The following is a 55,542-nucleotide window of genomic DNA, read 5'->3' on the forward strand; positions in this document are numbered from 1 at the left end:
GCCCCCGCCGACCTGACGAACGCCTGAGGGACGCCATGGACAAGTTCACCACCCACACGGGCACGGTCATGCCGCTGCGCCGCTCCGATGTGGACACCGACCAGATCATCCCGGCCGTCTACCTCAAGCGGGTGACGCGCACCGGTTTCGAGGACGGGCTGTTCTCGGCCTGGCGCGACGACCCGGAGTTCGTGGCGAACCGGCCGGAGCACGCCGGCGCCACGGTCCTGGTGGCCGGGCCCAACTTCGGCACCGGCTCGTCGCGCCAGCACGCCGTCTGGGCGCTGCGCGACTTCGGCTTCAAGGTCGTCATCTCGCCCCGCTTCGGCGACATCTTCCGCGGCAACGCCCTCAAGGAGGGCCTGCTGCCGGTCGAGCTCGAACTGAAGGCCGTGGAGGCCCTCTGGGAGCTCGCCGAGACCGAGCCGGCGAAGCCGATCACGGTCGACCTGGTGGCCCGGCAGGTGCGCGTGGACGACGCCGAATGGTCGTTCTCCCTCGACGACTTCAGCCGCTGGCGGCTGCTCGAGGGCCTGGACGACATCGGACTGACGCTGCGCAACGCGGACGCCATCACGGCCTACGAGAGCACCCGGCCGGCCTTCAAGCCGGTGGTCGCCTAGCAATTTCTGCTTGCCTGAACAGGGTTTTCGCCCCCCTCGGAGTGACCGAGGGGGGCGTTTTCCTTACGACACAACGCTTTTTGTTCTACAAATGTTTGTGTCCGCTGGTCAGAGGGCATACGGTGCGCGCAGAATGGCTCGCATTGAGTCAGTTCTCATCGGGAGGGGAAGTCGTGAACAAGGCCGAGCTCATCGAGGCGCTCGCCGCCCGACTCGGGGACCGGAAGACGGCGACGGCGGCGCTCGACGCGGTCATCACCGAGGTGCAGACCGCTGTCACCAAGGGCGACAAGGTCACCATCGTCGGCTTCGGTTCGTTCGAGAAGCGGGTTCGCGCGGCGAGGACCGCCCGCAATCCCCGCACCGGCGAGTCGGTGAAGGTGAAGAAGACGTCGGTGCCCGCGTTCAAGCCGGGCGTCGGCTTCAAGGACATGGTCGCCAGCGGCAAGGCCCCCAAGGCCGCGCCCGCCAAGAAGACCACCGCCGCCGCGTCCACGCGCACCGCCGCCAAGGCCACCACGGCCAAGGCGACGACCGCGAAGGCGGCTCCGGCGCGCAAGACGACGTCGGCCGCGAGCAACGGTTCCGCCGGTGGCGCCGCCACCAAGTCGGCGCCGGCCCGCAAGACCGCCACCAAGACGGCCGCCACCAAGGCGACCGCGACGAAGGCGACCGCCACCAAGGCAACCGCCACCAAGGCGACCGCCACCAAGGCGGCGTCCAGCAGGACGGCGACGAAGGCCACGGCCGCCAAGAGCACGCCGGCCAAGTCGACCGCCACCAAGTCGGCCGCGGCCAAGAAGACCGCGCCGGCCAGGACGACCGCGGCGAAGTCCACCGCGGCCAAGAGCACGCCGGCCAAGTCGGCCGCCACCAAGACGGCCGCGGCGAAGAAGACCACGGCCACGAAGGCCACCGCGGCGAAGAAGACCACCGCGGCCAAGGCCACCAAGGCCGCGGCGGCGCCGCGCGCCACCACCACCGCGCGGGTGCGCAAGACCCGCTGATCGCCGCACCACCCCACGAGGCGTCCACCGTACGGTGGACGCCTCGCGTGTGTTCCGGCCGCGTACGCCCGGCGGCACCTACCGTCCGGTCATGCCCGAGAGCGTCCCGCGCGGACTGACGGCCCGCTGCATCGCCGCCGCCGGCGTGTTCATCGCCGCGGTGCTGCCCGGGTGGCTGCTCGCCGAGCAGGTCGAGTCGTGGACGGCGCAGCCGGTGCTGGGCTGGCTGTGCAGCAGCGGGTGGACGGCCGCGGCGGTGGCCGTGCTGGCGCCGCGGGTGTCGTACCGGCGCCGCGACGCCGTGCTGGGGGCGGTGCCGGTGCTCGGCTGGTACCTGGTGTGCGTGCTGGCGTGGCGGGCGGCCCTGCTGCCGCTGCGCGACTGGGAGCCGCGTCCCGACGAGCTGTGGCGGGCGCGCTGGCTGCCGGGCGAGGAGCACCTGGGGCTGTGGCGGGCGGACAGCCGGCGCACCCCGCCGCGCCGCGCGGCTCCGCGCCGCACCGAGCGCCGCACCGAGCGCCGGCCGCTGCAGCGCCGCTAGAGCTCGGCGGCGAGCCGGTCCAGGCCGGTGAGCCGGTCGCCGTCGAACGACAGCAGCCAGCCCGTGCCCTTCGGCGTGGTGAACGAGTCCCGGTCGGCGGACCCGGCCAGGTCCGCCAGGGCGCCCGGGATCACCTTGCCCTGGCTGCACACGACCACCTGCCCGCCCGCGGCGGCCAGCTCGGCGAGGCGCCGGGCGGCCACGGCGGCCCGCTCGGCGCGCCGCTGCCCGGGCGCCGGCTCGGCGAACGCGGAGTCCGCCTCGATGGGCAGGTCGACGGCCGCGGCGAGCGGCATCAGCGTCTGCACGCACCGGCGCGGCGTCGCCGCCAGCAGCCGGCCCGGCCGGAGCAGCGCCAGCAGCGGCGCCAGCGCGTCCGCCTGCGCCGACCCGGTGGCGTCCAGCGGGCGGGCGTCGTCCGGCCCCGCCCAGGTGTCCCGCTTGCCGGCCCGGGCGTGCCGCACGAGCGCGATCGACACCGTCGCCGGGGTGGCCGCGAAGGCGTCCAGGACGCGCCGGTCGTGGTCGTAGCTGAGCCGGTCGACGGCCGCGCCGACGCTCAGCCACACCACCTCGTCGGCCTCGTCGTCGCGCGGGCCGGGCGGCTCGTCGCACGCCCGCATCGCCCAGTAGTCGACGAGCTTGTCGGCGCCGTCGGGCAGCCGGTACGCCGTGGACGGCAGCCGCAGCCGCGGCACCCCGGCGTGCCCCGTCTCCTCGCGCACCTCGCGCACGGCGGCGGCCAGCGGGTGCTCCCCGGCGTCCAGCTTGCCCTTCGGCAGCGACCAGTCGTCGTAGCGCGGCCGGTGCACCAGGCAGACGTGCACGCCGTCGTCACCCGGCCGCCACAGCACGCCGCCCGCGGCCCGTACCGGCTTCAGTGCGCCGACCTGATGATGCGGCGCAGCAGCGCCTCCTGCAGGTGCACCAGCGGCGTCGAGGGCGTCGACGCGCGGCGGGTCCAGGTGCCGTCGCCGGCCAGGTCCCAGGCCTCGGTGCCGTCGCTCATCGCGGTGTCCAGCACGTACCGCAGCTCGTCCACGGCCGTCGGGTGGGTGACCCGCACCAGCGCCTCGACGCGGCGGTCGAGGTTGCGGTGCATCAGGTCGGCGGAGCCGATCCACAGCTCGGCGTCGTCGCCCGCCCCGAACCGGAACACCCGCGAGTGCTCCAGGAACCGGCCGACGACCGAGCGCACCCGGATGTTGTCCGACAGCCCGGGCACGCCGGGCCGCAGCGCGCACATGCCCCGGATGACCAGGTCGATCCGCACCCCGGCCTGCGACGCCCGGTACAGCGCGTCGGTGGTCTCCTCGTCGACGAGCGAGTTCACCTTGAACTGCACCAGCGCCGGCTGCCCGGCCCGGGCCAGCTCGGCCTGCTGCTCGATGCGCTCGATGAGACCCGCCCGCACCCCGTGCGGGGCGACCAGCAGGCGGCGGAACTCGCGCTGGCGGCTGTAGCCGGTGAGCACGTTGAACAGGTCGGTCACGTCGGCGCCGACCTCCGGGTCGGCGGTGAGCATGCCGAAGTCCTCGTACAGGCGGGCGGTCTTGGGGTGGTAGTTGCCCGTGCCGATGTGGCAGTAGCGGCGGATCTGGTTGCCCTCCTGCCGCACCACCAGCGAGGTCTTGCAGTGCGTCTTGAGGCCGACCAGGCCGTAGACGACGTGGCAGCCGGCGCGCTCCAGGGTGCGCGCCCAGCCGATGTTGGCCTGCTCGTCGAAGCGCGCCTTCACCTCGACCAGCACGACGACCTGCTTGCCGGCGGCGGCCGCGTCGACGAGCGCGTCGACGATGGGGGAGTCGCCGGACGTGCGGTACAGCGTCTGCTTGATGGCGAGCACCTGCGGGTCGGCCGCGGCCTGCTCGATGAAGCGCTGCACGCTGGTGGAGAACGCGTGGTACGGGTGGTGGACGAGGATGTCCTGCTCGCGCAGCCGGTTGAAGACGCTGCGCGGCACCTCGCCGTCAGCCAGCTGCGGGTGGGTGGCCGGCACGAACGGCCGGTCCTTCAGGTCGGGCCGGTCGCAGTCGTTGAACACCTGCCACAGCGCCGACAGGTCGAGCAGGCCGGGCACCCGCAGCACGTCGTGGTCGTCCATGTCGAGCTCGCGCACGAGCAGGTCGAGCACGTGGTCGCTGACCGACGCGGCCACCTCCAGGCGCACGGGCGGGCCGAACCGGCGCTGCGCCAGCTCCCGCTCCAGGGCCTGCAGCAGGTCCTCGTCGCGGTCCTCGTCGACCTCCAGCTCGGCGTTGCGGGTGACCCGGAACAGGTGCCACTCCAGCACCTGCATGCCGGAGAACAGCTGGTCGAGGTGGTTGGCGATGAGGTCCTCGACGGGCAGGAAGCGCACCCCGCGCGAGTCGTTCTGCACGGTAACGAACCGCGGCACGTTGTTCGGCACCTTGATGCGGGCGAACAGCTCGGGCCCGCCGTCGGGGTCGCGCAGCGCCACGGCCAGGTTCAGCGACCGGCTGGAGATGTACGGGAACGGGTGCGCCGGGTCCACCGCGAGCGGCGTCAGCACCGGGAACACCTTCTCGCGGAAGTAGGTGCGCAGCCGCTCGCGCTCGGGGGCGTCCAGGTCGGCCCAGCGCACCAGCTGGATGTCCTCGGTGGCGAGCTTCGGCAGCACCTCGTCGGCGAAGCAGGCCGAGTGCCGGCTGATCAGGTCGGCGGTGCGCTCGGTGATGCGTTCGAGCTGGGCCCGCAGCGGCACCTGGTCGCCGCCGCGCATCGGCAGGCCGGCCTGCAGGCGGCGCTTCAGCCCCGCGACCCGGACCATGTAGAACTCGTCCAGGTTGCTGGCGAAGATCGCGAGGAACTTGGCCCGCTCCAGCAGCGGCGTGCTCGGGTCCTCGGCGAGGCAGAGCACGCGGGCGTTGAAGTCGAGCCAGGACAGCTCGCGGTTGAGGAAGCGCTCCTCGGGCAGGGCGTCGGCGCTGTCGTGCAGGTCGGTCATCGGTCCGTCCGTCCGTGTCGCGGCGGGTGCGGGCTGATCCGTTCCGCGCAGGAATCTCCCGTCCGGGCCGCGGCGCGGCGGCGTCCGGGCAGGGGGCGGAGCGGGAGGAACGTTCACCTTCCCATCATTCCCCAGTGCGGGTTAACAGAGAATGAACAGCAGGAAGATCAACTCAGTCGATCCCGGGCAGCGAGACCCGGATCACCCCGCGCTCCGCGTCGGTCTCGACGGTCAGCCGCTGGCCCTGGCGCAGGTGCCGCAGCCCGGAGGCCGCGAACGCCGCCTCGGGGAACGCCAGCTCGGAGCCGTCGTCGAGGACCAGCGTGCCGGTCCGGGTGTCCGGGTCGAAGGTCGCGACGGTGCCCTGCATGCCCGCACGCTACCGCGCCGCGCAGGCCGCCGCGTCGGAGGACGGGAGATCGCCGAGCAGCGCCCGGGTGTGCGCGGCCGGGCCGTGGCGCAGCGCGGCCCGCAGGTCCGCCGCGGTGTCCGCGTCGTGGCGCAGGCCGGGCCAGTCGCCGGTCAGGGCCCGCGCGCCACCGGCGGCGTGCGCGGCGGCCGAGCCCACCCCGAAGGCCGGATCGAGGGGTACGCCGGCGGGCGCCGCCAACAGCACGGTCCCGGTCCCGGCGGCATCGGCGACGAACGCCCGCCCCCCGGCGGCCTCGGCGGCGCGCAGCGCGGCGGCCAGCTCCTCGGCCCGCAGCCCCGGCAGGTCCCCGGTGAGTGCGGCCCGCGGCCGCCCGAGCGCCCCACCCGGCGCCCGCCCGGCGGCGAGGCCGTGGGCGGCCCGCGCCCCGGCGGCGAGGTCGTGGCCTGCGGCCTGCGGCCCGGCGGCCGGGGGGTCGGTGGCCAGGCGGATCGCGGCGTTGAGGCCCGCGCCCGGGTCCGGCAGGACCGCGGCGCCGGCCGCGCGGGCCACCGCCGCCACCGCCGCGTCGCCCGCGACGACCAGCACGTCGGCGCACGCGGTGGCCGCGGCGAGGGTGTCGCGCAGCATCGCCAGCGCCAGGTCGCCGTGGGCGGCGGCGGGCACGGCGCCGCGCAGCCGCGACTTGGCCGCCCCGAGGCCCTTCGCGGGCACCACCACCAGCCAGCCCGCGTCGCCCACCCGGCCATCCTGCCACTCGTGGCCGGGCACCCGTTCTGGCCCGGCGTGCCTCGACCAGGCATGATTCTCAGTCAGGCGGGTGCGGGCCCGCGGCAGGTGAGGAGGAGCCGGTGGGGCGTCGCGGTTTGGGTTTCTGGCCGCGTGCGGTGGCCGGGCTGGTGAAGCCGACGCTCACCGTGTGGACGAGGCGCACGTGGACCGGCATGGAGAACCTGCCGGCGGACGGCCGCGGGGTGATCGTGGCGTCGAACCACGTCTCCCACTTCGACCCGCTGACCTGCTCGCACTTCATCTACGACGCGGGCCGCTGGCCGCAGTTCCTGGCCAAGGCGAGCGTCTTCAAGGTGCCGGTGATCGGCTGGATCATCACGCAGTGCCGGCAGATCCCGGTCGAGCGGGGCAGCGTCGAGGCGGCGCGGTCGCTCGACAAGCTGGTCGCCGCGCTGAAGGCCGGCGGCACGGTGGTCATCTACCCGGAGGGCACCACCACCAAGGAGCCCGGCCTGTGGCCGATGCGGGGCAAGACCGGGGTGGCGCGGCTGGCGCTGGCCACCGGCGCGCCCGTCGTCCCGATGGCGATGTGGGGTCCGCAGGACATCTTCGACCCGCGCAGCGGCAAGCTGTCGTTCCGGTGGCGCCGGCCGGTCAGCGTGACCGTCGGCAAGCCGGTCGACCTCAGCAAGTGGGAGGGCGCCGCGCCGACGCGGGCCACGCTCGACGAGATGACCGAGGCGATCATGCTGGAGATCCGCGGCCTGGTCGCCGGGCTGCGCCAGGAGGAGCCGCCGCCGCTGTACCGGCCGGGCTCGGGCGCGGCGCAGACCGGCGGTGAGTCGTGACCCGGGCCGCCGTGCTGGGGGCCGGCTCGTGGGGCACGGCGTTCGCGAAGGTGCTCGGCGACGCCGGCACGGACGTGACGATCTGGGCCCGTCGCGAGCGGGTGGCCGCGCACATCCGCGAGTACGGGGTCAACAACGAGTACCTGCCGTCGACCCGGCTGCCGGAGCGGGTCACGGCCACCAGCGACCCGGCCGAGGCGCTGAAGGGCGCCGACTTCGTGATCCTGTCGGTGCCGTCGCAGAGCCTGCGCGGCAACCTGGCCGACTGGGCTCCGCACATCGGCCCGGACGCCACGCTGGTGTCGCTGATGAAGGGCATCGAGCTGGGCACCACCAAGCGGATGAGTCAGGTGATCGTGGAGACGGCCGGGGTGCCCGCCGACCGGGTCGCCGTGGTGTCCGGCCCGAACCTGGCGCCCGAGATCGCCGCCGAGCAGCCGGCCGCCACGGTGGTCGCGTGCACCGACCTCGACCGGGCGACGGCGGTGCAGAACGCGATCACGACGCGGTACTTCCGGCCGTACACGAACACCGACGTGATCGGCTGCGAGCTGGGCGGCGCGGTGAAGAACGTGATCGCGCTGGCGTACGGCATCGCCACCGCCATGCGCCTCGGCGACAACATCAAGGCCGCCCTGATCACCCGGGGCCTGGCGGAGACGACCCGCCTGGGGGTGGCGCTGGGCGCCGACCCGATGACGTTCGCCGGGCTGGCCGGGATGGGCGACCTGGTGGGCACGTGCACGTCGCCGCTGTCGCGCAACCGCACGTTCGGCGAGCACCTGGGCCGCGGCGAGACGCTGGAGCAGGCGCAGGCGTCCACCCGGCAGACCGCGGAGGGCGTGAAGAGCTGCCTGGCGATCCGCGACCTGGCCCGCGCGCACGGCGTCGAGATGCCGATCACCGAGCAGGTCGAGCGGGTGTGCCACGAGGGCGTCGACCCGCGGGTGGCGCTGACGGACCTGATGAGCCGGGACACGAAGAGCGAATGAGCGGCTGGTCGGACGGCACCCGGGCGGTGCACGCGGGCCTGCCGGAGCCGGTGCCGGGGGCGCCGTTCCTGCCGGGGCCGGTGTTCGCGGCGCCGTACCACCTGGACCCGGTCGCCGGGCCGGGGGAGAACGGCTACGGCCGCCCGGACAACCCGACCCGGCGCGCCCTGGAGGCGGCGATCGGCGAGCTGGAGGGCGGCGCGGTGCGCGCGTTCGCCAGCGGCCAGGCGGCCATCAGCGCGTTGCTGCTGACGGTGCTGCGGCCGGGCGACACGGTGGTGCTGCCGTCGGACGGCTACTTCACGGTGCGCGCGTTCGCCGAGGCCGCGCTGGTGCCGCTCGGCGTCACGGTGGCCTACGCGCCGACGGCCGGGCCGTACCCGTCGTTCGCGGGCGCCCGGCTGGTGCTGTTCGAGACGCCGGCTAACCCCGGCCTGGACGTGTGCGACCTGCCGGCGGTGGCGGCCGCCGCCCGGGCCGCGGGCGCGCTGGTGGCCGTCGACAACACCACCGCCACCCCGCTCGGCCAGCGCCCGCTCGACCTGGGCGCGGACGTGGTGGTGGCGTCCGGCACCAAGGCGCTGACCGGCCACTCCGACGTGCTGCTGGGGTACGTGGCGACCCGCGACACCGCGCTGCTCGACCGGGTCACGACGTGGCGGGCGCAGACGGGCGGCGTCCCGGGCGCGTTCGACTGCTGGCTGGCGCACCGCTCGCTGGCCACCGTGGACCTGCGGCTGGCCCGGCAGACCGCGAACGCCGCCGCCGTGGCGGCCCTGCTGCGCGACCGCCCGGACGTCACGGGCGTGCGCTGGCCGGGCCTGGAGTCGGACCCGGCGTACCCGGTGGCGTCGGCGCAGATGCGGCGCATCCCCGGCATCGTCTCGTTCGACCTGGGCACGGCGGAGCGCACGGAGCGGTTCTTCGCGGCGTCGCGGCTGATCGCGGCGGCGACGTCGTTCGGCGGGCTGCACACCAGCGCCGACCGGCGCGCGCAGTGGGGCGACGACACCCCGCCGGGCTTCCTGCGGCTGTCCTGCGGGGTGGAGGACACCGCGGACCTGGTCGCCGACCTGACGGCGGCCCTGGACGCCTGACGGCCGGCCCATTCGGTACGGTTCGGACATGGTGGACAGTTCGTGGTCGAGCTTCTCCGGTGCGCACGTCGAGGCCCTCGCGCAGGGGGCGAGCTTCATGGCCGCGCCGGGTGAGCGCGACTGCCCCGCCTGCGGCGAGCGCTCCGTCCGGGCGTACCTGAGCGAGCCGGCCCGCGCCCGGCGTCCCACGCTGGTCAGCTACGTGTGGTGCCGCAGCTGCCACCGCTTCGTGGGCTCGCGCTCGGCGCGCCCGGCGGGCCTGACGTTCACCGACCCGCTGGCCGCCCTGGCGGCCGAGGAGCGCCGCGAGCTGGAGCGCACCCTGGTCGGCTTCCTCGGCCACCTCGACCGGCTGTGGGACGACGGCGTCCTCCCGCAGCGGTTCAGCGCCGCCTGACCTCCCGCGCGCTTGCGCCCGTTGCCGCCGCGGCGCTATGGTTCATTACATGAGTAATGAACCACTGAAGTAGAGGAGGCGCGATGTTCGACGATCGCAGCCCGATCTACCAGCAGATCGCGGACCGCATCAAGGACGACGTGCTCAGCGGCGCGCTCAAGGAGGACGAGCAGGTCATGTCGACCAACCAGTACGCGGCGTTCTTCCAGATCAACCCCGCCACCGCCGCCAAGGGCTTCGCCCAGCTGGTCGACGAGGGCGTGCTCTACAAGAAGCGCGGCATCGGCATGTTCGTCAGCCCCGACGCCCGCGAGAGGCTGCGCGCCGACCGCCGGTCCCGGTTCTTCGCCGAGGTGGTCGACCCGATGGTCGCCGAGGCCCGGGTGCTCGGCGTGCCGCTCGACGACGTGATCAAGCACATCAACGGGGGCTCCCGATGAGAATCACCGCCGACAACCTCACCCTGCGCTACGGCGACACGGTGGCGCTCGACGCCCTGACCGTCGACCTGCCCGCCGGCTCGATCTACGGCCTGCTCGGGCGCAACGGCTCCGGCAAGACCAGCCTGCTGTCGCTCATCGCCGGGCACCGCCGGCCCACCTCGGGCACCCTCACCGTCGGCGGCGCCGACCCGTTCGAGAACGCCGCCGTGATGGGCGGCACCGCGTTCGTCCGCGACGTCGTCGACGCCACCGACGCCGAGCCGGCCCGCGCCGCGCTGCGGTTCGCCGCCGACCTGCGGCCCACCTTCGACCTCGACTACGCCCACGACCTCGCCGGGCAGTTCGGCCTGCCGCTGGGCAAGGGCGTCGGCGGGCTGTCCCGCGGGCAGAAGTCCGCGCTCGGCGTCGTGCTCGGGCTCGCCGCCCGCACCCCGCTGACCATCTTCGACGAGGCGTACCTCGGCATGGACGCGCCGTCGCGGTACCTGTTCTACCGCCTGCTGCTCGACGACTACGTGGCCGACCCGCGCACCGTCATCCTGTCCACCCACCTCATCGAGGAGGTGGCCAACCTCTTCGAGAAGGTGCTGGTCATCGACCGCGGCCGGCTCGTCGCGTACGACGAGACCGACGAGCTGCGCGGCCGCGGCGTCACCGTCACCGGGCCCGCCGCCGCCGTCGACGCGTTCGTCGCCGGGCGCACCGTGCTCGGCGAGCAGCGCCTCGGCGGCACCCGCGCCGCCACCGTCTACGGCCGGCTCGACGCCGCCGACCGCGCCCGCGCCGCCGACGCCGGGCTCGACCTCGGGCCCGTCGGCCTGCAGGACCTGTTCGTCCACCTCACCGGCTCGGCCGCCGAGCCGCGCGCACAGGAGGCGCACCGATGAGCACCCACCCCGCGCTGCGGGTCCTCCGTAGCCTCGTCCGCGTCTACACCCGGGTCGCCGCCTGGTACTGGGGCATCATCGTGGCGATCGTCGTCGTCCTGGTCGCGGCGTTCGGCGTGCTCGACGAGGTGCGCATCAGCGGCTGGAGCAGCGTCACCACCTCCGCCGTGAAGTACTGGATCCTCTCCATCGGCGTCATGATGCCCACCGTCCACCTGAGGTTCTTCGTCGCCAACGGCATCACCCGGCGGCACTTCACGCTCGGCGCCGGCCTGTTCGGCATCGTGTTCGTCACCTCCTTCTCGCTGATCGGGCTCCTCGGCCACGCCGTCGAGCACCCGGTCTACGCGGCCGCCGGCTGGCTGGCGCAGCTCGACGAGCCGTACCTGGTCGGCTCCGTCGCCGACGGCGCCCTCTACCTCGCCCGCGCGATCCCGCTGCACCTCGTCCACTTCGTCGCCGGGGCGCTCATCGGCACCGGGTTCTACCGGTTCGGGGTGTGGCGCGGCATCGCCCTCATCCCGCCGTTCGCCGCGCTGATCGTGCTCGCCGAGGTGGGCTTCGGCTCCGAGTGGAACCCCTCCCTGACCGACGGGCCCGTGCCGTTCGCCGTCGCCTCCCTCGGCGCGCTGGCCCTGGCCGCCCTCGCCGGGCTGGCCGCCCGGACGCTGCTCGCCACCGTCCCCCTCAACCGCACCACCGCCTGAGAACGGAGCGACCCCTCGTGTCCGACATCGTCGTGAACCACCTCATGAAGCGCTACGGGTCCCGCACCGCCGTCCACGACGTGTCGTTCTCCGTCGAGCCCGGCGAGATCTTCGGCATCCTCGGCCCCAACGGCGCCGGCAAGACCACCACCGTCGAGGTGATCGCCGGGCTGCGCGACGCCGACGGCGGCGACGTCGAGGTGCTCGGCCTGCCGCCCACCGCCCCCGAGCTGCGCCACCAGGTCGGCGTGCAGCTGCAGGAGAGTTCCCTGCCCGACAAGCTGCGCGTCGCCGAGGCCCTCGGCCTGTACGCGTCGTTCCACCGCCACCCCGCCGACCCGGCCGAGCTGATCGACCGGCTCGGCCTCGGCGACAGGCGGGACACCGCGTACGCCGCCCTGTCCGGCGGGCAGAAGCAGCGGCTGTCCATCGCGCTGGCGCTCGTCGGCAACCCGCGCCTCGTGCTGCTCGACGAGCTGACCACCGGGCTCGACCCGGCCGCCCGGCGCGACACCTGGCAGCTCGTGCGCGACGTGCGGGACCGCGGCGTCACCGTCGTGCTCGTCACCCACGCCATGGAGGAGGCGCAGGAGCTGTGCGACCGCGTCGCCGTCATCGCCGCCGGGCGGGTGCGGGCCGTCGACACTCCGGCCGGGCTCGCCGGCGCGGTGGCGGGGGAGCAGCGGCTGCGCTTCGCCCTCACCGCACCGCTGCCCGACGCGCTGTTCACCGCCCTGCCCGAGGTCACCTCCGTGCGGCAGCACGGCCCGCAGACCGAGGTCACCGGCGCCGGCAACCTGCTGTTCGCCGTCGTCGGCCTGCTGTCGCGGCACGGCGCCGTCCCCACCGACCTGCGCCTCGACCAGCCGTCCCTCGACGACGCCTACCTGGCCCTCACCGCCGCCGACGACACCCTGCACGGGAGCCTCCGATGACCACCGCCACCCTGCGCCCGGCCCGGCCCGCCGGCACCACCCGCTCCGCGCTCGCCGCGATGACCCGCACCGGGGCCCGCCTGCTGCTGCGCGACCCGGGCGCCGCCTTCTTCGCCCTCGGCTTCCCCGCCCTGCTCGTCCTCGCCCTCGGCGCCGCCCTGCCCGGCTTCCGCGAGGCGGCCGACGACCTGGGCGGCCTGCGCCCCATCGACATCTACGTGCCGATCATCATCACGATGGCCGTCGCCACCTGCGGCCTCAACACCCTGCCCACCTACATCGCCGGCTACCGCGAGAAGGGCGTGCTGCGCCGCCTCGCCACCAGCCCCGTCCGGCCGGTGACCCTGCTCGGCGCCCAGCTGCTCGTCGCCCTGGTCGCGATGCTGGCCGCCGTGGCGATCGCCGTCGGCCTGGCACTGGCCGTTTGGCGGGTCGTCGCCCCGGCCGCACCGGCCCGGCTGCTGCTCGCGTTCGTCCTCGGCACCGCCGCCACCTTCGCCGTCGGCCTCGTCCTCGCGGCCGTCCTGCCCGACGCCCGCACCGCCGGCGGCGTGTCGATGCTCGTCTACTTCCCGATGCTGTTCTTCGCCGGCGTGTGGACCCCGGGCCCGATCATGCCGGACGCCGTCGCCGCCGTGGCCACGTTCACCCCGCTGGGCGCCCTGTCCCAGGCCATGCAGGACGCCTGGACCGGCGCCCCGGCCGACTGGGTCCCGTTCGCCGTCCTGGCCGCGTACACCGTGGGCCTGACCGCCCTGGCCGCCCGGCTGTTCCGCTGGCGGTGACCGGTCACGGCCGCAGCAGCTCGGCGAACTCCTGCAGCCAGCGGTACTGCGACTCGGTGTCCGGCACCGGCAGGCCGCGCGCCGCCGACATCGCCGCCAGCGCCTCGCCGACCGGCACCCCCAGCACCACCAGCGTCGAGCCGGCGACCAGGGTGGAGCGGCCGATCGCGGCGAAGCACTGGGCCACCACGTACCGCCCGGCCCGGACGTGGGCGGCCAGCCGGATCGCCAGTTGCAGCATCGCGTCCGGGTCGGGGGTGCCGCGGTCCGGGATGGGGAACGCCACGTACTCGATGCCCGCGGCCGCCGCCGCGGCGGGCGCGGCGTCGGCGCCCATGCGGCGGGCCTCCTCCGGGGTGAGCGCCGACACCAGGACGTCCACGCCGGCGGCGGCGAGCGCGGCCATCTCGGCGTCCAGCAGACTCCCGCCGCGCGGATGCCCCATCATGGCCATCCTGCCCGGGCCGGGCCGGGGAATCACGTGCAGTGCTGGGTTCATCGACGTTCCGTCCGTCAGAGCGCGATCCGCGTGTCCCGGAGTAGGGTCTCGTCCGTTGAACCTGGACAGCGGGCCCGCCCCGCGCCCGTCAGTGGGGGCGTGACCAGGCAGCTTAGCGATCACCAGCCCGGGGGCAAGAGCCCCGCCGTCGCCTGGAGGAGACGACCGCCGTGACGACCCCCCGCAGGACCCGAGTCGCCGTCGTGTTCGGTGGCCGCAGCACCGAGCACGCCATCTCGTGCGTCAGTGCCGGCAGCATCCTGTCCGCCCTCGACCCGGGCGAGTACGAGGTGGTTCCCGTCGGCATCACCCGCGCCGGCCGCTGGGTGCTCACCAGCGGCGACCCGGCGCGGCTGGCCATCGCCGACCGCACCCTGCCCGAGATCACCGACGACTCCGGCACCGCCGTCGTGCTGCCCGCCGACCCCACCGGCAACGGCCTCGTCGTGCTCGACCCGGCCGAGGGCGCCCGCGCGCTCGGCGACGTGGACGTCGTGTTCCCCGCCCTGCACGGCGCGTTCGGCGAGGACGGCACCATCCAGGGCCTGCTGGAGATGGCCGGGGTGCCCTACGTCGGGGCGAGCGTCTTCGCGTCCGCCGCCGCGATGGACAAGGAGTTCACCAAGAAGCTCGCCGCCGCCGCCGGCATCCCCGTCGGCGACCACGTCGTGCTGCGCGCCGGGGTGTCGCTCACCGAGGACGAGAAGGAACGCCTCGGCCTGCCCGTGTTCGTGAAGCCGTCGCGGGCCGGCTCGTCCACCGGCATCTCCCGCGTCACCGACTGGGCCGACCTGGACGCCGCCGTCGCCACCGCCCGGCAGATCGACCCGAAGGTGCTCGTCGAGGCCGCCATCGTCGGCCGCGAGATCGAGTGCGGCGTGCTGGAGGGCGAGGCCGGCGGCGCGCCCGAGGCGTCCCTGCTCGCTGAGATCGAGGTCGTCGCCGACCACGACTTCTACGACTTCGAGGCCAAGTACCTCGACAGCGCCTCGCGCTACAGCATCCCCGCCGACCTGCCCGACGACGTCACCCGCCAGGTCCAGGAGTACGCGCGCCGCACGTTCACCGCACTGGACTGCGCCGGCCTGGCCCGCGTCGACTTCTTCGTCACCGCCGACCACCAGGTGCTGCTCAACGAGATCAACACGATGCCCGGCTTCACGAGCCGCTCGATGTTCCCGCTGATGTGGGCCGCCACCGGCCTCGACTACCCGAAGCTCATCGACCGCCTGGTCCGCACCGCCCTGCGCCGCGGCACCGGCCTGCACTGACCGGGCGGGTCAGCCCCGGCAGCCCGACGGCACGTCCGTGATGGACCGGATCGAGCCCGCGACGCGCTTCGAGAACTCGTTGGCCCAGAAGCCGCGCTGCTCGTAGCTCGCCGGCACGGTGACCTGCACCGCGGTCTCCCGGTCGATGGCCGTGAAGACGGTGGCCCCGGGCTGCTCCGCCGGGTACCAGCACACCCCGTCCATCAGCAGCAGGTCGGCCGTCGGCGGCACCGCCGGCCGGGGCAGCCCGCAGGCCACCTGGATGGCCGGGTCGCCGTACGCGGCGTTCTGCTCCGGGCCGGCCGTGACCGGGCGGCGCGGCCGGTCGCGGACCGTGTCGGGCAGCTGCGACAGCAGCGCCCGGCAGGCGAGCGTGTCGCGCTCGCCGAGCTGCGGCGCGGCCATCTCCACCGGCGTCGTCGCCTGGACCCGCGACGGGGTCGGCTGCGGGGTGGCGGCCTCGCGGTTCTCGATCGCCGTCGACACGAGGAACCAGGCGACGAGCAGCGTGACGGGCACGGCCACCGCGGCCGCGACGAGCGCCGCCTTGCGGGTGCCCGGGTCGGGGGTGCGGGGCGGGGTGGGGGGCGTCACGGTGGCGGTCATCTCAGAGCTGGACCACCGAGCACGTCAGCGTGCGGGTGATGCCGCTGACGAGCTGGATCTTGCCCGCGACCAGCTTGCCGACCTCGTCGACACTGTGCCCGTCGACGAGCACGACCACGTCGTAGGGGCCGGTGACGGCGTCGACGCGCACGACGCCGGGAATCTCCCCGATCCGCGCGGCCACGTCACGCGCCTTTCCGACCTCGGTCTGGATGAGGATGTACGCCTGGACCACGAGAGCCGACTCCAATCCGCCGCCGGGGCGACCCGATCGTGAAACTACCGTACGGAGGGGGCCGGGGCGGCGGATGGTACGCAGGAGAAGGTGCGACATGTCGATGACCACACACCCCGAAGGCGGAGCGGACGCGTGACCATCTCGCAGATCGGCGAGTTCGGACTCATCCAGCGCGTCGTGCAGAAGCTCGAGATGGGCCCCACGTGCCTGCTGGGGCCCGGTGACGACGCCGCCGTGGTGGTGGCGCCCGACAGCCGCATCGTCGCCAGCACCGACGTCCTCGTGGAGGGCCGGCACTTCCGCCGCGACTGGTCGTCCGGCGCCGACGTGGGCCACCGGGCCGCCGCCGCCAACCTCGCCGACATCGCCGCCATGGGCGCCGCCCCCACCGCCCTGCTCGTCGGGCTGTGCGCGCCGCCCGACCTGGAGGTCGCCTGGGCCGAGGAACTGGCCGGCGGGCTGTCCGCCGAGGCGGGCCGGGTCGGCGCCAGCGTCGTCGGCGGCGACATGTCCGCCAGCCCCACCCTCGTCATCGCCGTGACCGCCCTCGGCGACCTGCGCGGCAACCGGCCCGTCGTGCGCAGCGGCGCCCGCCCCGGCGACGTCGTCGCCCTGGCGGGCCGCATCGGCTACGCCGCCGCGGGCTACACGGTGCTGTCGCGCGGCTTCCGCACCCCGAAACTGCTCGTGGAGGCGTTCCGGCGTCCCGAGGTGCCGTACTCGGCGGGGCTGGCGGCCGCCCGCATCGGCGCCACCGCGATGGTCGACGTCTCCGACGGCCTGCTGCAGGACCTCGGCCACATCGCGGCCGCCAGCGCCGTCGCCATCGACGTGACGGCGTCGGCGTTCGACGTGCCGTCCCAGATGCGCGACGCGGCGAGCGCCCTGGGCGTCGACCCGTACGCGTGGGTGCTGGCCGGCGGCGACGACCACGCCCTGGCGGCGACGTTCCCGCCGGACGTGGACCTGCCGTCGTACTGGCGCCGCATCGGCACGGTCACCGAGGGCGCCCCGGAGGTCACCGTCGACGGCAAGCCGTTCACGGGCCGCACAGGCTGGGACCACTTCAGATAAGTCGGCCGCCGCTCCGCGGCGGCGGCGGAACCCGACCTGGGCGCGGTGGTCGGGCTTCGTCGCCCCGCTCCTCGCAGGGCCTCCCGGCCGGCGCTCGTCGTAATGTTGCTTGCCGTGAGTGACATCGAGATCAAGGCCGTCGCGTTCGACTCGGCGGTCGCGCAGGCTCTCGTGACGGCGGCGCTGGCGGACCTCGGGCAGCGGTACGGCGGCAGTGGGGACGACACACCCGTGTCGGCGGCGGACTTCGAGCCGCCGCGGGGGACGTTCCTGGTGGCGTACGCCGGCGGCGAGCCCGTCGGGTGCGGGGCGTGGCGGCGGCACGGTGACGCGGCCGAGCTGAAGCGGATGTTCACCGCGCCCGCCGCCCGGGGCCGGGGTGTGGCGCGCCGGGTGCTGCGGGCCGTGGAGGACTCGGCCCGGGAGCACGGGCTCACCCGGATCGTCCTGGAGTGCGGCTGGAAGCAGCCGGAGGCCATCGCGCTGTACAAGTCGTCCGGGTACGACGTGATCGAGAACTTCGGGTTCTACAAGGATCACCCGGGCACGATCTCGTTCGGCCGGGACCTGTAGGCACGAAAAGCCGCCGCGCCCCTGCAGGGACGCGGCGGCTCACACAGCTGAGACCCGGAGGGTCAGGCGCGGACGACCTTGCCGGCCTTGATGCACGAGGTGCAGGCCTGGACCTTCTTGGTCGTCCCGCCACCGGCGGGGGTGCGCACCGACTGGATGTTCGGGTTCCAGCGACGGTTCGTCCGCCGGTGCGAGTGGGACACGTTGTGGCCGAAGCCCGGCCCCTTGCCGCAGACGTCGCACACGCTAGCCACGGGATACTCCTGGGATTGTCGAAAAACTGGAGGTCGCCACTGCGGGCAACCCGACCAGGTTACCCGACCCCGGCGGCCGACGGCGAATCGCCCCTGACCGCGGCCGGGTCCGGGCGGATGTCGGGGGCGATCAGTACGCTTTCTCCCGTGCCGGACACCTCGGAAGCGGCTGGCCCGCGCACCCTCGACGCGCTCACCACAAGCCGCTGGGCGCAGGCGGCGCTGGCCGTGCTGCGCGACCACCAGGCCGAGATCGATGCGCTGAACGTCTACCCGGTGCCTGACGGCGACACCGGCACGAATCTGGCGCTGACGTGGTCCGCGGCGTGCGAGGCGCTGGCGGCGGCCGGGCGGGGGTCGGCGCCGCTGCCGGTGCTGGCCCGCGGGGCGCTGCTGGGCGCCCGCGGCAACTCGGGCGTCATCGTGTCGCAGCTGCTCAAGGGGCTGGCCGACGCGCTGCCGGGCCCGTCGGCCACGGGCGCGGATCTGGCGCTGGCGCTGCGGGCGGCGGCCGACGCGGCCCGGGCGGCGGTGCACGCCCCGGTCGAGGGCACGGTGCTGACGGTGGCCGCCGCGGCCGCCGCGGGCGCCGCCCGGGCGGCCTCCGACGACCTGGTGACCACGGCCCGGGCCGCCGCGGCGGCGGCCGCCGAGGCGCTCGCGCGTACCCCCGAGCAGTTGGCCGTGCTCAAGGCCGCCGGCGTCGTCGATGCCGGCGGGCGCGGGTTGTGCCTGATCCTCGACGCGCTGGTGGCGACCCTGACGGGCGTGCCGGTGCCGGCGGCGCCCGCGCAGCCGCCGGCGGCCGCGGTGGTGCCGCACGTGGCCGGGGCGTACGGCTACGAGGTGCAGTACCTGCTGGAGGCGAAGGCCCCGGCCGTGGACGCGCTGACCGAGCGGCTGGCCGCGATCGGCGACTCGCTGATCGTCGTCGGCGACGAGCCCACCTGGAACGTGCACGTGCACACCGACGACATCGGCGCGGCCGTCGAGGCGGGGGTGGAGGCGGGCCGCCCGTACCGGATCAGCGTCACCCGGCTGCCCGAGCCGGCGCGGCCGCCCGCCGCCGACAAGGCGGCGGTGGTGATGGCCGCGGGCGAGGGGCTGGCGGCGCTGTTCGCCGCCGAGGGTGCCGCGGTGGTGGGCGGCAACCCGTCGACGGCCGAGGTGCTCGACGCGATCCGCGGCACCGGCTCCAGCCGGGTGGTGCTGCTGCCGAACGACCCGAACCGGCACGCCGTCGCCGGCGTCGCCGCGCGCGAGGCCGCCGCGGACGGCGTCCGGGTGAGCGTCGTGCCGACCCGCTCGCCGGTGCAGGCGCTGGCGGCGCTGGCGGTGCGCGACCCGGCGCGGCCGTTCTCCGACGACGTCATCGCGATGGCCGAGGCGGCGGGCGCCTGCCGGTACGGGGAGGTGTGCCGGGCGACGCGCGAGGCGTTCACCGTGGCCGGGCGCTGCCGCCCCGGCGACGTGCTCGGCCTGGTCGACGGCGAGGTGCACGTCATCGGCGGCGACCTGACCGACGTGTCGCGCGACCTGCTCGACCGCATGCTCGGCGGCGGCGGCGAGCTCGTCACGCTCGTCGTCGGCGCGGACGCCCCGCCCGGGTTCGGGGAGGCGCTGCGCGAGCACGTCGAGCGGCGCTGGCCGTTCGCCGAGGTGCACAGCTACGCGGGCGGGCAGCCCATGTTCCCTCTGCTGGTGGGTGTGGAGTGACGGACAGACTGACGGTGGACGTGCCCCTGGGCAAGATCCTCGGCAAGACCGCCGACGCGCTCGGCAAGCACCTCGACCTGCACACGGTCGGCGACCTGGTGTACCACTTCCCGCGCCGCTACGACGAGCGCGGCGAGCACACCGACATGCGCGCGCTGACCGTCGGCGAGGACGTCACGCTGATGGCGCAGGTGATCCGCACGTCGGTGCGGCCGATGCGCCAGCGCAAGGGCCAGATGCTGGAGATCACCATCGGCGACGGCTCGGGCGCCACCCTGACGTGCACGTTCTTCAACCAGGCGTGGCGCGAGCGGGAGCTGCGGCAGGGCCGGTGGGGGCTGTTCGCGGGCAAGGTGACGGAGTTCCGCGGCAAGCGCCAGCTCAACGGCCCCGACTACATGCTGCTGGCGGCCGACGGTTCGGTGGACGCCGAGGCCGAGATCGAGGAGTTCGCGGGCGCGCTGATCCCCGTCTACCCGGCGGCGGCGGCCGTTCCGACGTGGACGATCGCGCGCTGCGTCAAGACGGTGCTGGACGTGTTCGAGGCGCCCGCCGACCCGCTGCCGGGCACGCTGCGCGCCACCCACAACCTCATCGGCCTGGACCGGGCCCTGCGCGAGATCCACCGCCCGACCGCCCAGGATGACCTGGCGAAGGCGAAGCGCCGGCTGAAGTGGGACGAGGCGTTCGCCGTGCAGGTGACGCTCGTGCAGCGGCGGGCCCGCGCGGCCGCGTCCCCGGCGGTGGCCCGGCCGCGGCGCGCCGACGGGCTGCTGGCCGCGTTCGACGCCACCATGCCGTTCGAGCTGACCCGCGGCCAGCAGGACGTCGGCGAGGAGATCGCCGCCGACCTGGGCCGCGGCCACCCCATGCACCGGCTGCTGCAGGGCGAGGTCGGCTCCGGCAAGACGCTGGTCGCCGTCCGCGCGATGCTGCAGGCCGTCGACGCGGGCGGCCAGGCCGCGCTGCTCGCCCCCACCGAGGTCCTCGCCGCGCAGCACCACCGCGGCATCGCCGGGCTGCTCGGCCCGCTCGGCCGCGCCGGCGAACTCGACGGCGACGCCCGCGGCACCCGCATCGCCCTGGTCACCGGCTCGCTCGGCGCGGCGGCGAAACGCCGCGCGCTGGCCGAGATCGCCGACGGCAGCGCCGGCATCGTCGTGGGCACCCACGCCCTGCTGTACGAGGGCGTCGACTTCCACGACCTCGGCCTCGTCGTCGTCGACGAGCAGCACCGCTTCGGCGTCGAGCAGCGCGACGCGCTGCGCGCCAAGGCCGGCCAGCCCCCGCACGTGCTGGTCATGACCGCCACCCCGATCCCGCGCACGGTCGCCATGACCGTGTACGGCGACCTGGAGGTGTCCACGCTGTCCCAGCTGCCGCGCGGCCGCTCGCCGATCGCGTCGCACCTGGTGCCGGCCGCCGAGAAACCCGCCTACCTCGACCGGGCCTGGCGGCGCATCCGCGAGGAGGTCGCCGCCGGCCACCAGGCGTACGTGGTGTGCCCGCGCATCGGCGCCACCACCTCCGACGCCGAGGAGGAACCGCCCGGCGACGACGAGTCCGCCCGCCGCCCCCCGCTCGCCGTCACCGAGGTCGCCCCGCTGCTCGCCGAGGGCCCTCTCGCCGGCCTGCGCATCGGCGTCCTGCACGGCAAGCTGCCCGCCGACGAGAAGGACGCCGTCATGCGCACCTTCGCCGCCGGCGACCTCGACGTGCTCGTCGCCACCACCGTCATCGAGGTCGGCGTCGACGTCCCCAACGCCACCGTCATGGTCATCATGGACGCCGACCGGTTCGGCGTCAGCCAGCTCCACCAGCTGCGCGGCCGCGTCGGCCGCGGCGCGGCCCCCGGCCTGTGCCTGCTCGTCACCGAGGCCCCCGAGGGCTCCGCCGCCCGCGAACGCCTCGACGCCGTCGCCTCCACCACCGACGGCTTCAAACTCGCCGAACTCGACCTGGAACAGCGCCGCGAGGGCGACGTCCTCGGCGCCAGCCAGTCCGGCCGCCGCTCCCACCTGCGCCTGCTGTCCCTGCTGCGCGACGCCAAACTCATCGGCGAGGCCCGCGCCGCCGCCGACGACCTCATCGCCGACGACCCCGCCCTGACCAAGCACCCGGCCCTGGCGGCCTCCGTGTCCGCGCTCGTCGACGCCGAGCGCGCCGAATACCTGGAGAAGGGATGATCCTGCACTTCTGCCCCCGCGCGGCGTGGCAGCCGCCCGCCCCGTACGCGTCCGACACCCTCGACACCGAGGGCTTCATCCACTGCTCCACCACGGCCCAGGTGACCACCCCGGCGAACGCCCTGGCCCGCGGCCGCACCGACCTGATCCTGCTGGAGATCGACGAGTCCAAGCTGGACGTCCCGCTGCGCTGGGAGGACGGCTCCCCGCCGGACCCGACGGGCGCCCTGTTCCCGCACGTGTACGGACCGATCCCGGCTGACGCGGTCGTCGCCGTCCACGACTTCCCACCGGGCCCGGACGGCCGCTTCACCCTCCCACCGGGCCTGACGGAACGCTGAGGCGCACCGCTTCACCGGTCTCCGGCACGTCAGCCGCCGTCGGCCGCCCACGCCGCGAGCAGCTCGCGTTCGTACGCCGGGCTGAGGCCCGCCGGCCGGTCCCGGTCGAGGCCCTCGGCGCGTTCCCACGCCAGCGTGTCGGCGAGCATCTCCTCGCGCGGGCGGTGCGTCAGGCCCGTCGCGGCCGCCTTCGCGCCCGAGCGGGCCGACCAGCCCTCCCAGCCCGGCTCGACGAGCCACATGGCCAGCGAGTCGGGGCCCATGAACTGTTCCACCGAACGTTCGACGAGCCACGACGCCGGCACCCGCACCTCGGCGCCGTCGTGGCCGCCGACGCTGCGGCTCATCTCCACCCACGCCCCGAACGCCACGACCGGGCCGACCGCGTCGTAGACCCCGGTGCGGCCCGCGGTCGCGGAGGCCAGCAGCCACGCGCTGAGGTCCCGCACGTCGACGACCTGCGTCGGCACGTCCGGGGTGTCGGGCACCAGCATCGGCTCGTGCGGGGCGCGGGCGGCGCGGGCCACCCACGCGCCCGACCGTCCGGTGTGGTCGCCGGGGCCGCCGATGAGCCCGGACCGCGCGACCAGCAGCCGGTCACCCACCGCCGCCTCGGACGCCAGCTCGCACGCCACCTTCGCCTCGCCGTACAGCTCCCGGTCCACCGTGTCACGATCGGTGGCGTCGCGGCGCGGGAACGTCTCGTCGGCGCCGGGGGTGTCGAAGGCGGCGTACGCGTTGCCCGACGACACGTACGTCCAGTGCCCGGCACGCTCGCCGAGGGCGGCCAGGGCGTCCCGGACGAACCCCGGCTGCCAGGACACCTCCACCACGGCGTCCCAGTCGCGCCCGCGCACCGCGTCGTACGCGCCCGGCTCGGCCCGGTCGGCCACCACCAGCTCCGCGCCGGGAGCCGTCGCACCACTGTGGCCGCGCGCCAGGCACGTGACGCGGTCGCCGCGCTCGAGGGCCTGCCGCGCGAGCTGCCGGCCGAGCCACTGGGTGCCGCCGAGGATCAGGACGTCCATGCCGCCAGCAGACCACCGGCCCGGGCGCGCCCACAACGCGGTTCACCACGGGCTGAAAAGCGGGAGGCCCGCCGACCGGTCACGGTCGGCGGGCCTCCACGGGCCTCACGTGGATCAGGCGGTGAAGTTCACCCGGCGGCGTCGGGCCAGGAAGAACAGGACCGCACCCACGGCGAGCAGCACACCGGCGCCGATGGCGACACCGGTCACGGCCACACCGGTCACGGGCAGGTCGCCACCGTCACCGCCACCCGAACCGGGGGCGGTCGGGACCGGGCTCGGGGTCACCGTCTCGCTGGGCGAGGGGGTGGGGGTGGCCTCGGTCGGCGGCGTGGTGGTGGGGGTGGTGGTCGGGGTCGTCGTCGGCGTCGTGGTGGGCGTCGTCGTCGGCGAGGTGGTGGTCGGCGTGGGCGTCGGCTCCGGGTCGCACTTGTTGGGCCGCTTCGCCTTCGCGACGCCGGTCCAGTGCGGGTTCTTGCTCTTGTCCGCCTCCGTGGAGCCCTTCTTGCCCTTGGCGAACCACTCGATGCGGATGCTGATGCCGGCTTCCTCGACCGAGTTCGGCAGCGTCTGCGTGGCGGTCAGCGCGCCGTTGATGGCGACGACGTCGAGCTCCTCGATGCCCGTGGCGGCGTGCTCGGCCGGCAGCGACACGAACTCCGTGACGGTGCCCTCACGGGAGGTGTCGATCGTCTGGATCGTCCAGTCGACGGTCCACGTGCCGTCCTTCTTCTGGCACTTGGTGTCCTTGGTGATCTCGCCGTGGTGGGCGCTGGCGGGCGCGGCGAAGGCCACAGCTCCGGCCACGCCGATCAGCGCGCTGGCCGCGAGGGCCGCCGTGCGGCGGAGCGAGGTGTTGAGCAGGTTCACGCGTACTCCTGGGTTGGGGAAAATCAGGGGTACGGCGCAAGGAGACGAGAACCGCAACCCAGGGGTGCGGCCCGCGACGACGCCTCCCCACGTCGTCCTCCGATGGCAGAGCCACCGGCACAGGGGCCGACCATAGTGGCTCCATGGAAACCGGGAAATCTCTCAACGCCTCTTAAGCGTCTTGATATCCATTCGTGACCGTTGTTGGACCGTCCGCACCGCATCGAACGCGGTGAGTGAGAACCGCCCCGGGGAAACGGGCACCACGCACTGCCCGGTCAGGGTCTGGTGGCGTAGCGTCGTGGCGTGATAAACGCAGCTCGGGAAGGGCGACGGTGACCCGGATCATCGCCGGAGCGCAGGGCGGGCGGCGGCTCGCGGCCCCGCCGGGGGCCGGCACGCGGCCGACGTCCGATCGCGTGCGCGAGGCGCTGTTCAGTGCGCTGGAGACGTTGACGGACCTCGACGGGGCGCGGGTGCTGGACCTGTACGCGGGGTCCGGCGCCGTCGGCCTGGAGGCGGTGTCGCGCGGGGCCGCGCACGCGCTGCTGGTCGAGCACGACGCCCGCGCCGCCCGCGTCATCCGGGACAACATCCGGGCGCTCGGCGTCGCCGACCGGGCCCGGCTGGTGACGACGAAGGTGGCGCAGGCGCTGGCCACCCCGCCGGCGGACGGCGGCTACGACGTCGTGTTCGCCGACCCCCCGTACCCGATGACCGACGACGAGGTGGCCGCGGCGCTGACGGCGCTGACGCGGCAGGCGTGGCTCGCGGACGACGCGGTGGTGGTGGTCGAGCGGGGCAGCCGGGGCCCGGCGCTGAGCTGGGTGGACGGCATCACCGCCGAGCGCAGTCGCCGGTACGGCGAGACCACCCTTTGGTACGGTCGGCGATCATGAGACGTGCGGTGTGCCCCGGCTCGTTCGACCCGGTGACGAACGGCCACCTCGACATCGTCGGCCGGGCCAGCCGGCTGTTCGACGAGGTGATCATCGGCGTCCTCATCAACCAGTCGAAGACCGGCCTGTTCACCATCGACGAGCGCATCGAGATGCTGCGCGAGGTGACGGCCGCGTACGGCAACGTGCGGGTCGAGTCGTTCCGGGGGCTGCTCGTCGACTTCTGCCGCGCGCAGCAGGCCGCCGTCGTCGTCAAGGGCCTGCGCGCGGTCAGCGACTTCGACTACGAGTTGCAGATGGCGCAGATGAACATCGGCCTCGCCGGGGTGGAGACACTGTTCATGCCGACGAACCCGTTGTATTCGTTCCTGTCGTCCAGCCTCGTCAAGGAGGTCGCGAAGTGGGGCGGCGACGTCTCGGCGCACATCCCCGACGCGGTGGGCGAGCGGCTCGCGAAGCGGCTGCGGCAGACCTGAGCGCGCCACGCCGGGGCGGCGATGATCGACGCACCCGTGGCAGCCGCGCCGCATGATGTGGGTGGCAGTAAGTTGACCGGGGCACAGCGAGGGGTACCGGTGGACGACGGGAGAAGTGAGGCGACGGTGGATCCGCTCGACCGCATCGACGAGATCATCGCCATGGTGGAGCAGGCACGCTCGGTTCCCATGTCGCGCACCAACTTCATGTTCGACCGCGGCGAGATGATCCAGATTTTGGACGAGCTGCGCGCCGAGCTGCCGGGCGACCTGCGCAAGGCCGCCGCCCTGCTCGAGGAGCGCGACCGGATCATCGACCGGGGCAAGCGCGAGGCCGACCGGATCATCAGCGAGGGCGAGACCGAGCACGCGCGGCTGGTCAGCGTGAACGAGATCACGGTGTCGGCCGAGCACGAGGCCGCCCGGATCATCGCCGAGGCGCGCACCGAGGCGCAGCGGCTGCGCGAGGAGGTCGACGACTACGTCGACACCGCGCTGGCCAACTTCGAGCAGTTCCTGACCAGGGCGCTGGCGTCGATAGAGCGCGGCCGGGACAAGATGCACGCGCTGCGCGAGATCGGCACGTTCGTCGGGGAAGAGAACGAGCGCCCGCTGCCGTTCTAGACGGCGGCCCGGTTCGACGGTGCGGGTCCTGCTCAGGTAACCTTTCCCGTCGGCCCTTCTCGTGGCCGGAGTTCACTATGCCTAAACCTTCGCAGACACACCTTGACCCCAGGTCGCCGCTGGTCCTCGACACGAGGGAACTGCCGCGCCGTCCTGGAGCCATGCGTACGGTCAGCCGGGTGGTCGCGGCGCCGGTGGACCTCGGCGTGGAGATGATCGGCGTTCCCGAGGGTTCCGACCTCAGCCTCGACCTGCGGCTGGAGTCGGTGTCCGAGGGCGTTCTCGTCAGCGGTGCCGTCAGCGGCACCGTCACCGGCGAGTGCGGGCGTTGCCTGCGCGCGATCACCGACTCGTTCGACGTCACGATCCAGGAGCTGTACGCCTACGAGCACAGCACCACGGACGAGACGACGGAGGAGGACGAGGTCGGCCGGATGCAGGGCGACCTGATCGACCTTGAACCGGCGGTCCGGGACGCGGTGGTGCTCACGCTGCCGACGAACCCGCTCTGCCGGCCCGACTGCCCAGGGTTGTGCCCCGACTGCGGGGCGCACTTCGACGAGCTGCCGGCCGACCACAGCCACGAGCTCGCCGACTCCCGCTGGGCCGCTTTGCGCAACCTGTCGAATTCTGAGGAGTGACCGTGGCCGTCCCGAAGCGCAAGATGTCGCGCAGCAACACCCGCTCGCGCAGGGCGAACTGGAAGGTGAGCGCGGTCGCGACCGTCGCCTGCCCGCAGTGCAAGTCGCCGAAGCTGCCGCATGCCGCGTGCTCGACGTGCGGCACGTACAACGGCCGCCAGGTCCTCGAGGTCTGAGCGCCGGTTGACGCACCCGGTCACGGGCCGGGTCGCACCTGCGCAGCGGCGATCGCCCGGTGCCCCCACGCTCGGCGCCGGCCGGGACGACCCGGCCGGCGCGGCGGTGGCGGTGAGCACCGTGCGGATCGCCGTCGACCTCCTCGGCGGGGATCATGGACCCGCCGTCGTGGTTGACGGCGCTCTGCAGGCCTGCAGGGCCGACCCCGGCATGCAGCTGCTCCTCGTCGGCCCCGCCTCGGTGGCCGACGGGTTCCTCCGTGCGCTCGACCCCGACCTGCGGGAACGGGTGGGCGCGCGCACCGGCCCGGCCACGGCCGCGCCCGCCCTCGGCTCCGGCCGCGGGCTCGACACCACCGTCCGCGCCGCCGTGCGCGCGGTCGCCGACGGCTCCGCCGACGCCGTCCTGTCCGCCGGTCCCACCGGCGCCACCGTCTCCGCCGCCGCGCTCGGCCTCGGCCGCTGGCCCGGCGTGCGCCGCCCGGTCCTGGCGGCCACCGTGCCCACCGCGGCCGGGCTCGCCGTGCTGCTCGACGTGGGCGCCTCCGTCGACGCCACCCCCGCCACCCTCGCCGGGCACGCGATCCTCGGCGCCGCGTACGCGTCGGTCGCCCTGGGCGAGCGCCCACGGGTGGGGCTGCTGTCCATCGGCCACGAGACCGGCAAGGGCGACCGGGTGCGCCGCGCCACCGACCCCCTGCTGCACGAGCTGGCCCTGCCCGCCGGCGCCCGGTACGCCGGGCTCGTCGAGGGCGACGACGTGGTGGCGGGCGACCGCGCCGACGTCGTGGTCACCGACGGGTTCACCGGCAACGTGCTGCTCAAGGGCCTGGAGGCCGCGTTCGACCTGACGGGCGCCCGCCCGGCCGGGGCCCCGCCGCGGGCCGCCGCCCTGCTCGGCGTGGCCGGGGTCGCCGTCGTGTGCCACGGCGCGGCCGCCCGCGCCCACATCGCCTCCGGGCTCGCGCTCGCGGCGCACCTGCACCGCACCGCCTCCGTGGCGACGCTGACCGACCTGATCACCGCACCGGGCATCGAGATGCCGGACAACTCACGAGGTGACGCATGACAGACAAGCGCCGTCGGCCGCCGGTCGGGCACCTGGAGTCCGCGTTCGGGGTCTCCCTGGACCCCGAGCTTCTGGAGCGGGCCCTGACGCACCGCTCCTACGCGTACGAGAACGGCGGCCTGCCCACCAACGAGCGGCTGGAGTTCCTCGGCGACTCGGTGCTCGGCGTCGTCATCACCACGGCGCTGTTCCACAACCACCCCGACCTGCCGGAGGGCCAGCTCGCGAAGCTGCGCGCCAGCGTGGTCAACATGCGCGCGCTGGCCGACGTGGCGCGCGGGCTGGGCCCCGAGGGGCTGGGCGCGTACCTGCTGCTCGGCAAGGGCGAGGAGACCACCGGCGGCCGCGACAAGGCCAGCATCCTGGCGGACACGCTGGAGGCCCTGCTCGGCGCGATCTACCTGGAGCACGGGCTGGAGGTCGCCGGCAAGGTGATCCACCGGCTGTTCGACCCGCTGATGGCCGAGTCCGCCGGCCGCGGCGCCGCCCTGGACTGGAAGACCAGCCTGCAGGAGCTGACCGCCGCGCTGGGGCTGGGCGTGCCGGACTACGTGATCGAGGACGCCGGGCCCGACCACGCCAAGACGTTCACCGCCTGGGTCGTCGTCGCGGGCGACCGGTACGGCGGCGCCGAGGGCCGCAGCAAGAAGGAGGCGGAGCAGCTCGCCGCCGCCGCGGCCTGGCGCACCCTGTCCGACCGGGCGGCCGGGCAGCCGTGACGGCGCCCGCCGCCGCCGAGACCCCGCCCGCCACCGCCCGGCCGGCGCCGCTGTGGGCGGCCGCCGGCGGCTGGCGCGGCGCCGGCGTGGCCGTCGGCCTGTACGCGGCGACCCGCCTGGTGCAGCTGCTGTTCGTCGACTGGCTGGGCGCGGACGAGCGCGGCGGCGTGCGCGAGCGCCTGCTGATCTGGGACGCCGGGTGGTTCCTGCGGATCGTCACCGACGGCTACCCGGCCGGCTTCAGCTACGGCGCGAACGGCGCGGTCGAGGGCTCGTCGCTGGCGTTCTTCCCGCTCTACCCGTACACGGTCAAGGCCGTCACGGTCCTCACCGGCCTGGGCCCGGAGAACGCGGCGCTCGTCGTGAGCTGGCTCGCCGGGGCGGCGGCGGCCGTCGCGCTGCACCTGCTCGGCACGACCCTGTACGGGCGCCGGGCCGGCTGGGCGCTGGTCGTGCTGTGCTGCGCGCAGCCGCTGTCGGTGGTGCTGTCGATGGCGTACTCGGAAGCGCTTTTCCTGGCCCTGGTCGCCGGGATGCTGGTGGCCGCGCACCGTCGCGTGTGGTGGGCGGCCGGCCTGCTCGGCCTGGGCGCCGCGCTGACCCGGCCCACCGGCGCCGCCGCGGCGGTCGCGCTGGCCGTGGCGGTGGCGCTGATCTGGCGCGAGGCGGGGCGGGCGGAGCGCTGGCAGGCCGGCGCGGCCGCCGTGGCCGCCCTCGCCGGGGTGCCGCTGTTCCTCGGCTGGGTCGCGCTGCGGGCCGGCAGCCCCGACGCCTGGTTCACCATCCAGACCGCGGGGTGGGGCACGTCGTTCGACGCGGGCGCGAGCACGCTGCGCTTCCTGGGCGGCGCGCTGGGCGGCGGCGACGGGTTCGTGCCGATCACCGTGGCGTTCCTGCTGCTGCTGGCCACCGTGCTGATGGTGGTGGCGCTGCGCACCCGGCCGTGGCTGCCGCTGGCCGTCTACGGGGTGCTCGCGTTCGTGCTGGTGGTCGGCCAGGCCGGTTTCTACCACTCGAAGCCGCGGCTGCTGCTGCCCGTACTGTTGGTGCTCGTCCCGCCGGTGCTGGCCGCCGCCCGCGCCCGCCCGCGGGTCGCCGCGTGGGCGCTGACGGCGTACTCGCTGGTCGGCCTCTGGTACGGCGCGTACATGCTGGACGTCTGGCCCTACACGATCTAGAAGGACGGTGCCGTGCCCGAGCTGCCCGAGGTGGAGACCGTCCGGCAGGGGCTCGCGAAGTGGGTGGCGGGCCGGCGCATCGCCGCCGCGACCGTGCACCACCCGCGGGCCATCCGCCGGCACGTGCCGGGCCCGGACCACTTCTCCGCCGTGCTGGCCGGGCGCACCGTCGTGGACGTGTCCCGGCGCGGCAAGTACCTGTGGCTGCCGCTGGACTCCGGCGACGCCGTGGTCGGCCACCTCGGCATGAGCGGCCAGCTGCTGATGCAGCCGCCCGGCACCCCCGACGAGAAGCACCTGCGGGTGCGGTTCGCGTTCGACGACGACGGCCCGGAGCTGCGGTTCGTCGACCAGCGCACGTTCGGCGGGCTGGCGGTGAGCGAGGGGGGCGCGGAGCTGCCCGCGGAGATCGCGCACATCGCCCGCGACCCGATGGACCCGCTGTTCTCCGACGCCGGGTTCGTGACGGCGCTGCGCCGCCGGCGCACCGAGGTCAAGCGCGCCCTGCTCGACCAGACCCTGATCAGCGGCGTCGGCAACATCTACGCCGACGAGGCGCTGTGGCGCGCGAAGCTGCACGGCGCCCGCCCCACGGACGCGCTCACCGGGCCCGCCGCGCTGCGCCTGCTGGGCCACGTGCGCGACGTGCTGGCCGAGGCGATCGTCGCCGGCGGCACCAGCTTCGACGCGCTCTACGTCAACGTGAACGGCGAGAGCGGCTACTTCGACCGGCGGCTGAACGCGTACGGCCGCGAGGGCGAGCCGTGCCGGCGGTGCGGCGCGCCGATCCGCCGGGAGCACTTCATGAACCGCTCGTCGTTCAGCTGCCCGCGCTGCCAGCCCCGGCCACGCTCGCGCGGGTAGGGCCGGGCGCGTCGGTGGCGACGCCGAACCCGGCGCCGCGGCGGGCCAGCAGGTGCCGCGCCGCGGTCAGCAGGGCGGTCGGCACGCCGTGCACGAGATGCCCGTCGCCGGGGCGCGCGCCGTCGCCGGTCCACCGCTGGTACGCCGCCCAGTCACCCTCGAACGTGCACAGGCGCACCTCGAGGTCCCGGTACAGCGGGTCGGTGGGGGCGCCGGGGTTGAGCACGATCCGGTGCAGCCCGCGGCGGCGCGCCACCCGCACGGCGAGCGCGACCGGGCCGATGGCGTACCGGTTGACCGGGGCGCGGTCGAGGTAGATGCCGGCGACGTCGAGCGCCGCCCAGGCATCGATGTCGGTGAGGACGTCGGCGAGCGAGCGCGACCCGAGGTCGAGGTCGACCCGGCCGAGCGCGGGCGCGGCCGGCACGACGACGGTGTCCGGCTCGTCGATGACCAGCCAGGCGCTGTCGTCGAGGACGGTGCCGGGCGCCGGGTGCGCCCACGGCGGGAAGAGGGTTCTCATGCGGGCCTTCCTCGGCGCAGGGTGAGCAGGAGTCCGGCCGCGGTGGCGGCCGCGAGCGCGAGATGCGGGTACGCGCCCGACGCGGCCAGCGGCGCGGCGGCGGCGACCGTGGTGCCGAGCAGCGGCCGGCCCCGGGCGGCGAGGACGGCGGCGACGGTGAGCACGCCGCCGAGCAGGCAGCCGGCGCTGAGGGCGAGGACGGCGTCGCGGGCGGTGCGGTGCGCGGCGGCGAACAGCGCGCCGCCGACGGCGGGCAGCGGCAGCAGCCCCGCGGCGGTGGTGACGGCGAGCCGGCGCAGCCGCCGCCGGTAGGCGCGCACCGACTCGGCGGCGGCGCGGGCGCGGGCGCGCTGGGCGGCGTGCCACCCGGCGAGCGCGTCGGCGGCCGGGACGGCGGCGAGCAGCGGCACCGCGGCGACCCAGCCGAAGGTGCGCCAGAGCCACACGGCGGCCGCGGCGGCGGCCAGCCCGCCGAGCCCGTGCGCGAGCGCGGTGCGCCAGGCGCCGGCCGGTTCGCGGGGCGCGGCGGCGGCCGGGGCGAGCAGGCGGGCGGCGGCCAGCACGAGCGCGGCGGCGGCGACCCGGGCGGCCGTGCCGTCGTCCAGCCGGGCGGGGGTGAGCTGCACGGCCGCCAGCACGGACAGTGGGACGCCCCAGCGGAGGAGCTCGGCGACGCCGCCCAGCACCGGCGCCGCCGTCAGGGCCGCGACCCCGGCGAGCGCCACCAGCCCGGCCGCCGTCCCGCCGAACCGCAGCGAGGCGAGGCACCACAGCGCCCCGGCCACCGCGAAGCCCCCGGCGAGCAGCCGCGCGGCGGCGGCCCGGCCCGCCCGGGCCCGGACGGCCGCGGCGGCGAAGCCCAGGCCGGTGCCGGCGGGGGCGGCGACGAGCAGCAGGGCCGCGGCGGCGGGCGCGCCGAGCGGGCGCACCACCGGCCACGACGCGACCAGCGCGGCCGCCGGGCCGGCCCAGCGGGCGGCCAGGGCGGCGGGGCCCGGGTGCGGGCGCGGCCGCAGCGGCGCCCAGCGGCCGCGGGCCAGGTGCGCCAGCAGCGCGCGGCTCAGGGCGTGCAGCGACGGCAGGCCGTACCGGGCGCGCGCCGTGTGGTCGGTGACGCCGAGGGCGGTCAGCGCCGCGGCGGCGTCGTGCACGTCCACGATGTCGGCGCCGCCGTCGGGCAGCCGCCGGGTCAGCTCGGCCACGGGGGCGCTCACGACGGCTCCCGGGCCAGCCACCGCACGGTCGCCGGGACCGGCACCAGCGGGGCGGGCAGCACCAGGTCGAACTCGTGCCGCGGCTCGGTGCGCACCGGCGGGGCGGCCGCGTCCTCGTACAGCGCCCGGTACGCGCGGGCCAGGTGCGCCGGGGTGTACCGGCTGCGGGCGCGCTCGCGGGCGGCCGCGGCCAGCGCGGCCCGCCGGTCCGGGTCGGTGAGCAGCGCGACGCAGGCGGCGGCCAGGTCGGCGGGGGAGTCGCGGGGGACGACGACGCCGGTGTCGCCCAGCAGCTCGGCGACCGGGCCAGTGTCCACGCCGACGACCGCGCGCCCGGCGAGCATCGCCTCCACGATGCGCTGTGGGGGCTCGTCGGGGCCGGGCAGGTGCACGATTACCTGCCCGGCCGCGTACACCCGGCGCGGGTCGCCGCCCGCGTCGACGCGCACGGCGGCGGCCAGGCCGGCCTGCTGGACGAGCTCGCGCAGGCGGCCGCGTTCGGCGTCCGGGCACAGCAGCCGCAGCGTGCAGCCGGGCACGGCGCCGAGCACGCCGGCGAACGCCTCCAGGAGCAGGTGCACCTCGGGCCCGGGCCGGGTGCCGGCCCACGCCAGCGACGGGCCGGCCATCAGCTCCGGGGTGGCGGGGTGGCGCGCCGGGTCGGCGGCGGGCGGCACGGTGACGATGGTGGCGGGGTGGGCGCCGTGGCGCAGGATCCAGCCGCGGTGGTGCGCGCTCATCGGGGCGACGAGCGCCGCCTCGGCGTACCCGGTGCGGGAGACGGCCCGGCGGAACAGCCGCAGCGCGGCGCGCACCGGCGGGGCGAGGCGCTGCTCGCCGGGCCGCTGTTCGAGCGGGGTGCGGGCCTCGGTGACCAGCAGCGGGGTGCCGTCGCGCCAGTGCGCGGCGAGCGCGGCGAGCAGCGGGGCGGTGCCGCCGACGCAGTGCGCGACGTCGACGGCGGGCAGCCGCACGGCCAGGGCGCGGCAGGCGTGGCGCAGCAGGGCGGCGGCCGTGGCGGCGTCGCCCACGCCGAGGCGCGGCGGCGGGATGCGGTCGTTGCCGGCGTCGGCGGCGCGGCTGGTGCGCCACGCGTCGAGCAGGATCTCGGCGAGGGCGACGTCGCGCAGCGGGTCGGGGTCGTCGGCGGCGAGCCGGGCGAGGCGGCGCAGCGCGTCGGTGACCATGGCGGCGCCGTGCCGCTCGTCGCCGAGCAGGCCGCGGCAGAGCAGGACGGCCGCGACGCCGGCCTCGGCCGCGCCGGCCGTTCCTGGGCGCCGCGCGCCGGGCCCGACCACGACGGCCTCGGCGGAGGCGGCGTTGGCGGGCAGCGGGTACGGCGGCGGCCCGGTCCGGGTGTCGACGAGGGTGCGCAGGTGGAACTCGTGGTCGTCCAGCGCGCCGACGAGAAGCCGGCACCAGGAGCTGAGCCCGTCGCGGCGGTAGGGGTACCCGCCCGCGGTGAGCAGCGCTACGCGCAGGGCCGGGTGATTCATGCAGAACGCAACGAGACACCCGTGATGCGGAACGGGACCGTGTCAGGTAGCTGACACAGTCCCGTCCGTTTATGTCCGTTTAGTGTGGTTCTTCCGGGGTCATTCCCGGCCGAAGATCTGTCCCCACACCAGCGTGTTGTCGACGCCCTTCACGACGCCCACCCCGATCGCCTTGAACGAGCAGTTCAGGATGTTCGCGCGGTGCCCGTCGCTGTTCATCCAGCTGTTCATGACGTCGGCGGCGTTGCGCTGGCCGCGGGCCACGTTCTCGCCGCCCGGGGCGGTGTAGCCCTCCGCGCGGGCCCGGTCGACGAAGGACCGGCCGTCGTCGCTGTCGTGGCTGATGTACAGGCCACCGTGGGTGCCCAGCTCCTGGACGTGCTTACGCATGGCCTGGCGCAGCTTGGTGTCCATCCGCACGGTGCCGCAGCCGGCCTTGCGCCGCTCGACGTTCGCCAGCCGGATGACCTCGTTCTCCTGCGACAGCATGTCGGAGCCGACCGGCCTCGGCTTCGAGGTCGTCTTCGTCGGCCGCGGCTTCGGCTTGGGCTTCGCCGGCGCGGCCTTGGGCCGGGGCGCGGCGGTCGTCTTCGCGGGCGCCGGGGCGGACGGCGCGGCCCCGCTCGCGGCCGGTGCGGCGGCCGAGGGGTCGGCGCCCGGAGCCGCGCCGGGGTCGGCGCCCGGGTCAGTGCCCGGCTGCTCGCCGCCGGCGCCGCCGGCCGGTCCGCCGGGCACGTCGGCCAGCAGGTCGGCGCGCGGGGCCTGCTCTGCGGCGACGCCCTTGCCGGTGACCCGCTCGGGCAGCAGCGCGGCGCCGACGCCGAAGGCGGTCAGCAGGGCGGCGACCGTGAGGCCCAGCGCCAGGGGCGCGGACAGCAGGTGGCGGTCCCGGTGGCGCCCGGTGACGGGGCGGCCCGTCGTCTCGTCGGTGGGTTCGACGTGCCCGTACACGCGGCAGCCTCCGCAGGTCAGTGGTGGTGGGTTCCGGCCGCGGATGACCGTATGCAGCGCTTTCGATGGGCCACAAACGAGCTAAGGAAGAAATAAGTCGGCCATAACCCCGCCTGCGTGGCGTGTCTCACTGCATGGTGGAGGTAATGCAGTTGTCGCCTGCTTGACGGAAGACGTGAGGGCGCGGACTATGGAGGTGTCGCCAGTCGCGCCCGTTTGTGTCTGCTCACGTCGCAGGCGCAGGTGCGAAACAGCTGGGCGCGCGTTGGCCGGCCGTTAACCGGCAGCGCTTTACAAGGAGACGCAACATGGCGAAGGCCCTCTACGGCCACGTAGGGATGGCGCCCGACCGGCGCCTGCTCGACGAGGTCACCCGACTGCGTGCCAGGGTGCAGGATCTGGAGTTCGAGGTCACCCGCCTCCGGGCGGAGAACGACCGTCTGGCGGCGGCGGCGACCGCCGACCACGACGATCTGCTGCGGCTGACCGAGCCCGCACTGACCTGATCACCGGGGCGCCGAACCGGGCGCCCCTCGATCCGGCACCACGAATCGCATCACCGCACAGCGCGCCGACCACCCACCAGTGGCGGCGCGCAGTCATTTCCGGGGCAAACAGGGCACGCGCGCCGAAACCTGAGCGCGCGGGTTCTGCGGGTACCCTGCTCGGAAGGCATCCGCCCCCCGAACCCCCGGAGATCCGTGCACCTCAAGAGCCTGACGGTCAAGGGCTTCAAGTCCTTCGCCTCCGCGACGACGATGCGGCTGGAGCCGGGCATCACCTGTGTGGTGGGCCCGAACGGCTCCGGCAAGTCCAACGTCGTCGACGCCATCGCCTGGGTGCTCGGCGAGCAGGGCGCCAAGGCGCTGCGCGGCGGCAAGATGGAGGACGTCATCTTCGCCGGCACCGCCGGCCGCGCGCCGCTGGGCCGCGCCGAGGTGACCCTCACGATCGACAACACCGACGGCGCCCTGCCGATCGACTACACCGAGGTCTCGATCACCCGGCGCATGTTCCGCGACGGCGCCAGCGAGTACGAGATCAACGGCAATCAGTGCCGCCTGCTCGACATCCAGGAATTGCTCTCCGATTCCGGCATCGGCCGGGAGATGCACATCATCGTCGGCCAGGGCCGGCTCGACGCGATGCTGCACGCCAAGCCGGAGGACCGCCGTTCCTTCATCGAGGAGGCCGCGGGCGTCCTCAAGCATCGCAAGCGCAAAGAGAAGGCGATCCGCAAGCTCGACGCGATGCAGACCAACCTCAACCGGCTCAACGACCTCACCGCCGAGCTGCGCCGCCAGCTCAAGCCGCTCGGCAAGCAGGCCGAGGTGGCGCGGCGCGCGGCGGGCATCCAGGCCAACCTGCGCGACGCCCGGCTGCGCCTGCTCGCCGACGACCTGCACACCCTGCGCACCACCCTCGACAAGGAGATCGCCGACGAGTCGGCGATGCGCGAGCGCCGCTCGCAGGTCGAGGAGGAGAACCGCGAGGTGCAGCGGTGGCTGGCCGACCTGGAGGCCCAGCACGCCGAGGACGCCCCGCTGCTGGCCGCCGCGCAGGACACCTGGTACCGGCTGTCCGCGCTGCAGGAGCGCTTCCGCTCCACCGAGCAGCTCGCGGGCGAGCGGCACCGGCACATGTCGGCCACCCCCGACGACGAGCGCCCCGGCCGCGACCCCGAGCAGCTGGCCGCCGAGGCCGAGCGGGTGCGCGAGCAGGAGGAGGAGCTGCGCGCCGCCCTCACCGACGACCAGGTGCGGCTCGCCGAGGCCGTCGCGCACCGGCAGGAGCTGGAGCGCAGCCTCGCCGCCGCCGAGGGCGCGCTGCGCACCGCCGCCAAGGCCATCGCCGACCGCCGCGAGGGCCTGGCGAAGCTGACCGGCCAGGTCAACGCAGCCCGCGCCCGCACCGGCAGCGCCTCGGAGGAGATCGAGCGCCTCGCCGCCGCCCACTCCGACGCGCTGACCCGCGCCGACGCCGCGCAGGCCGCCGTCGACGAGGTGTCCGCCGAGTCGACCGAGGCCGACCGCGACAACGCCGGCCTGGACGCCCGGCACGCCGAGGCCGTCGCCGCGCACGAGCAGGCGCAGGCCGTCGTCCGGGAGCTGTCCGATGCCGAGCGCAAGGCCGAGAAGGACGCCGCGAGCTGGAAGGCCCGCGAGGAGGCGCTCGCCCTCGGCCTGCGCCGCAAGGACGGCGCCGGCGCGCTGCTCGCCAAGGCCGACCAGGTGCCCGGCCTGCTGGGCAGCCTCGCCTCGATGCTCACCGTCCGGCCCGGCCACGAGGCCGCGCTCGCCGCCGCGCTCGGCGGGCTCGCCGACGCGGTGGCGCTGTCCGGCATCGACGAGGCCGTCGAGGCCCTGCGTACCCTCAAGATCCAGGACGCCGGCCGCGCCGACCTGATGATCGGCGCCCCCGCCGGCCCCGGCATGCGCGGCTCGCTGGACGCCCTGCGCCCGGCGCTGCCCGACGGCGCGGTCTGGGGCCCGGACGCCGTCGACTGCCCCGAGAACATCCGGCCCGCCGTGCACCGGGCGCTGCGCGACGTCGTGGTCGTGCCCGACCTGGCCGCCGCGGCCGCCCTGGTCGCGGCCAACGCCGAGCTGCGCGCGGTCACCCCCGAGGGCGACGTCGTCGGCGCGTACGCGGCCGCCGGCGGCTCCGCGAAGGCCACCAGCTACATCGAGGTGCAGGCCGCCGTCGACGAGGCGCGCGCCGCCCGGCTCACCGCCGAGGACTCCATCGGCGAGCTGAAGGACCAGCTCGCCGCCGCCCGCGCGGTGGTCGCCGAGCGCAAGGAGGCCGTCGAGGTCGCCGCCCGCGAGAAGCGGGCCGCCGAGAGCGAGCGCAACGCCTCCGCCCGCCGCCTCGCCGAGCTGGGCGCCGCCGCGCGCTCCGCCCGCGCCGAGAGCGAGCGGCTCGGCGCCGCGCACGCCAAGGCGGTCGCCGCCCGCGAGGCCGACCTGATGCGCCTCACCGAGCTGGAGGAACGCCTCGACGCCGCCGAGTCGACGCCGCTGGACGAGGAGCCCTCCACCGAGGAGCGCGACGAGCTCGCCGCCATGGTGCCGCAGGCCCGGCAGAACGAGATGGAGGTCCGGCTCGCCGTCCGCACCGCCGAGGAGCGGGTGTCGTCCATCGCCGGGCGCGCCGACTCGCTGCTGCGCCAGGCCCAGGCCGAGCGGGCCGCCCGCGAGCGCGCCGCCGCCCGCCGCGCCCAGCGCGCCCGCGGCGCCCAGATCGCCCGCGCCGTCGCCCTCGGCGCCCGCCGCGCCCTCGACCGCGTCGCCGCGTCGCTGGCCGAGGCCGCCGAGAAGCGCGACGAGATCGCCCGCGCCCGCACCGCCCGCGAGGCCGAGCTGCAGGAGGTGCGCGCCACCGCCAAGCGGCTCGCCGCCGACCTGGAGCGGCTCACCAGCGAGGTGCACCGCGACGAGGTGGCGCGCGCCGAGCAGCGGCTGCGCATCGAACAGCTGGAGGCCAAGGCCGCCGAGGACTTCTCCCTCGACACCGACACCCTGGTGCTCGAGTACGGCCCCGACCAGCTCGTCCCGCCGACCCAGGTGGAGGTGGCCGCCGCCGAGGCCGCGGGCGAGGAGCCGCCGGAGCCGGTGCCGTACCACCGCCCGACGCAGGAGAAGCGCGCCGCCAAGGCCGAGCGCGAGCTGACCCTGCTCGGCAAGGTCAACCCGCTGGCCCTGGAGGAGTTCGCGGCGCTGGAGGAGCGGTTCAAGTTCCTCTCCGACCAGCTCGAGGACCTCAAGGCCACCCGCCGCGACCTGCTCACCGTCGTCAAGGACGTCGACGACCGCATCCTCGAGGTGTTCACGTCGGCGTTCGAGGACACCGCGCGCGAGTTCGAGCAGGTGTTCCAGGTGCTGTTCCCCGGCGGCGAGGGCCGGCTGGTGCTGACCGACCCGGAGGACCTGCTCACCACCGGCGTCGAGGTCGAGGCCCGGCCGCCCGGCAAGAAGATCAAGCGGCTGTCGCTGCTGTCCGGCGGCGAGCGCTCGCTGACCGCGGTGGCCATGCTGTGCGCCATCTTCCGCGCCCGGCCCAGCCCGTTCTACATCATGGACGAGGTCGAGGCCGCCCTGGACGACGTCAACCTCGGCCGCCTCATTACGCTCTTCGAGCAGCTGCGGGAGAAGTCGCAGCTGCTGATCATCACGCACCAGAAGCGCACGATGGAGGTCGCCGACGCCCTGTACGGCGTCACGATGCGCGCCGGTGTCACCCAGGTGATCAGCCAGCGGATCAACCGCGAGGAAGAGGACTGACCTGATGCGTCGGCAGCCACCCCGGGCGCTGCTCATCGACTTCGACGGGGTGCTGCGGCACTTCGCCGCGCCGCCCCTGCCGGAGGCGTTCGCGTGGGAGCGGCTGCGGCCCGCGCTGGCCGGCGAGATCACCCACGAGCAGTGGCTGGCCGTCACCGCCGACGCCGTCGGCGGCGACCCGGCCGAGGCCGCGGCGACCGTCGAGCGGTGGGCCGCCGACCGCGGCACGATCGACCCGGTGGTGCTCGGGTTCGTCGCCGACGTGCGCGCCGCCGGCATCCCCGTCGGGCTGGCCACCAACGCCACCGACCGGCTGCCCGAGGACCTGGCCCACCACGGCCTGACCGATGCGTTCGACGTCGTCGTCAACTCCTCGGTGGTCGGCATCCACAAGCCGGCGCCCGGGTTCTTCGAGGCCGCCTGCGACCTCATCGGCGTGCCCGCCCCGTGGGTCATGTTCGTCGACGACGACGACCGGTCGATCCGCGCCGCCCGGGCGCTGAAGATGCTCGCGTACCGCTGGTCGGGCCCGGACGGGCTGGCGTACCTGCGCACGGTCCTGGGCCTGTCGTGACCGCCGACGCCGTGCGCGCCTTCGTCGCGCGGGTCGCCCCGTTCGACGACCTGGGCGCGCCCGTGGTCAGCACCGTGGTCGTCGACGGCGAACGCTTCGCCCTGACCGCCCGCACCGCGCGGGCCCTCGCCGAGGCGCTGCACCGCTACACCGACCCCGAGGACAACGGCCGCTGCGCCGGCTGCGGCGGCGTCCTCGACCGGCACCTGCGCTGCCGCTCCTGCGGCCGCATCGACGGCATCTTCGGCGCGACGATCGCCGACCGGCTCGCCGCGGAGGACTGAGAGCCCGGCCTGCCGAATTGCGGTTATAGTCCGTTTCATGACGACCTTTGCCGCGCCTCGCCGGCCCCGCACCCTGGCCGCGCTCGCCGCGCTGCTGCTCACCGCCGGCACCGCCTCGGCCTGCGGCGGCGACGACGCCCCGCCCGCCGCGGCCCCCACCACGCCGGCCGCCGCACCGTCGTCGTCCGCACCGCCGCCCGGCGTCACCGTCACCGGCGTCATGCGCCGCCACTTCGACCAGGTCACCGCCACCACGCAGCAGTGCATCCCGTCGGCGCCGTTCCTGGACATCCGCTCCGGCACCGCCGTGATCATCCGCGACGAGTCCGACGCCATCCTCGGCCAGTCGAAACTGGGCCCGGGCAAGTTCGACGGCGTGCGCACCTGCGCCTACGAGTTCTCGATCCCGCGGGTCCGCGACGACGCCGAGAAGTACGAACTCAGCATCAGCGGCAGCCACCGCTACCCCCGCACCCAGGCCGAACTGTCCGCCGCCGGTTGGAAGTTCGAGGTCGAACTGGGCAAGGCGGGCTGACCCACCCGCACGCGGCGCCGGCGGGGGAGTCGCGGCCGGAATCCACGCCGGACCGGGCGGGCCGCCGCTAAGGTCCGGATCGTGACTGCCGGCGACCCCGAGCCCCCGCCCGCCAACCCGGACCCCGGCCCGCCGCCCGCCCGGCGCCCGGACCAGCCCGAGCCGACAGCCCCGGAGGGGCAACGGCCGCCTTCGGCGCCACCGGCCACGGGTGGAGCCGGGGCACCGCCGCCGGTCGCCCCTGAGCCGCCGCCGGGTCCGCCCCAGGGCCCGCCGCCGGGCGGCCCGCAGGGTTCGCCGCAGGGTTCGCCGCAGGGCCCGACGCAGGGTGGGTCGTGGGGTGAGCCGGCGGGTTCGCCGCCGGGTGACCTGCAGGGTGGGTCGTGGGGTGAGCCGGCGGGTCCGCCGCCGGGTCCGCCGCCGGGCGCCCCGCAGAGCGCGCCGCCCGGCGCCCCCGTACAGTGCCGCGCCGGCCGATCCGCACGGCCCGCTGCCGGGTGCGCCCTACAGCGCGCCGCCGGGTGCGCCGCAGGGCCCGCCGCCGGGAGCGTCTGTCGGTCAGCCGCCCTACGGGCCGCCGGCCGGGCCGCCGCCCGGTCAGCCGCCCTACGGCCAGTCTCCCCACGGTCAGCAGCCCTACGGGCCGCCGCCGGGCCCGCCCTACGGGCCGCCGCCGGGCCCGCCCTACGGGCCGCCGCCGGGGCCGCCCTACGGCCCGCCGCCGGGGCCGCCCTACGGCCCGCCGCCGGGCCCGCCGAAGCGGCCCGGGATGGGCCGCACCGCCAGGATCGTGCTCATCGTCACCGCCGCGCTGGTGGCGCTGCTGGTGCTGTGCGCGGGCGTCGCCGTGGTCATGTTCCTCAACCGGGACGACGATAGGCCGGTGCCGCGGCCGACCCGGGCCGCGCCCGCGACGACGCAGGTGCGGGAGCGGACGACCGTCACCGGGCTGCTGCGGTTGCGTAATCCGGCCGCGGTGGCGCGCAACTGCCTGGCCACGTCGCCGTTCCTGGACATCGGGTCGGCGACGTCGGTGAAGCTGGTCGACGAGAACGGCGCGACGGTGGGGCGGGGGTTCCTGGGGCGCGGCACGCCGGAGGGCACCGAGTACTGCGTGTTCGACTTCGAGATTTTCCGGGTGCCGACGGACGCCGCGTCGTACGAGCTGCAGATCGGGCCGGACCGGCGGTACCCGCGGACGCGGGCGGAGCTGGTGGCCGACGACTGGCGGTTCGAGGTGGAGGTGGTCTGAGCGGCGGGCGGGGTCACTCGCCGGTTGCGCCGTCGATGGCCTCGCGCAGGAGGTCGGCGTGGCCGTTGTGGCGGGCGTACTCCTCGATCATGTGCAGGTAGATCCAGCGCAGGCTGAAGGTGTCGCCGCGCGGCCGGGTCGCCTCGTGGTCGAGGGGCAGGCCGGCCACGGCCGCGTCGCACAGGGCCAGTTCGCGGCGGTACGTGGCGAAGTCCGCCTCGGCGTCGGCGTCCGGCACGTCGTCGAAGTCGCCGTCGACGTTGTCGTCGGAGCAGTAGATGGGGCTGCCGTCCTGGGCGGCGGCGGTGTGCCGGAACCAGCCGCGCTCGACCTCGGCCATGTGCCGCACCAGGCCGAGCAGGGTGAGCGTGGTGGTGGGCACGGGCGCGAGCTTGAGCTGGTCGGCGGTCAGCCCGGAGCACTTCCACAGCAGGGTGTCGCGGTGCCGGTCGAGGAAGTTCTGCAGCTGGCGCCGCTCGTCGCCGGTGAGGATCTCGTCGGTGCGGGTGATCTGCGGTGCGGTCCACGTCATGGCCGCATTGTGCCGGGTGCCTACGTCAGGTCGAGCGCGGCGACGGTGCGCAGGTGGCCGTCCTTGGTGGTGCCCTCGATGGTGACGCGGGCGGCGCGGCCGTCGTGTTCGAGGGTGCTGACGGCGTTGCCGAAGTAGGGGCCGGCGGTCTTGCGCCAGCGCACCATGGCCTTGGGGACGCCCGCGGCGCGGGCCAGGCCGCGCATCGCCACGGCGGGGCCGCGCGCCCAGCCGAGCCGCATCAGGGGGCGCATGAACGCCGGCACCTGGTTGTGGATGGGCGAGCAGGTGAGCTGGTGAACGGGGGTGGCGGCGGCGTCGGGGCCGAGGTCGGCGCGGGCGGCGTACGAGTGGTGCACGTCGCCGGAGAGCACGCTGATCGTGGCGGGGGAGGCGTACGCCGGGCCGGACCCGACGCGCCCCGGGCCGGGCGTGCCGGTGGCGAGGTGGCGGAACAGTTCGGTGAGGGCCTCGAAGGAGCGCCGGAACGCCGCCCAGTGTTCCAGGTCGACGGCGCGGCGCAGGGTCTCGCCGAGGGCGGCGCGGCGGCCGTTGCCGGAGGCGGCCAGGGCCTCGTTCCAGGTCTCCAGGTGGTGGATGCCGGGCGGCATGAGCCACGGCAGGGAGGAGCCGACGACGAGGTGGTCGTAGTCGCCGTGGGCCTGGTCGACGAACCACTCCCACTCGGCGGCGGGCAGCATGGCGCGCTGCGGCGCGGCGAGGACCCGGGAGCAGCGGTTGTCGAGGACGACGACGCGGGTGCGGGCGATGTCGAGCGCGTAGCTCCACCGGTAGGCGCGGCTCTGCCAGCGGCGCGGGTCGTCGCCGTTGTCGGCCTCGTCGTCGACGGCGGCGCCGAAGTCGTGCAGGACGTCGGTGGCGTCGGCGGGGGACGCCTGGATCTTGGCCCACACCGGGTCGGCGGCGATCTCGTCGGGGCCTAGGTTGCCGAGGTGCTGGTACACCCAGTAGGAGGACAGCCCGGCGATGATGCGCTCGCGCCACCACGGCTTGGCGGCCTGGTCGCGGCGCCAGCCGACGGAGGTGTTCCAGTCGTCGATGATCTCGTGGTCGTCGAAGATCATCACGCTGGGCACGGTCGACAGCAGCCAGCGGATCTCCGGGTCGCGCCACGACTCGAGGTAGAGCTTCGTGTACTCCTCGTACGAGACGACCTGGTTCGACGGGCCGTCGTGGTCGCCGGGGCGGTGGTGGCGCAGGAACCGCTTGACGGTGGGCGACGCCTTGTCGGCGTACACCTGGTCGCCGAGCAGGACGATCAGGTCGGGGCGCAGGGCGGGGTCGCCGGGGGAGCGCATGAGCCGCCGGGCGTACGCGTCGAGCGCGTCGGGCGGCAGCCTGCGGCTGGTGGCGTGCTGGGTGGTCTCGCGGCACGAGCCGAAGATGAGCCGCACGGAGGCGTCGGCGGTGGCCCGGGTGCGGATGACGCTGGGCGGGTACGGCGAGCGCGGGTCGGGCCAGACGGGCCGCTCGTCGATGAGGACCTCGTACGCGGCGGACGTGCCCGGGGTCAGGTCCTCGACGACGACGAGCGCGTAGTGGTGCCCGTACGCGGAAAAGGTGTGCGCGGAGCCCCCGCCGCCGCCCTGGACGGCGACGCGGACGGTCGCGGGCGCGCTGGTCTCCACCCAGATCGTGGCGCGGTCGCCGACGACGCGGCGCAGGACGGGCCCGATCAGCAGGTGCGAGGCCGGGTCGTCCGAGGTCATGCAGGTGCCTCCGCCGTGGATCAGTGGGAGACCAGTCTCCCACTGCGCGCTGAAAGTGCCAGTGGCGGCGGACACGCACCGTCGGGCGCACCGTACCCCGGGGCATCTGTCAGGATTTCGCTATGGAGTACGTGGTCGTCGGTCTCGTTCTGCTCGGTGTGCTCATCCTGGGCGGCGTCGGCCTGCTGGTGCCGAAGCTGCGCCGGCGGGAGCTGCCGCCGCCTCCGCCGGGTGACACGACGCTGCTGGAGCGCCCGCCCGCCGCCGAGGCGGCGCCCACCGCGTCGACGGCGCCGCCGCTGCCGCCGGTGGAGGTGCCGCTGGAGGACCTGCCGCCGCTGGTCACCACCCCGGAGCTGGACCGGCCGGAGCCGACGGCGGGCCGCCTGGTGCGGCTGCGGGCCCGGCTGAGCCGTTCGCAGAACGCCCTGGGCCGCGGCCTGCTGGCGGTGCTCTCCCGCGACCACCTCGACGAGGACGCGTGGGAGGAGATCGAGGACAGCCTGATCACGGCGGACGTGGGCATCGAGCCGACCCGGGTCATCGTCGAGCGGCTGCGCGAGCGGGTCCGGGTGCTGGGCTCGCGCACGGTCACCGAGGTGCGCGAGCAGCTGGCCGAGGAGCTGACGGCGGCGCTCGACCCGGGCATGGACCGCACGCTGGCCAGCACGAAGGCGGACGGCCCCGCGGTCATCCTGGTCGTGGGCGTCAACGGCGCCGGCAAGACCACCACCTGCGGCAAGATCGCCCGGGTGCTGGTCGCCGACGGCCGCAGCGTCGTGCTGGGCGCCGCCGACACGTTCCGCGCCGCCGCCAGCGAGCAGCTCGCCACGTGGGGCGAGCGGGTGGGCGCCGAGACGGTCCGCGGCCCGGAGGGCGCCGACCCGGCCAGCGTGGCGTTCGACGCGGTGAAGCGCGGCATCGACACCGGCGTCGACACGGTGCTCATCGACACGGCGGGCCGGCTGCAGAACAAGGTCGGCCTGATGGACGAGCTGGGCAAGGTCAAGCGGGTCGTGGAGAAGCACGGCCCGGTCGACGAGACCCTGCTGATCCTCGACGCCACCACCGGCCAGAACGGCCTGGAGCAGGCCCGCGTGTTCATGGAGGCGGTGAACGTGACCGGCGTGGTGCTGACCAAGCTCGACGGCACCGCCAAGGGCGGCATCGTCATCGCCGTGCAGAACAAGCTGGGCATCCCGGTGAAGCTGGTGGGTCTGGGCGAGGGCCCGGACGACCTGGCCCCGTTCGAGCCGAAGGCGTTCGTCGACGCCCTGCTCGACGCGGGCGCGTAGGCTCGGTGTCCCACTACGACGCGGTCCGGGGCGAGGCCCGGACGACCGGGAGGCAGCGGGTGGTGCAGCAGGAGCCGGCGCGCGAGATCCCGCTGCACGGCGGCAACGTCAGCACGGTCTCGAAGCTCGGCGACACGGTCCGGCGCAACGCCGGCCCCTGGACGCCGTCGGTGCACGCCCTGCTCAACCACCTGGAGCGGGTGGGCTTCACCGGTTCCCCGCACGCCTACGGCATGGACGAGCGCGGCCGCGAGGTGCTCAGCTACGTCGAGGGCGAGTGCGGCGAGTACCCGCTGGCCCCGCACTGGGTCACCGACGAGGCGCTGGTCACGGTCGGCACGATGCTGCGGATGTTCCACGACGCCCAGTACGGTTTCGTGCCGCCGCCGAACGCGGTGTGGCGCTCGTTCGGCCCGCCGCCGCCGGACACCGAGGTCATCTGCCACCACGACGCCGCCCCGCACAACGTGATCTGGCGGCCCGACGGCACCCTGGCGCTCATCGACTTCGACCTGGCGTCGCCGGGCGCGCGCATCTACGACGTGGCGTACGCGGCCTGGACGTGGGTGCCGCTGTTCAGCGACCGGGACTCGTACACGCTGGGCTGGAAGCGGCCGAACCGGCCGCGCCGGCTGCGCATGTTCGCCGACGCGTACGGGCTGATCCCGCGCGACCGGCACCGGCTGATCCGCACGATCCGCAAGCGCATCGTCGACCACGTCGAGGGCATCCGGCGGATGGCGGCGGCGGGCGACCCGGCGTTCGTCCGGATCGTGCACAAGGGCCACCTGCGGCGCCCGATGCGCGACCTGCGGCTGCTGGACTACGAACGGCACACCCTGGAGTACGCGCTCCGGTGACAATTCCGGCCCGTTCCGCCGATAGCGGACCGGCCGCGCGGGCGCTGTGAGAGTTTCTTCACACGTACGAAACAACTGGTCACATGGCAGAAATCGCGCGAGCACGGTGTGCGAAACAGCCAGCCTGAAAAGTTTCGGCGAACCGGCCGACGGGCGCGATGCTGCCTCGCTGAGCCGGGAGGGAGGGTTCTCAACACTAGGAGGCCAGCGTGCCTGAAGCACCTGCGATCGATCCGGCAAACACAGTATTCCTGCTGGTCTCGACCGCCCTTGTGCTGCTCATGACGCCGGGTCTGGCGCTGTTCTACGGCGGCCTGAACCGGTCCAAGGGCGTTCTGAACATGATCATGATGAGCTTCTCCGCCATCGGGCTCGTCAGCGTTCTGTGGCTGTTCTACGGCTTCTCGTTCGCGTTCGGCACCAGCGAGAACGCGACGGTGAACAAGTTCTTCGGCAGCTTCTCGCAGTACCTCGGCACCAAGACCTTCCTCGGCGAGGGTGACCTCTGGGGCGCCACCGCCGAGAACCCGAGCGGCATCGGGGTCCCGCTGTACGTCTTCATGGCGTTCCAGATGGTCTTCGCGGTCATCACGGTCGCGCTGATCAGCGGCGCCATCAGTGACCGCACCAAGTTCGCCGGCTGGCTGCTGTTCGCCGGCCTGTGGGCGACGCTGGTCTACTTCCCGGTCGCGCACTGGGTGTGGGGCACCGGCTTCATCGGCGGCGGCGACGGCAACATCAAGGCGCTCGACTTCGCCGGCGGCACCGCCGTCCACATCAACGCCGGCGCCGCGGCGCTCGGCCTGGTGCTGGCGCTCGGCAAGCGGATCGGCTTCCCGACCGCGTCCTTCAAGCCGCACAACATCCCGCTGGTCGCGCTCGGCGCCGGCCTGCTGTGGTTCGGCTGGTTCGGCTTCAACGCCGGCTCCGAGCTGACCGTCGACTCGGTCGCGGGTCTCGCGTTCATCAACACCCAGGTCGCCACGGCCGCCGCGGTGCTGGGCTGGATCATCGTCGAGTGGATCCGCGACGGGAAGCCGACCGTCGTCGGCGCCTCGTCCGGCGCCATCGCCGGCCTGGTCGCCATCACCCCCGCCTGCGGTTTCATCGCCCCCTGGGCCGCCGTCCTGCTCGGCCTCGTCGCCGGTGCGGTCTGCGCCCTGGCGATCAGCCTGAAGTACAAGCTCGGCTACGACGACTCCCTCGACGTGGTCGGCGTGCACTTCGTCGGCGGCTGGATCGGCTCGCTGTGGCTGGGCCTGTTCGCCACCAACCAGGTGAACGGCGCGATCAGCGACGTCATCGGCGCCTCCGACGGCCTGTTCTACGGCGGCGGCGTCACCCAGCTCGGCCGCCAGGCCCTCGCCGGCCTCATCGTCACCGTGTTCTCGGCCGGCGTGGCGTTCCTGCTGGCCAAGGGCATCGACAAGACGATCGGCTTCCGCGCCTCGCAGGAGGCCGAGGTCGACGGCATCGACATCGCCGAGCACGCCGAGTCGGGTTACGACCTGTCCACGGCCGGCGGCAGCGGCAGCGCCGGTGGCGCGTTCGCCATGGCCGGCATCGGCCAGTCCAGCACCCCCGCCCCTGCTGCGACGGCCGCGCCGTCCAGCGAAAAGGTCGCCGGTTAATTTCGTCTCATGGAGGGACTGAGCATGAAGCTGGTGACCGCGGTCATCAAGCCGTATCAGCTCGACGCGGTGAAGGAGGCTCTGCACGCCCTGGGCGTCGCCGGGCTCACCGTGAGCGAGGTGCAGGGATACGGCCGTCAGAAGGGTCACACCGAGGTGTACCGGGGCGCCGAGTACACGGTGGAGTTCCTGCCGAAGATCAAGATCGAGGTGATCACGGACGAGATCGACGTCGACAAGGTCGTCGACGCCGTCGTCACCTCGGCGCGCACGGGCAAGATCGGCGACGGCAAGGTCTGGGTCACCGGGGTCGAGGACGTCATCCGCGTCCGCACCGGTGAGCGCGGCCTGGACGCGCTCTGATCGAGCAGGCACACGTGATCGGGGAGAGGACCGCCGCGCCGGACCTCTCCCTGGTCGCGTCATCCGACAACATCGGCGCCGCCGCCCGCGACCAGCGGGCGGCGGCGTTCGACGCGTGGCTGCCCGGGCTGCTGCCGAAGGACCTGCCCGGGGTGGCGCTGGTCGCCGTGGGCGGCCTGGGCCGGCGCGAGTGCGCCCCGCACAGCGACCTGGACCTGGTGCTGCTCCACAACGGCACGCCCGGCATCGACCGGATCGCCGCCCAGATCTGGTACCCGGTGTGGGACGCCAGGCTGGGCCTCGACCACTCGGTGCGCACCCTGTCGGAGGCGCTGAGCGTCGCCGTCGACGACGTGAAGGTGGCGCTGGGGCTGCTCGACGCCCGCTTCCTCGCCGGCGACCGGGCCGTCGCCGACGAGCTGGCCGCCGCGGCCGCCGACCAGTGGCGGCGCACCGCCGTGCGGATGCTGCCCGCCCTGCGCGAGATCACCGAGCAGCGCTGGGCCGCGCACGGCGAACTGGCCTTCCTGCTGGAGGGCGACCTGAAGGAGGCCGCCGGCGGCCTGCGCGACGTGACGATCCTGCGCGGCATCGCCCGCGCCGGGGTCGCCGACACCATGCGCCCCGCCGTGCGCGCCGCGAACCTGCGCCTGCTCGACACCCGCGACGCGCTGCACCTGTCCGTCGGGCGGCGCGTCGACCGGCTCGTCGCCCAGGAGCGCGAGGCCGTCGCCCGGCTGCTCGGCGCCGACGACGGCGACGCCCTGCTGCGCCGGATCAGCGGCGACGCCCGGATCGTCGCGCACGCCCTGGACGACGCCTGGCGCGCCGCCGAGCGGCTGCGCAACGGCCGCCGCCGCGGCGGCCCGCCCGGCCCGCCGGTGCGCCGGCCCGTCGCCCGCGACGTCGTCGAGCAGGACGGCGAGCTGGTGCTGGCCCGCACCGCCATCGGGCCGCGCCCCGACCCGTCGCTGTCGCTGCGGGTGGCCGCCGCGGCCGCCACCGCGAAGCTGCCCATCGCCCGCGCCACCTGCGAGTGGCTGGCCGCGTACTGCCCGCCGCTGCCGACGCCGTGGCCGGCCGCCGCGCGGTCCGCGTTCGTCACCCTGCTGGGCTCCGGAGCCGGGCTGCTGCCCACCTGGGAGGCCTGCGACCGGTACGGGCTGGTCGACGCGTGGCTGCCCGAGTGGGCGCGCATGCGCAGCCTGCCGCAGCACCACCCGGTGCACCGGTTCACCCTCGACCGGCACCTGGTGCAGGCCGCCTACGAGGCCACCGCGTACGCCCGCGACGTGGACCGCCCTGACCTGCTGCTCATCGGGGCGTTCCTGCACGACGTCGGCAAGGGCCTGCCCGGCGACCACAGCGTCGTCGGCGCGCCCATCGCCCGCGACGTCGCCGCCCGCATCGGCCTGCCGCCGGACGAGGCGGACCTGATCGGCGAGCTGGTCCGGCTGCACCTGCTGCTGCCCGACGTGGCCACCCGCCGCGACCTGGCCGACCCGGTCACCATCTCCACCGTCGCCGAGCAGGTGCGCAGCGCCCAGACGCTCGACCTGCTGCACGCGCTCACCCGCGCCGACTCGCACGCCACCGGCCCGGCCGCCTGGTCGGACTGGAAGGGCCGGCTCATCGCCGAGCTGGTCCGCCGGGTGCACGCCAACCTGGACACCGGCGCCCTGCCGGCGGTGCGCGAGCCCGACCCCGAGCTGCTGGACGGCCCGCTACCCGCCGTGCACCTCGACGGCGACCGGGTGGCCGTGGCCGCCGCCGACCGGCGCGGCCTGCTCGGCGCGGTCGCCGCCTGCCTGGCGATGCACCGGCTCGACGTGGTCGCCGCCGACACGTCCACCGTGGACGGCCGCGCCCTGGTCGAGTTCCGGGTGCAGCCCCGCTACGGCACCCCGGCCGACCCGGTGGCGCTGGCCGCCGACCTGCGCCGCGTGGCCGCCGGGGACCCGTCGGTGACGCAGCGGCTGCGCGCCCGCACCGCGGCCACCCGCGGCGGCGCCGCGCCGCGGGTGGTGTGGCACCGCGAGGCCGCGACGGACGCGGTCGTGCTGGAGCTGCGCGCCGCCGACTCCGCCGGGCTGCTGCACCGGGTCGCCACCGCCCTCGACGAGGCCGGGGCGGAGGTGCGCGCCGCGCGCATCTCGACCCTCGGCGGCGACGTCGTGGACGCGTTCTACCTGGTCGGCGCGTGGGCCGACGCGGCGGCGCGGGCGGCCGTCGAGGAGCGCGTGCTGCAGGCCGCCGGCGGCTCGTGAGACGCCCTGTCGCGGCGGTGTGACGGCCGTTACGATCTGCGGCCATGCGTCTGCGGAGATCCGTTCTCGTCGTCGTGCCGGCCGTGCTGCTCGCGGCGTCCGTGCCCCTGGCCTTCGCCGCCGTCGACCCGGCGGTCAGGCAGTCCCGCGTCACCGGCGTGGGCGTGCACAACTCCTATGAGAAGGCCGTCTTCCCGTACCTCGCGGACGCGCTCGACAGCGGGGCGAGCCTCGTCGAGATCGACGTGTGGGTGTCCACCGTCGGTCCGCGGTGGCGGGTCAACCACGACCTGCCGGTGGGCACGAAGGACTGGGGCCAGCGCAACAACTGCACCAGCGGCGGCCTGCGCTCCGGCGGCGGCAACCAGGGCCTCGACCGCTGCTTCGAGAACCTGCGGCTGTGGCACGACCAGAACCCCGGCCACCGGCCGATCACCGTCAAGATCGAGTTCAAGAACGGCTTCAACCAGACGTACGGCGCCGGCCCGGCCGCCTTCGACGCGCTGGTGCGCGCCAAGCTGGGCGACACCGTGTTCACTCCGGGCGACCTGCTCGGCGACCACCCCACCCTGGACGCCGCCGCGAAGGCCGACAACTGGCCCACCCGCGAGCGGATGGCCGGCCGGTTCATGATCGAGGTCGTCCCCGGCACGTTCGAGCGCGGCAACCCGTTCGACAAGCTGCACACCGACGTCGAGTACGGCCGCTGGGTGCGCGACAACCCGCGCACCGCCCAGGCGTTCCCGACGGTGCTGGACGCCCAGGCCGGCGACCCGCGCACCCGCTTCGCGGAGCCGTCCGTCCGGCCGTGGTTCGTCGTCTTCGACGGCAACGCCACGTCCTACGCCGGCGGCGGCGTCGACCCGCAGTGGTACGGCGACAACAACTACTACCTGGTGATGACCGGCGCGCACGGCGTCGCGCCCGCCCTCGACGCGACGAACCCGCCCGCGGCGGCGGCGCGCGAGCGCGTCGAGTGGCTCGCGAAGCGGCACGCCAGCATCGTCTCGACGGACTGGGCGCGGCTCGGCGAGGTGCTGGAGCTGGAGCTGCCGCGCGGCTGAGGCCGCCGAGGCCCGTCAGCTGATCCGGCCGTCCTTCTCCAGCACCGCGTCGACGATCCGGCGGCGGTTGCCGCGGTCGGAGAAGGCGAAGAACGCGTCGATGCGCTGCAGCCGGTCGTCGTCCACCTTGAACCGGCGGCCGACGCTGGTGACGATCGCGTCCACGGCGGCGTCGTGGTCGGTGACGCTGACGCCCAGCGACGGGTACAGCTCGTCGCGGGCGCCGATGTTCGCGCTGTGCAGCACGCGCTCCGCGAACGGGTAGTAGACGACCGGGCGGCGCAGGTACAGCGCGTCGAACGACACCGACGAGTAGTCGGTCACCAGCAGCTGCGCGCCCGAGATGAGGTCGGCGAAGCTGGGCAGGTCCTCGAACGCCAGCACGTCGACCCGGTCGCCGACGGTGAACGTGCGGGCGTAGCGGCTCATCCGCGGGTGCAGCCCGAACCTGATCCGCTTGCCCGCCACGTCCAGCGCCGACAGCAGCCGCTCGTCGGTGAGCAGCCGCTGCCAGGCGTTGTGGAACTCCGACTGGCGGAACCGGGCCGGCGACGCGTCGTCCAGGAACGACCGCCAGGTCGGCAGCACCAGGATGTAGTCGTCCTCGCGGCGCTCCAGCAGGTCGTGCCGGGCCAGGCCGGTCAGCTTCAGGGTGTCCGGCGACAGCTTGTAGCGCAGGTGGTGCAGCAGCGCGGTGTACTCGCTCGGCGCCGACGAGCAGAACGTGTGGTAGCTGCGGGTGCCCAGCCACGCCGACAGGTCGGAGCGGATGATGCCGTGCTGCAGGAAGTTCAGCTTGTACGGCCCACGGTCCACGGCGCGGCCGTACTGCTGCCACGGCTTGATGTACATGTCGTCCACGTGCGACGTGAAGAAGTGCGCGGCGCCGTACAGCAGCTTCCAGTGCGCCATCGAGCCGTAGCCGACCAGCTCGAAGCCCTCGGCGTCGAGCCGCTTCCAGTCGGGCGACTTGCGGTCCAGCACGAACGCGATCCGGTCGTGGACGTTGTTGTCGCGCACGTACCGGTACAGCGCCTCGCCGTTGTCGGCGGCCTTGTTGAAGCGGTCGCCGAACACCCAGTAGCCGTTCGGCCGGGTGTTCTGCAGGGTGCCCAGGTTGGCGGTGACGAACTTGCGCACGTCGCGGCCGCGGACCGCCTTGTGGGTCATGCGGGCCAGCTCGGCGGCGCGCACCGCGCCCCGCCCGGCCCGGCCCTGGAAGACGCGCATCCGCTCGCGCAGCGAGCGCAGCTGGTGCGACAGCTCGGTGTTGCGGGTCTGCATGAAGTGCAGGATCAGCGGGGTGTGCCGGCCCGCCTCGATGAGGTCGACGAGCTGGGCGTACGACGGGTTCGCGGCCAGCCGCAGCCGGTCGTAGCCGTAGTCGGCGCACGCCGCGCGCACGATCTCGATCGCCCGGTCCGCCTGCTCGGGCGCGATGAGCGCCAGCTTCGGCAGGTAGAAGTTGCGGATCAGCGAGACGATCCGGTAGCTGACGATGGCCTGGCCGAAGTACTCCAGCAGCGCCTCCTCCAGCCCGGCGAAGACGAGCGGCAGCTGCTCGTACAGGTTGATCCGGATGTGGCTGGTCAGGCTGTCCGTGCGGCCCATCGTGGCCAGGTACACCACGTCGTTGATCTTCGTGAGCCGCTCGGCGCGGACCACGCAGGACATGTCGAAGATCTCGTCCTCGCTGCTGGCGATGTCCTCGCGGAAGCGCAGCCCGTTGTCGCGGATCAGGCCGGTGCGGTAGATCGACTTCAGCACGCCGGGGCGGCGGGTCAGCAGGTCCGCCTTGACCGCGTAGCTGCCGTCGTTGACGAACGGCTGCGGCAGGGTGAAGTCCGTCCACAGCCGCGACTCGATGCCCTCGCGCGCCGGCACCCCGACCCGCGCCGCGATGACGATGTCGCTGCGGTGCCGCTCCATCGCCCGCAGCAGCGTCGTGTAGCCGTCGCCGTGCACCCGGTCGTCCGGGTCCATGAAGATGACGTACTCGCCCCGGGCGGCGTCGATGCCGGCGTTGCGCGGCCGGCCGGCCGCCCCCGACGCGGTGTCGAAGTGGATCGGGAACACGTTCGCCGGGTGCTCGGCGCGGAACCGCTCGATGAGCGCGCGCGTGCCGTCGGTGGAGCCGTCGTCCACCGGGATGATCTCGAACGAGTCGAAGGCGGACTGGCGGGTCAGGGAGCGGAAGGCGTCCTCGATGAACTCCTCGACGTTGTGGCAGGCGAGGATGACGGAGACCGTGGGCAAGAGGGGTCCTTTCGCGTTCTCGTCAGGGGTGCAGGGTCGGCTCGGTCGCCTTCTGCGCGGGCGCGGCGGGGCGCGCGGCGTTGCGGGCCTTCTCCCGCTGCTGGGTCTGCAGCACGGGACGCACCGGCGCGCCCGTGGCGGCCCCGGTGCCGGCGCGGCTGGGCTGGCGGCCCACCTCCACGTGCGCCGGGGCGTACGTCGGCCGGGCGGCCTCCGGCCCGGTCAGCTCGTACGGCGACGGCGCCGGGAAGTACGCGGGCAGGAACTCGCGCAGCATCGCGGCCTGCTCGCGCGCGGTCGCCGGGTCGGCGTCGGTGTCGTTGAGGCAGAACACGTCGACGTTGCGGTGCCGCAGCAGCTTCGCCAGCCGGATCGGGGTCTCCGGCTCGGCCAGGTCGAGGTAGTGGTAGCCGATGTCGCTGGGCACGCCGCGGCCGGTCAGCCACGCCCAGAAGTGCTGCAGCGACGACGGCAGCGCCAGGTCGGCCGGGTGCCGGAACTGGTGGCTCGCCGTGGCCGCCACCTCCGCCGGGAAGCGCTGCTCCAGCTCGGCCAGCACGCTGCGCCGCGACGGGTGCGGGGTGTGCCGCATCTTGCGCGTCACCCGCACCCCGAACGTCCGCTCGATGATGGTGCGGCTGTTCTTGCCGGCCGCGTTCACCGGCAGGTCGTCGTCGGTGCGCGGCCCCGAGCCCATCTGCGCCCCCGGCGACGGGAAGAACCGGGTCAGGCCGCCGGAGGTGAAGAACATCTCCGGGGTGGTCGGGCGGCCGAAGAACACGTCGTCGTTCAGGTAGAGGAAGTGCTCGGCCAGCCCGGGGATGTGGTGCAGGCGCGACTCGATGGCCTGCGAGTTGAACGTGGGCAGCACGCCCTCGCCGCCGAAGATCTCCCGGTGGCTGACCACGGTGATCTGCTCGTGCGACGTGTCCAGCCAGCCGGGCACCTGGTCGTCGGTGACGATGAAGACCCGCCGGATCCACGGCGCGTACGCGTGCAGGCTGCGCAGCGAGTGCCGCAGCTCGTCGTGCGACGCGTACCGGGAGGCGTTGGCCGACTGCGGGCCGGCCGTCTCCGGCTGCGCCGCCGCCCGCCGCGCCCGCCACGCCGGGTCGCTGCCGTCCACCCACGTGTAGACGGCGTCGACGGGGAAGCGCACCCGCTCCGGCGCCACCGTCGCGAACACCGGCCGGGTGCGGTACGTGGAGGTGTCGGTCGCGTCGGCGAACGGGCTGAACACCGCCTCCGGCACCATCACCGCCTGCTCCTCGGCCGGGATCTCGTCCGCCACCGGGTTCGGCCGGGGCGCGACGAACGTGTCCCCGCGCTCGGCCCAGAACTCCACGTCGCAGGCGTACGCGGCGTCGTCCCAGCTCACCGAGATCACGGCGGCGTCCTCGCGGCGCTTCGCCGACTCCACCTGCACGCCGCCCAGCCGCTCCCAGCCGGCCAGCACCGCCAGCACCGCCGCCCGGTCGCCGGCCTGCACCGCCACCGCGGTGCGCCGCGGGTCCGCCGCCGGGATGCGCAGGCACGGCACCCCGACCGCGTCCAGGGCGGTCACCACCCGGTCCAGGTTGTGCTTGCGGACGGCCGCCGGGACGCCCGTGGGCCGCGGCGCGTCCCCGGTGATCGGGGTGATCCGGCGCAGCGCGGGCAGCCGCCGGTCCTTCGGCAGCCGGGAGATGATCCGCCGCTCCACCGAGCGCAGCGCGCGCATCCGGAGCTTGAACGGAGCGAGCAGCAGAATCCGCCGTACCGGCACGCCGTCGTCCTTCCGCCGAGAGCCTGTCAGGCC

At 74.7% G+C, this 55,542-nt stretch carries 58 protein-coding genes (1 of these 58 cut by a window edge); 40 read left to right on the forward strand and 18 right to left on the reverse strand.

Going from position 1 to position 55,542, the window contains the following annotated elements:
• The 4 genes from leuC to Sya03_RS03830 form a co-directional block, all read left to right on the forward strand.
• On the forward strand, positions 1–27 hold the final stretch of the coding sequence (gene leuC / locus Sya03_RS03815; protein ID WP_203936738.1) for a 3-isopropylmalate dehydratase large subunit. Its footprint begins 1,428 nt before the window's first position; only the last 27 of its 1,455 coding nucleotides appear in the window; its start codon lies beyond the left edge, outside the window; the stop codon is at positions 25–27.
• A gap of 8 nt (positions 28–35) precedes the next feature.
• Entirely contained in the window at positions 36–623 is a 588-nt protein-coding gene (gene leuD / locus Sya03_RS03820) for a 3-isopropylmalate dehydratase small subunit (RefSeq protein WP_203936739.1), read from the forward strand.
• 173 nt (positions 624–796) lie between these two features.
• On the forward strand, positions 797–1,630 hold the full coding sequence (locus Sya03_RS03825) for an HU family DNA-binding protein (RefSeq protein ID WP_203936740.1): 834 nt from the start codon (positions 797–799) through the stop codon (positions 1,628–1,630).
• Between the two features lie 91 nt (positions 1,631–1,721).
• Complete coding sequence (locus Sya03_RS03830; RefSeq protein ID WP_203936741.1) at positions 1,722–2,171, forward strand: hypothetical protein; 450 nt, start codon at positions 1,722–1,724, stop codon at positions 2,169–2,171.
• On the opposite strand, the gene Sya03_RS03835 is transcribed toward Sya03_RS03830, so the two are convergent.
• The 4 genes from Sya03_RS03835 to Sya03_RS03850 all read right to left on the reverse strand — a co-directional run bounded on the left by Sya03_RS03835 (position 2,168) and on the right by Sya03_RS03850 (position 6,250).
• A complete protein-coding gene (locus tag Sya03_RS03835) occupies positions 2,168–3,052 on the reverse strand; it encodes an NUDIX hydrolase (protein WP_203936819.1) in 885 nt (294 codons plus the stop codon). The two genes, Sya03_RS03830 and Sya03_RS03835, sit on opposite strands and share 4 nt — an antisense overlap.
• Positions 3,049–5,139, reverse strand: a complete 2,091-nt coding sequence (locus tag Sya03_RS03840) for an RNA degradosome polyphosphate kinase (protein ID WP_239107094.1) — start codon at positions 5,137–5,139, stop codon at positions 3,049–3,051. The genes Sya03_RS03835 and Sya03_RS03840 overlap by 4 nt, the downstream gene beginning before the upstream one ends.
• A 172-nt stretch (positions 5,140–5,311) precedes the next feature.
• A complete protein-coding gene (locus Sya03_RS03845) occupies positions 5,312–5,509 on the reverse strand; it encodes a cold-shock protein (protein WP_203936742.1) in 198 nt (65 codons plus the stop codon).
• Positions 5,510–5,518: 9 nt separating this feature from the next.
• Positions 5,519–6,250 (reverse strand): glycosyltransferase family protein, encoded by a 732-nt coding sequence (locus tag Sya03_RS03850; RefSeq protein WP_203936743.1) that lies wholly within the window; start codon positions 6,248–6,250, stop codon positions 5,519–5,521.
• A gap of 110 nt (positions 6,251–6,360) precedes the next feature.
• On the opposite strand from Sya03_RS03850, the gene Sya03_RS03855 reads away from it, so the two are divergent.
• From Sya03_RS03855 to Sya03_RS03895, 9 genes are all read left to right on the forward strand, one after another.
• Positions 6,361–7,089: a lysophospholipid acyltransferase family protein gene (locus Sya03_RS03855; protein WP_203936744.1), complete on the forward strand. Its 729-nt coding sequence runs from the start codon at positions 6,361–6,363 to the stop codon at positions 7,087–7,089.
• Positions 7,086–8,081: an NAD(P)H-dependent glycerol-3-phosphate dehydrogenase gene (locus Sya03_RS03860; RefSeq protein ID WP_203936745.1), complete on the forward strand. Its 996-nt coding sequence runs from the start codon at positions 7,086–7,088 to the stop codon at positions 8,079–8,081. Before Sya03_RS03855 ends, Sya03_RS03860 begins: the two co-directional genes overlap by 4 nt.
• Positions 8,078–9,178 (forward strand): cystathionine gamma-lyase, encoded by a 1,101-nt coding sequence (locus tag Sya03_RS03865; protein WP_203936746.1) that lies wholly within the window; start codon positions 8,078–8,080, stop codon positions 9,176–9,178. Before Sya03_RS03860 ends, Sya03_RS03865 begins: the two co-directional genes overlap by 4 nt.
• Before the next feature lie 28 nt (positions 9,179–9,206).
• The gene (locus Sya03_RS03870) at positions 9,207–9,575 is read left to right on the forward strand and encodes a hypothetical protein (RefSeq protein WP_203936747.1); all 369 of its coding nucleotides are present in this window, start codon (positions 9,207–9,209) and stop codon (positions 9,573–9,575) included.
• An 83-nt stretch (positions 9,576–9,658) separates the two neighbouring features.
• Positions 9,659–10,015, forward strand: coding sequence for a GntR family transcriptional regulator (locus tag Sya03_RS03875; protein WP_203936748.1), 357 nt, complete (start codon positions 9,659–9,661; stop codon positions 10,013–10,015).
• Positions 10,012–10,905: an ATP-binding cassette domain-containing protein gene (locus tag Sya03_RS03880; RefSeq protein ID WP_203936749.1), complete on the forward strand. Its 894-nt coding sequence runs from the start codon at positions 10,012–10,014 to the stop codon at positions 10,903–10,905. The genes Sya03_RS03875 and Sya03_RS03880 overlap by 4 nt, the downstream gene beginning before the upstream one ends.
• The gene (locus Sya03_RS03885; protein WP_203936750.1) at positions 10,902–11,612 is read left to right on the forward strand and encodes a hypothetical protein; all 711 of its coding nucleotides are present in this window, start codon (positions 10,902–10,904) and stop codon (positions 11,610–11,612) included. The genes Sya03_RS03880 and Sya03_RS03885 overlap by 4 nt, the downstream gene beginning before the upstream one ends.
• A gap of 17 nt (positions 11,613–11,629) precedes the next feature.
• Positions 11,630–12,547 (forward strand): ABC transporter ATP-binding protein, encoded by a 918-nt coding sequence (locus Sya03_RS03890; protein ID WP_203936751.1) that lies wholly within the window; start codon positions 11,630–11,632, stop codon positions 12,545–12,547.
• Positions 12,544–13,332, forward strand: coding sequence for an ABC transporter permease (locus Sya03_RS03895; RefSeq protein WP_203936752.1), 789 nt, complete (start codon positions 12,544–12,546; stop codon positions 13,330–13,332). Before Sya03_RS03890 ends, Sya03_RS03895 begins: the two co-directional genes overlap by 4 nt.
• A gap of 4 nt (positions 13,333–13,336) precedes the next feature.
• Here the strand turns inward: Sya03_RS03895 and Sya03_RS03900 are convergent, their stop codons facing one another.
• The gene (locus tag Sya03_RS03900) at positions 13,337–13,777 is read right to left on the reverse strand and encodes a protein-tyrosine phosphatase family protein (RefSeq protein WP_203936753.1); all 441 of its coding nucleotides are present in this window, start codon (positions 13,775–13,777) and stop codon (positions 13,337–13,339) included.
• Between the two features lie 224 nt (positions 13,778–14,001).
• Between Sya03_RS03900 and Sya03_RS03905 the strand changes: the two genes are divergently transcribed.
• The gene (locus Sya03_RS03905; protein ID WP_203936754.1) at positions 14,002–15,102 is read left to right on the forward strand and encodes a D-alanine--D-alanine ligase family protein; all 1,101 of its coding nucleotides are present in this window, start codon (positions 14,002–14,004) and stop codon (positions 15,100–15,102) included.
• Between the two features lie 9 nt (positions 15,103–15,111).
• On the opposite strand, the gene Sya03_RS03910 is transcribed toward Sya03_RS03905, so the two are convergent.
• Entirely contained in the window at positions 15,112–15,708 is a 597-nt protein-coding gene (locus Sya03_RS03910; RefSeq protein WP_203936755.1) for a DUF3515 domain-containing protein, read from the reverse strand.
• Between the two features lies 1 nt (position 15,709).
• A complete protein-coding gene (locus tag Sya03_RS03915; protein ID WP_203936756.1) occupies positions 15,710–15,943 on the reverse strand; it encodes an Lrp/AsnC family transcriptional regulator in 234 nt (77 codons plus the stop codon).
• Between the two features lie 135 nt (positions 15,944–16,078).
• Here Sya03_RS03915 and Sya03_RS03920 point away from each other — a divergent pair, with 135 nt between their 5' ends.
• On the forward strand, positions 16,079–17,020 hold the full coding sequence (locus Sya03_RS03920; RefSeq protein ID WP_203936757.1) for a thiamine-phosphate kinase: 942 nt from the start codon (positions 16,079–16,081) through the stop codon (positions 17,018–17,020).
• 102 nt (positions 17,021–17,122) lie between these two features.
• Positions 17,123–17,593 (forward strand): GNAT family N-acetyltransferase, encoded by a 471-nt coding sequence (locus Sya03_RS03925; RefSeq protein WP_370872118.1) that lies wholly within the window; start codon positions 17,123–17,125, stop codon positions 17,591–17,593.
• Positions 17,594–17,655: 62 nt separating this feature from the next.
• On the opposite strand, the gene rpmB is transcribed toward Sya03_RS03925, so the two are convergent.
• Positions 17,656–17,847, reverse strand: a complete 192-nt coding sequence (gene rpmB, locus Sya03_RS03930; RefSeq protein ID WP_203936759.1) for a 50S ribosomal protein L28 — start codon at positions 17,845–17,847, stop codon at positions 17,656–17,658.
• A gap of 147 nt (positions 17,848–17,994) precedes the next feature.
• Here rpmB and fakA point away from each other — a divergent pair, with 147 nt between their 5' ends.
• From fakA to Sya03_RS03945, 3 genes are read left to right on the forward strand one after another with little or no spacing between them, the layout of a single operon-like run.
• Positions 17,995–19,563 carry a fatty acid kinase ATP-binding subunit FakA gene (gene fakA / locus Sya03_RS03935; protein WP_503167684.1) on the forward strand — a complete coding sequence of 523 codons (1,569 nt, stop codon included), beginning with the start codon at positions 17,995–17,997 and terminating at the stop codon, positions 19,561–19,563.
• On the forward strand, positions 19,560–21,749 hold the full coding sequence (recG, locus tag Sya03_RS03940) for an ATP-dependent DNA helicase RecG (RefSeq protein WP_203936761.1): 2,190 nt from the start codon (positions 19,560–19,562) through the stop codon (positions 21,747–21,749). Before fakA ends, recG begins: the two co-directional genes overlap by 4 nt.
• The gene (locus Sya03_RS03945) at positions 21,746–22,090 is read left to right on the forward strand and encodes a DUF952 domain-containing protein (protein ID WP_203936762.1); all 345 of its coding nucleotides are present in this window, start codon (positions 21,746–21,748) and stop codon (positions 22,088–22,090) included. Before recG ends, Sya03_RS03945 begins: the two co-directional genes overlap by 4 nt.
• Positions 22,091–22,119: 29 nt before the next feature.
• Here the strand turns inward: Sya03_RS03945 and Sya03_RS03950 are convergent, their stop codons facing one another.
• Positions 22,120–23,118: an NAD-dependent epimerase/dehydratase family protein gene (locus tag Sya03_RS03950; protein WP_203936763.1), complete on the reverse strand. Its 999-nt coding sequence runs from the start codon at positions 23,116–23,118 to the stop codon at positions 22,120–22,122.
• 114 nt (positions 23,119–23,232) lie between these two features.
• Positions 23,233–23,988 carry an LPXTG cell wall anchor domain-containing protein gene (locus Sya03_RS03955; RefSeq protein WP_203936764.1) on the reverse strand — a complete coding sequence of 252 codons (756 nt, stop codon included), beginning with the start codon at positions 23,986–23,988 and terminating at the stop codon, positions 23,233–23,235.
• Between the two features lie 335 nt (positions 23,989–24,323).
• On the opposite strand from Sya03_RS03955, the gene rsmD reads away from it, so the two are divergent.
• The 9 genes from rsmD to mutM all read left to right on the forward strand — a co-directional run bounded on the left by rsmD (position 24,324) and on the right by mutM (position 30,634).
• Positions 24,324–24,887 carry a 16S rRNA (guanine(966)-N(2))-methyltransferase RsmD gene (rsmD, locus tag Sya03_RS03960; RefSeq protein WP_203936765.1) on the forward strand — a complete coding sequence of 188 codons (564 nt, stop codon included), beginning with the start codon at positions 24,324–24,326 and terminating at the stop codon, positions 24,885–24,887.
• A complete protein-coding gene (gene coaD / locus Sya03_RS03965) occupies positions 24,884–25,363 on the forward strand; it encodes a pantetheine-phosphate adenylyltransferase (RefSeq protein WP_203936766.1) in 480 nt (159 codons plus the stop codon). Before rsmD ends, coaD begins: the two co-directional genes overlap by 4 nt.
• Positions 25,364–25,489: 126 nt before the next feature.
• Entirely contained in the window at positions 25,490–25,987 is a 498-nt protein-coding gene (locus tag Sya03_RS03970; RefSeq protein ID WP_203936767.1) for an ATP synthase subunit B family protein, read from the forward strand.
• Positions 25,988–26,064: 77 nt separating this feature from the next.
• Positions 26,065–26,628: a YceD family protein gene (locus Sya03_RS03975; RefSeq protein ID WP_203936768.1), complete on the forward strand. Its 564-nt coding sequence runs from the start codon at positions 26,065–26,067 to the stop codon at positions 26,626–26,628.
• Positions 26,629–26,630: 2 nt separating this feature from the next.
• Positions 26,631–26,804, forward strand: coding sequence for a 50S ribosomal protein L32 (gene rpmF / locus Sya03_RS03980; RefSeq protein ID WP_203936769.1), 174 nt, complete (start codon positions 26,631–26,633; stop codon positions 26,802–26,804).
• A 106-nt stretch (positions 26,805–26,910) separates the two neighbouring features.
• Positions 26,911–27,873, forward strand: coding sequence for a phosphate acyltransferase PlsX (locus tag Sya03_RS03985; RefSeq protein ID WP_239107099.1), 963 nt, complete (start codon positions 26,911–26,913; stop codon positions 27,871–27,873).
• Positions 27,870–28,592 carry a ribonuclease III gene (rnc, locus tag Sya03_RS03990; protein ID WP_203936771.1) on the forward strand — a complete coding sequence of 241 codons (723 nt, stop codon included), beginning with the start codon at positions 27,870–27,872 and terminating at the stop codon, positions 28,590–28,592. The genes Sya03_RS03985 and rnc overlap by 4 nt, the downstream gene beginning before the upstream one ends.
• Positions 28,589–29,770: a putative hexosyltransferase gene (locus Sya03_RS03995; protein ID WP_203936772.1), complete on the forward strand. Its 1,182-nt coding sequence runs from the start codon at positions 28,589–28,591 to the stop codon at positions 29,768–29,770. Before rnc ends, Sya03_RS03995 begins: the two co-directional genes overlap by 4 nt.
• Before the next feature lie 12 nt (positions 29,771–29,782).
• Positions 29,783–30,634 carry a bifunctional DNA-formamidopyrimidine glycosylase/DNA-(apurinic or apyrimidinic site) lyase gene (mutM, locus tag Sya03_RS04000; protein WP_203936773.1) on the forward strand — a complete coding sequence of 284 codons (852 nt, stop codon included), beginning with the start codon at positions 29,783–29,785 and terminating at the stop codon, positions 30,632–30,634.
• On the opposite strand, the gene Sya03_RS04005 is transcribed toward mutM, so the two are convergent.
• From Sya03_RS04005 to Sya03_RS04020, 4 genes are all read right to left on the reverse strand, one after another.
• The gene (locus Sya03_RS04005; RefSeq protein WP_203936774.1) at positions 30,591–31,157 is read right to left on the reverse strand and encodes a spherulation-specific family 4 protein; all 567 of its coding nucleotides are present in this window, start codon (positions 31,155–31,157) and stop codon (positions 30,591–30,593) included. The genes mutM and Sya03_RS04005 overlap by 44 nt on opposite strands.
• Positions 31,154–32,371, reverse strand: coding sequence for a hypothetical protein (locus Sya03_RS04010; protein WP_203936775.1), 1,218 nt, complete (start codon positions 32,369–32,371; stop codon positions 31,154–31,156). Before Sya03_RS04010 ends, Sya03_RS04005 begins: the two co-directional genes overlap by 4 nt.
• Complete coding sequence (locus Sya03_RS04015) at positions 32,368–33,867, reverse strand: DUF3492 domain-containing protein (RefSeq protein WP_203936776.1); 1,500 nt, start codon at positions 33,865–33,867, stop codon at positions 32,368–32,370. Before Sya03_RS04015 ends, Sya03_RS04010 begins: the two co-directional genes overlap by 4 nt.
• A gap of 99 nt (positions 33,868–33,966) precedes the next feature.
• Positions 33,967–34,818, reverse strand: coding sequence for a CAP domain-containing protein (locus tag Sya03_RS04020; RefSeq protein WP_203936777.1), 852 nt, complete (start codon positions 34,816–34,818; stop codon positions 33,967–33,969).
• A 308-nt stretch (positions 34,819–35,126) separates the two neighbouring features.
• Here Sya03_RS04020 and Sya03_RS04025 point away from each other — a divergent pair, with 308 nt between their 5' ends.
• From Sya03_RS04025 to Sya03_RS04050, 6 genes are all read left to right on the forward strand, one after another.
• Complete coding sequence (locus tag Sya03_RS04025) at positions 35,127–35,324, forward strand: hypothetical protein (RefSeq protein WP_203936778.1); 198 nt, start codon at positions 35,127–35,129, stop codon at positions 35,322–35,324.
• A 195-nt stretch (positions 35,325–35,519) separates the two neighbouring features.
• Positions 35,520–39,101 carry a chromosome segregation protein SMC gene (gene smc / locus Sya03_RS04030; protein ID WP_203936779.1) on the forward strand — a complete coding sequence of 1,194 codons (3,582 nt, stop codon included), beginning with the start codon at positions 35,520–35,522 and terminating at the stop codon, positions 39,099–39,101.
• A 4-nt stretch (positions 39,102–39,105) separates the two neighbouring features.
• Positions 39,106–39,675: an HAD family hydrolase gene (locus tag Sya03_RS04035; protein WP_203936780.1), complete on the forward strand. Its 570-nt coding sequence runs from the start codon at positions 39,106–39,108 to the stop codon at positions 39,673–39,675.
• Entirely contained in the window at positions 39,672–39,959 is a 288-nt protein-coding gene (locus tag Sya03_RS04040) for a hypothetical protein (protein ID WP_203936781.1), read from the forward strand. The genes Sya03_RS04035 and Sya03_RS04040 overlap by 4 nt, the downstream gene beginning before the upstream one ends.
• Positions 39,960–39,996: 37 nt before the next feature.
• Positions 39,997–40,494, forward strand: coding sequence for a hypothetical protein (locus Sya03_RS04045; RefSeq protein WP_203936782.1), 498 nt, complete (start codon positions 39,997–39,999; stop codon positions 40,492–40,494).
• 769 nt (positions 40,495–41,263) lie between these two features.
• Positions 41,264–41,746, forward strand: coding sequence for a hypothetical protein (locus tag Sya03_RS04050; RefSeq protein WP_203936783.1), 483 nt, complete (start codon positions 41,264–41,266; stop codon positions 41,744–41,746).
• Between the two features lie 13 nt (positions 41,747–41,759).
• On the opposite strand, the gene Sya03_RS04055 is transcribed toward Sya03_RS04050, so the two are convergent.
• Positions 41,760–42,278, reverse strand: coding sequence for a DinB family protein (locus tag Sya03_RS04055; protein WP_203936784.1), 519 nt, complete (start codon positions 42,276–42,278; stop codon positions 41,760–41,762).
• A 20-nt stretch (positions 42,279–42,298) separates the two neighbouring features.
• Positions 42,299–44,008, reverse strand: a complete 1,710-nt coding sequence (locus Sya03_RS04060) for an alkaline phosphatase D family protein (RefSeq protein ID WP_203936785.1) — start codon at positions 44,006–44,008, stop codon at positions 42,299–42,301.
• Positions 44,009–44,130: 122 nt separating this feature from the next.
• Here Sya03_RS04060 and ftsY point away from each other — a divergent pair, with 122 nt between their 5' ends.
• The 6 genes from ftsY (at position 44,131) to Sya03_RS04090 (ending at position 51,488) form a co-directional block, all read left to right on the forward strand.
• Positions 44,131–45,303: a signal recognition particle-docking protein FtsY gene (gene ftsY, locus Sya03_RS04065; protein ID WP_203936786.1), complete on the forward strand. Its 1,173-nt coding sequence runs from the start codon at positions 44,131–44,133 to the stop codon at positions 45,301–45,303.
• 62 nt (positions 45,304–45,365) lie between these two features.
• Positions 45,366–46,163, forward strand: coding sequence for a phosphotransferase (locus Sya03_RS04070; RefSeq protein ID WP_203936820.1), 798 nt, complete (start codon positions 45,366–45,368; stop codon positions 46,161–46,163).
• A 209-nt stretch (positions 46,164–46,372) separates the two neighbouring features.
• On the forward strand, positions 46,373–47,794 hold the full coding sequence (locus Sya03_RS04075) for an ammonium transporter (RefSeq protein WP_203936787.1): 1,422 nt from the start codon (positions 46,373–46,375) through the stop codon (positions 47,792–47,794).
• Positions 47,795–47,818: 24 nt separating this feature from the next.
• On the forward strand, positions 47,819–48,157 hold the full coding sequence (locus tag Sya03_RS04080) for a P-II family nitrogen regulator (RefSeq protein ID WP_203936821.1): 339 nt from the start codon (positions 47,819–47,821) through the stop codon (positions 48,155–48,157).
• A 14-nt stretch (positions 48,158–48,171) separates the two neighbouring features.
• Positions 48,172–50,424: a [protein-PII] uridylyltransferase gene (locus tag Sya03_RS04085; protein WP_239107095.1), complete on the forward strand. Its 2,253-nt coding sequence runs from the start codon at positions 48,172–48,174 to the stop codon at positions 50,422–50,424.
• A 44-nt stretch (positions 50,425–50,468) separates the two neighbouring features.
• The gene (locus Sya03_RS04090; protein WP_203936788.1) at positions 50,469–51,488 is read left to right on the forward strand and encodes a phosphatidylinositol-specific phospholipase C domain-containing protein; all 1,020 of its coding nucleotides are present in this window, start codon (positions 50,469–50,471) and stop codon (positions 51,486–51,488) included.
• 15 nt (positions 51,489–51,503) lie between these two features.
• Here the strand turns inward: Sya03_RS04090 and Sya03_RS04095 are convergent, their stop codons facing one another.
• Together Sya03_RS04095 and Sya03_RS04100 are read right to left on the reverse strand one after the other, a co-directional pair.
• The gene (locus Sya03_RS04095) at positions 51,504–53,744 is read right to left on the reverse strand and encodes a bifunctional glycosyltransferase/CDP-glycerol:glycerophosphate glycerophosphotransferase (RefSeq protein ID WP_203936789.1); all 2,241 of its coding nucleotides are present in this window, start codon (positions 53,742–53,744) and stop codon (positions 51,504–51,506) included.
• Positions 53,745–53,766: 22 nt separating this feature from the next.
• On the reverse strand, positions 53,767–55,509 hold the full coding sequence (locus tag Sya03_RS04100; protein ID WP_203936790.1) for a stealth family protein: 1,743 nt from the start codon (positions 55,507–55,509) through the stop codon (positions 53,767–53,769).
• Between the last annotated feature and the right edge of the window lie 33 nt (positions 55,510–55,542).

The sequence above is a fragment of the Spirilliplanes yamanashiensis genome (genome assembly GCF_016863475.1).
GTDB lineage: Bacteria > Actinomycetota > Actinomycetes > Mycobacteriales > Micromonosporaceae > Spirilliplanes > Spirilliplanes yamanashiensis.

What these genes read in the sequence shown, in the direction of transcription:
- ftsY (WP_203936786.1), top strand. Translation starts at nt 44,131, where the DNA reads ATGGAGTACGTGGTCGTCGGTCTCGTTCTGCTCGGTGTGCTCATCCTG.
- Sya03_RS03875 (WP_203936748.1), top strand. Translation starts at nt 9,659, where the DNA reads ATGTTCGACGATCGCAGCCCGATCTACCAGCAGATCGCGGACCGCATC.
- Sya03_RS03830 (WP_203936741.1), top strand. Translation starts at nt 1,722, where the DNA reads ATGCCCGAGAGCGTCCCGCGCGGACTGACGGCCCGCTGCATCGCCGCC.
- Sya03_RS04090 (WP_203936788.1), top strand. Translation starts at nt 50,469, where the DNA reads ATGCGTCTGCGGAGATCCGTTCTCGTCGTCGTGCCGGCCGTGCTGCTC.
- Sya03_RS04050 (WP_203936783.1), top strand. Translation starts at nt 41,264, where the DNA reads ATGGGCCGCACCGCCAGGATCGTGCTCATCGTCACCGCCGCGCTGGTG.
- Sya03_RS03870 (WP_203936747.1), top strand. Translation starts at nt 9,207, where the DNA reads ATGGTGGACAGTTCGTGGTCGAGCTTCTCCGGTGCGCACGTCGAGGCC.
- Sya03_RS03895 (WP_203936752.1), top strand. Translation starts at nt 12,544, where the DNA reads ATGACCACCGCCACCCTGCGCCCGGCCCGGCCCGCCGGCACCACCCGC.
- Sya03_RS04005 (WP_203936774.1), bottom strand. Translation starts at nt 31,157, where the DNA reads ATGAGAACCCTCTTCCCGCCGTGGGCGCACCCGGCGCCCGGCACCGTC.
- Sya03_RS04080 (WP_203936821.1), top strand. Translation starts at nt 47,819, where the DNA reads ATGAAGCTGGTGACCGCGGTCATCAAGCCGTATCAGCTCGACGCGGTG.
- Sya03_RS03845 (WP_203936742.1), bottom strand. Translation starts at nt 5,509, where the DNA reads ATGCAGGGCACCGTCGCGACCTTCGACCCGGACACCCGGACCGGCACG.
- Sya03_RS03945 (WP_203936762.1), top strand. Translation starts at nt 21,746, where the DNA reads ATGATCCTGCACTTCTGCCCCCGCGCGGCGTGGCAGCCGCCCGCCCCG.
- Sya03_RS04055 (WP_203936784.1), bottom strand. Translation starts at nt 42,278, where the DNA reads ATGACGTGGACCGCACCGCAGATCACCCGCACCGACGAGATCCTCACC.
- Sya03_RS03925 (WP_370872118.1), top strand. Translation starts at nt 17,123, where the DNA reads ATGTTGCTTGCCGTGAGTGACATCGAGATCAAGGCCGTCGCGTTCGAC.
- Sya03_RS03950 (WP_203936763.1), bottom strand. Translation starts at nt 23,118, where the DNA reads ATGGACGTCCTGATCCTCGGCGGCACCCAGTGGCTCGGCCGGCAGCTC.
- Sya03_RS03910 (WP_203936755.1), bottom strand. Translation starts at nt 15,708, where the DNA reads ATGACCGCCACCGTGACGCCCCCCACCCCGCCCCGCACCCCCGACCCG.
- Sya03_RS04035 (WP_203936780.1), top strand. Translation starts at nt 39,106, where the DNA reads ATGCGTCGGCAGCCACCCCGGGCGCTGCTCATCGACTTCGACGGGGTG.
- Sya03_RS04060 (WP_203936785.1), bottom strand. Translation starts at nt 44,008, where the DNA reads ATGACCTCGGACGACCCGGCCTCGCACCTGCTGATCGGGCCCGTCCTG.
- Sya03_RS04025 (WP_203936778.1), top strand. Translation starts at nt 35,127, where the DNA reads ATGGCGAAGGCCCTCTACGGCCACGTAGGGATGGCGCCCGACCGGCGC.
- Sya03_RS03840 (WP_239107094.1), bottom strand. Translation starts at nt 5,139, where the DNA reads ATGACCGACCTGCACGACAGCGCCGACGCCCTGCCCGAGGAGCGCTTC.
- rnc (WP_203936771.1), top strand. Translation starts at nt 27,870, where the DNA reads ATGACAGACAAGCGCCGTCGGCCGCCGGTCGGGCACCTGGAGTCCGCG.
- Sya03_RS03880 (WP_203936749.1), top strand. Translation starts at nt 10,012, where the DNA reads ATGAGAATCACCGCCGACAACCTCACCCTGCGCTACGGCGACACGGTG.
- Sya03_RS03975 (WP_203936768.1), top strand. Translation starts at nt 26,065, where the DNA reads ATGCCTAAACCTTCGCAGACACACCTTGACCCCAGGTCGCCGCTGGTC.
- leuD (WP_203936739.1), top strand. Translation starts at nt 36, where the DNA reads ATGGACAAGTTCACCACCCACACGGGCACGGTCATGCCGCTGCGCCGC.
- coaD (WP_203936766.1), top strand. Translation starts at nt 24,884, where the DNA reads ATGAGACGTGCGGTGTGCCCCGGCTCGTTCGACCCGGTGACGAACGGC.
- Sya03_RS03885 (WP_203936750.1), top strand. Translation starts at nt 10,902, where the DNA reads ATGAGCACCCACCCCGCGCTGCGGGTCCTCCGTAGCCTCGTCCGCGTC.
- Sya03_RS03900 (WP_203936753.1), bottom strand. Translation starts at nt 13,777, where the DNA reads ATGGGGCATCCGCGCGGCGGGAGTCTGCTGGACGCCGAGATGGCCGCG.
- Sya03_RS04015 (WP_203936776.1), bottom strand. Translation starts at nt 33,867, where the DNA reads ATGAATCACCCGGCCCTGCGCGTAGCGCTGCTCACCGCGGGCGGGTAC.
- Sya03_RS04045 (WP_203936782.1), top strand. Translation starts at nt 39,997, where the DNA reads ATGACGACCTTTGCCGCGCCTCGCCGGCCCCGCACCCTGGCCGCGCTC.
- Sya03_RS03865 (WP_203936746.1), top strand. Translation starts at nt 8,078, where the DNA reads ATGAGCGGCTGGTCGGACGGCACCCGGGCGGTGCACGCGGGCCTGCCG.